The sequence below is a fragment of the Mycobacterium sp. DL592 genome, assembly GCF_011694515.1.
Classification (GTDB): Bacteria; Actinomycetota; Actinomycetes; order Mycobacteriales; family Mycobacteriaceae; genus Mycobacterium.
Genome location: NZ_CP050192.1, coordinates 3296172 through 3352346, shown reverse-complemented (window position 1 = coordinate 3352346; position 56175 = coordinate 3296172). Strand labels below are relative to the sequence as shown.

At 68.6% G+C, this 56175-nt stretch carries 56 protein-coding genes and 2 pseudogenes (1 of these 58 cut by a window edge); 40 read left to right on the top strand and 18 right to left on the bottom strand.

Annotated features, from left to right (window positions below; all coding sequences use genetic code 11):
• Both HBE64_RS16075 and HBE64_RS16070 read right to left on the bottom strand, forming a co-directional pair.
• Nucleotides 1–80, bottom strand: partial view of a hypothetical protein gene (locus tag HBE64_RS16075; RefSeq protein ID WP_167104117.1) — the 5' end (the start) only. The gene continues 733 nt to the left of window position 1, outside the view; only the first 80 of its 813 coding nucleotides appear in the window; the start codon lies at nucleotides 78–80; its stop codon lies beyond the left edge, outside the window.
• 152 nt (nucleotides 81–232) lie between these two features.
• Nucleotides 233–376 (bottom strand): hypothetical protein, encoded by a 144-nt coding sequence (locus tag HBE64_RS16070; protein ID WP_167104114.1) that lies wholly within the window; start codon nucleotides 374–376, stop codon nucleotides 233–235.
• 88 nt (nucleotides 377–464) lie between these two features.
• On the opposite strand from HBE64_RS16070, the gene HBE64_RS16065 reads away from it, so the two are divergent.
• Nucleotides 465–803: a DUF3349 domain-containing protein gene (locus HBE64_RS16065; RefSeq protein WP_371744192.1), complete on the top strand. Its 339-nt coding sequence runs from the start codon at nucleotides 465–467 to the stop codon at nucleotides 801–803.
• Here HBE64_RS16065 and HBE64_RS16060 read toward each other — a convergent pair.
• Together HBE64_RS16060 and HBE64_RS16055 are read right to left on the bottom strand one after the other, a co-directional pair.
• On the bottom strand, nucleotides 800–2137 hold the full coding sequence (locus tag HBE64_RS16060) for an APC family permease (protein ID WP_243841667.1): 1338 nt from the start codon (nucleotides 2135–2137) through the stop codon (nucleotides 800–802). The two genes, HBE64_RS16065 and HBE64_RS16060, sit on opposite strands and share 4 nt — an antisense overlap.
• A gap of 65 nt (nucleotides 2138–2202) precedes the next feature.
• On the bottom strand, nucleotides 2203–3318 hold the full coding sequence (locus tag HBE64_RS16055) for a P1 family peptidase (RefSeq protein ID WP_167104106.1): 1116 nt from the start codon (nucleotides 3316–3318) through the stop codon (nucleotides 2203–2205).
• A 132-nt stretch (nucleotides 3319–3450) separates the two neighbouring features.
• Between HBE64_RS16055 and HBE64_RS16050 the strand changes: the two genes are divergently transcribed.
• Nucleotides 3451–4062, top strand: coding sequence for a TetR/AcrR family transcriptional regulator (locus HBE64_RS16050; protein ID WP_167104102.1), 612 nt, complete (start codon nucleotides 3451–3453; stop codon nucleotides 4060–4062).
• A gap of 13 nt (nucleotides 4063–4075) precedes the next feature.
• Here the strand turns inward: HBE64_RS16050 and HBE64_RS16045 are convergent, their stop codons facing one another.
• From HBE64_RS16045 to HBE64_RS16035, 3 genes are all read right to left on the bottom strand, one after another.
• Nucleotides 4076–5128, bottom strand: a complete 1053-nt coding sequence (locus HBE64_RS16045; protein WP_167104099.1) for an NAD(P)-dependent alcohol dehydrogenase — start codon at nucleotides 5126–5128, stop codon at nucleotides 4076–4078.
• A 122-nt stretch (nucleotides 5129–5250) separates the two neighbouring features.
• Nucleotides 5251–5526, bottom strand: coding sequence for a YciI family protein (locus HBE64_RS16040; protein WP_167104096.1), 276 nt, complete (start codon nucleotides 5524–5526; stop codon nucleotides 5251–5253).
• A 112-nt stretch (nucleotides 5527–5638) separates the two neighbouring features.
• Nucleotides 5639–6667 (bottom strand): iron-siderophore ABC transporter substrate-binding protein, encoded by a 1029-nt coding sequence (locus HBE64_RS16035; protein ID WP_167109293.1) that lies wholly within the window; start codon nucleotides 6665–6667, stop codon nucleotides 5639–5641.
• 236 nt (nucleotides 6668–6903) lie between these two features.
• Here HBE64_RS16035 and ctaD point away from each other — a divergent pair, with 236 nt between their 5' ends.
• Both ctaD and serB read left to right on the top strand, forming a co-directional pair.
• Nucleotides 6904–8646 carry a cytochrome c oxidase subunit I gene (gene ctaD, locus HBE64_RS16030; RefSeq protein ID WP_167104093.1) on the top strand — a complete coding sequence of 581 codons (1743 nt, stop codon included), beginning with the start codon at nucleotides 6904–6906 and terminating at the stop codon, nucleotides 8644–8646.
• Nucleotides 8647–8670: 24 nt separating this feature from the next.
• Complete coding sequence (serB, locus tag HBE64_RS16025; RefSeq protein WP_167104090.1) at nucleotides 8671–9903, top strand: phosphoserine phosphatase SerB; 1233 nt, start codon at nucleotides 8671–8673, stop codon at nucleotides 9901–9903.
• Between the two features lie 5 nt (nucleotides 9904–9908).
• Here the strand turns inward: serB and HBE64_RS16020 are convergent, their stop codons facing one another.
• Complete coding sequence (locus tag HBE64_RS16020) at nucleotides 9909–11354, bottom strand: PLP-dependent aminotransferase family protein (RefSeq protein ID WP_167104086.1); 1446 nt, start codon at nucleotides 11352–11354, stop codon at nucleotides 9909–9911.
• Nucleotides 11355–11418: 64 nt separating this feature from the next.
• Between HBE64_RS16020 and HBE64_RS16015 the strand changes: the two genes are divergently transcribed.
• From HBE64_RS16015 to HBE64_RS15980, 8 genes are read left to right on the top strand one after another with little or no spacing between them, the layout of a single operon-like run.
• Nucleotides 11419–11586, top strand: a complete 168-nt coding sequence (locus tag HBE64_RS16015) for a hypothetical protein (protein WP_167104083.1) — start codon at nucleotides 11419–11421, stop codon at nucleotides 11584–11586.
• Complete coding sequence (locus tag HBE64_RS16010; RefSeq protein ID WP_167104080.1) at nucleotides 11583–12278, top strand: YitT family protein; 696 nt, start codon at nucleotides 11583–11585, stop codon at nucleotides 12276–12278. Before HBE64_RS16015 ends, HBE64_RS16010 begins: the two co-directional genes overlap by 4 nt.
• Entirely contained in the window at nucleotides 12221–13078 is an 858-nt protein-coding gene (locus tag HBE64_RS16005; RefSeq protein ID WP_167104076.1) for an ABC transporter ATP-binding protein, read from the top strand. The genes HBE64_RS16010 and HBE64_RS16005 overlap by 58 nt, the downstream gene beginning before the upstream one ends.
• Nucleotides 13075–13896, top strand: a complete 822-nt coding sequence (locus HBE64_RS16000; protein ID WP_167104073.1) for an NUDIX domain-containing protein — start codon at nucleotides 13075–13077, stop codon at nucleotides 13894–13896. The genes HBE64_RS16005 and HBE64_RS16000 overlap by 4 nt, the downstream gene beginning before the upstream one ends.
• A 3-nt stretch (nucleotides 13897–13899) precedes the next feature.
• On the top strand, nucleotides 13900–14613 hold the full coding sequence (locus HBE64_RS15995; RefSeq protein ID WP_167104070.1) for an enoyl-CoA hydratase: 714 nt from the start codon (nucleotides 13900–13902) through the stop codon (nucleotides 14611–14613).
• A gap of 10 nt (nucleotides 14614–14623) precedes the next feature.
• Nucleotides 14624–15601: a class I SAM-dependent methyltransferase gene (locus tag HBE64_RS15990; protein WP_167104067.1), complete on the top strand. Its 978-nt coding sequence runs from the start codon at nucleotides 14624–14626 to the stop codon at nucleotides 15599–15601.
• Nucleotides 15535–16773, top strand: a complete 1239-nt coding sequence (locus tag HBE64_RS15985) for a class I SAM-dependent methyltransferase (protein WP_208300492.1) — start codon at nucleotides 15535–15537, stop codon at nucleotides 16771–16773. Before HBE64_RS15990 ends, HBE64_RS15985 begins: the two co-directional genes overlap by 67 nt.
• 60 nt (nucleotides 16774–16833) lie before the next feature.
• Nucleotides 16834–17511, top strand: a complete 678-nt coding sequence (locus HBE64_RS15980; RefSeq protein ID WP_167104064.1) for an esterase — start codon at nucleotides 16834–16836, stop codon at nucleotides 17509–17511.
• 3 nt (nucleotides 17512–17514) lie between these two features.
• Here the strand turns inward: HBE64_RS15980 and HBE64_RS15975 are convergent, their stop codons facing one another.
• Nucleotides 17515–18801, bottom strand: coding sequence for a PQQ-binding-like beta-propeller repeat protein (locus HBE64_RS15975; protein ID WP_167104061.1), 1287 nt, complete (start codon nucleotides 18799–18801; stop codon nucleotides 17515–17517).
• Between the two features lie 88 nt (nucleotides 18802–18889).
• Between HBE64_RS15975 and HBE64_RS15970 the strand changes: the two genes are divergently transcribed.
• The gene (locus HBE64_RS15970; protein ID WP_167104058.1) at nucleotides 18890–19627 is read left to right on the top strand and encodes an acyltransferase; all 738 of its coding nucleotides are present in this window, start codon (nucleotides 18890–18892) and stop codon (nucleotides 19625–19627) included.
• Nucleotides 19628–19671: 44 nt separating this feature from the next.
• On the opposite strand, the gene HBE64_RS15965 is transcribed toward HBE64_RS15970, so the two are convergent.
• From HBE64_RS15965 to HBE64_RS15955, 3 genes are all read right to left on the bottom strand, one after another.
• Complete coding sequence (locus HBE64_RS15965) at nucleotides 19672–20910, bottom strand: glycosyltransferase family 4 protein (RefSeq protein ID WP_167104055.1); 1239 nt, start codon at nucleotides 20908–20910, stop codon at nucleotides 19672–19674.
• A gap of 91 nt (nucleotides 20911–21001) precedes the next feature.
• Nucleotides 21002–22570 carry a glycoside hydrolase family 57 protein gene (locus HBE64_RS15960; RefSeq protein ID WP_167104052.1) on the bottom strand — a complete coding sequence of 523 codons (1569 nt, stop codon included), beginning with the start codon at nucleotides 22568–22570 and terminating at the stop codon, nucleotides 21002–21004.
• Entirely contained in the window at nucleotides 22567–23343 is a 777-nt protein-coding gene (locus HBE64_RS15955; protein ID WP_167104049.1) for a bifunctional 2-polyprenyl-6-hydroxyphenol methylase/3-demethylubiquinol 3-O-methyltransferase UbiG, read from the bottom strand. The genes HBE64_RS15960 and HBE64_RS15955 overlap by 4 nt, the downstream gene beginning before the upstream one ends.
• A gap of 206 nt (nucleotides 23344–23549) precedes the next feature.
• On the opposite strand from HBE64_RS15955, the gene HBE64_RS15950 reads away from it, so the two are divergent.
• The 6 genes from HBE64_RS15950 (at nucleotide 23550) to mnmA (ending at nucleotide 29498) form a co-directional block, all read left to right on the top strand.
• On the top strand, nucleotides 23550–24350 hold the full coding sequence (locus tag HBE64_RS15950; RefSeq protein WP_167104046.1) for an electron transfer flavoprotein subunit beta/FixA family protein: 801 nt from the start codon (nucleotides 23550–23552) through the stop codon (nucleotides 24348–24350).
• A 36-nt stretch (nucleotides 24351–24386) separates the two neighbouring features.
• Nucleotides 24387–25343: an electron transfer flavoprotein subunit alpha/FixB family protein gene (locus tag HBE64_RS15945; RefSeq protein ID WP_167104043.1), complete on the top strand. Its 957-nt coding sequence runs from the start codon at nucleotides 24387–24389 to the stop codon at nucleotides 25341–25343.
• A 129-nt stretch (nucleotides 25344–25472) separates the two neighbouring features.
• Nucleotides 25473–26309 carry a GNAT family N-acetyltransferase gene (locus HBE64_RS15940; protein WP_167104040.1) on the top strand — a complete coding sequence of 279 codons (837 nt, stop codon included), beginning with the start codon at nucleotides 25473–25475 and terminating at the stop codon, nucleotides 26307–26309.
• The gene (locus tag HBE64_RS15935) at nucleotides 26309–27145 is read left to right on the top strand and encodes a 1-acyl-sn-glycerol-3-phosphate acyltransferase (protein ID WP_167104037.1); all 837 of its coding nucleotides are present in this window, start codon (nucleotides 26309–26311) and stop codon (nucleotides 27143–27145) included. Before HBE64_RS15940 ends, HBE64_RS15935 begins: the two co-directional genes overlap by 1 nt.
• Nucleotides 27146–27216: 71 nt before the next feature.
• Nucleotides 27217–28419, top strand: coding sequence for a cysteine desulfurase family protein (locus HBE64_RS15930; RefSeq protein ID WP_167104034.1), 1203 nt, complete (start codon nucleotides 27217–27219; stop codon nucleotides 28417–28419).
• A complete protein-coding gene (gene mnmA, locus HBE64_RS15925) occupies nucleotides 28416–29498 on the top strand; it encodes a tRNA 2-thiouridine(34) synthase MnmA (RefSeq protein ID WP_167104031.1) in 1083 nt (360 codons plus the stop codon). Before HBE64_RS15930 ends, mnmA begins: the two co-directional genes overlap by 4 nt.
• On the opposite strand, the gene HBE64_RS15920 is transcribed toward mnmA, so the two are convergent.
• Nucleotides 29476–30114 (bottom strand): sensor domain-containing protein, encoded by a 639-nt coding sequence (locus tag HBE64_RS15920; RefSeq protein WP_243841339.1) that lies wholly within the window; start codon nucleotides 30112–30114, stop codon nucleotides 29476–29478. The two genes, mnmA and HBE64_RS15920, sit on opposite strands and share 23 nt — an antisense overlap.
• A 60-nt stretch (nucleotides 30115–30174) precedes the next feature.
• Here HBE64_RS15920 and HBE64_RS15915 point away from each other — a divergent pair, with 60 nt between their 5' ends.
• Together HBE64_RS15915 and HBE64_RS15910 are read left to right on the top strand one after the other, a co-directional pair.
• Nucleotides 30175–31185: a methionine synthase gene (locus HBE64_RS15915; RefSeq protein ID WP_167104028.1), complete on the top strand. Its 1011-nt coding sequence runs from the start codon at nucleotides 30175–30177 to the stop codon at nucleotides 31183–31185.
• A gap of 45 nt (nucleotides 31186–31230) precedes the next feature.
• Complete coding sequence (locus HBE64_RS15910) at nucleotides 31231–32739, top strand: alpha/beta hydrolase (RefSeq protein WP_167104025.1); 1509 nt, start codon at nucleotides 31231–31233, stop codon at nucleotides 32737–32739.
• A gap of 1 nt (nucleotide 32740) precedes the next feature.
• Here the strand turns inward: HBE64_RS15910 and HBE64_RS15905 are convergent, their stop codons facing one another.
• A complete protein-coding gene (locus tag HBE64_RS15905) occupies nucleotides 32741–33136 on the bottom strand; it encodes an MmcQ/YjbR family DNA-binding protein (protein ID WP_167104021.1) in 396 nt (131 codons plus the stop codon).
• A gap of 81 nt (nucleotides 33137–33217) precedes the next feature.
• Between HBE64_RS15905 and ligA the strand changes: the two genes are divergently transcribed.
• Complete coding sequence (gene ligA, locus HBE64_RS15900) at nucleotides 33218–35284, top strand: NAD-dependent DNA ligase LigA (protein WP_167109283.1); 2067 nt, start codon at nucleotides 33218–33220, stop codon at nucleotides 35282–35284.
• Nucleotides 35285–35295: 11 nt separating this feature from the next.
• Here ligA and HBE64_RS15895 read toward each other — a convergent pair whose 3' ends face one another.
• The gene (locus tag HBE64_RS15895; RefSeq protein WP_167104018.1) at nucleotides 35296–35955 is read right to left on the bottom strand and encodes an amino acid-binding protein; all 660 of its coding nucleotides are present in this window, start codon (nucleotides 35953–35955) and stop codon (nucleotides 35296–35298) included.
• Between the two features lie 116 nt (nucleotides 35956–36071).
• Between HBE64_RS15895 and gatC the strand changes: the two genes are divergently transcribed.
• The 5 genes from gatC to gatB all read left to right on the top strand — a co-directional run bounded on the left by gatC (nucleotide 36072) and on the right by gatB (nucleotide 41236).
• A complete protein-coding gene (gene gatC, locus HBE64_RS15890; protein WP_167104015.1) occupies nucleotides 36072–36407 on the top strand; it encodes an Asp-tRNA(Asn)/Glu-tRNA(Gln) amidotransferase subunit GatC in 336 nt (111 codons plus the stop codon).
• A complete protein-coding gene (gatA, locus tag HBE64_RS15885) occupies nucleotides 36407–37891 on the top strand; it encodes an Asp-tRNA(Asn)/Glu-tRNA(Gln) amidotransferase subunit GatA (RefSeq protein WP_167104012.1) in 1485 nt (494 codons plus the stop codon). The genes gatC and gatA overlap by 1 nt, the downstream gene beginning before the upstream one ends.
• Before the next feature lie 41 nt (nucleotides 37892–37932).
• Entirely contained in the window at nucleotides 37933–38964 is a 1032-nt protein-coding gene (locus HBE64_RS15880) for an ATP-dependent 6-phosphofructokinase (protein WP_167104009.1), read from the top strand.
• Nucleotides 38965–39026: 62 nt separating this feature from the next.
• On the top strand, nucleotides 39027–39725 hold the full coding sequence (locus HBE64_RS15875; RefSeq protein ID WP_243841338.1) for a VC0807 family protein: 699 nt from the start codon (nucleotides 39027–39029) through the stop codon (nucleotides 39723–39725).
• Entirely contained in the window at nucleotides 39722–41236 is a 1515-nt protein-coding gene (gatB, locus tag HBE64_RS15870) for an Asp-tRNA(Asn)/Glu-tRNA(Gln) amidotransferase subunit GatB (RefSeq protein ID WP_167104006.1), read from the top strand. The genes HBE64_RS15875 and gatB overlap by 4 nt, the downstream gene beginning before the upstream one ends.
• A 61-nt stretch (nucleotides 41237–41297) precedes the next feature.
• Here gatB and HBE64_RS15865 read toward each other — a convergent pair whose 3' ends face one another.
• Complete coding sequence (locus HBE64_RS15865) at nucleotides 41298–41873, bottom strand: HAD family phosphatase (RefSeq protein WP_167104003.1); 576 nt, start codon at nucleotides 41871–41873, stop codon at nucleotides 41298–41300.
• 238 nt (nucleotides 41874–42111) lie between these two features.
• Here HBE64_RS15865 and HBE64_RS15860 point away from each other — a divergent pair, with 238 nt between their 5' ends.
• Nucleotides 42112–42762 (top strand): response regulator transcription factor, encoded by a 651-nt coding sequence (locus HBE64_RS15860; RefSeq protein WP_167104000.1) that lies wholly within the window; start codon nucleotides 42112–42114, stop codon nucleotides 42760–42762.
• Nucleotides 42759–43964, top strand: a complete 1206-nt coding sequence (locus HBE64_RS15855) for a GAF domain-containing sensor histidine kinase (RefSeq protein ID WP_167103997.1) — start codon at nucleotides 42759–42761, stop codon at nucleotides 43962–43964. Before HBE64_RS15860 ends, HBE64_RS15855 begins: the two co-directional genes overlap by 4 nt.
• A 79-nt stretch (nucleotides 43965–44043) precedes the next feature.
• Here HBE64_RS15855 and HBE64_RS15850 read toward each other — a convergent pair whose 3' ends face one another.
• A complete protein-coding gene (locus tag HBE64_RS15850) occupies nucleotides 44044–45105 on the bottom strand; it encodes an AraC family transcriptional regulator (protein WP_167103994.1) in 1062 nt (353 codons plus the stop codon).
• Nucleotides 45106–45334: 229 nt separating this feature from the next.
• Between HBE64_RS15850 and HBE64_RS15845 the strand changes: the two genes are divergently transcribed.
• The 11 genes and pseudogenes from HBE64_RS15845 (at nucleotide 45335) to HBE64_RS15795 (ending at nucleotide 55516) form a co-directional block, all read left to right on the top strand.
• Entirely contained in the window at nucleotides 45335–45871 is a 537-nt protein-coding gene (locus tag HBE64_RS15845; RefSeq protein WP_167103991.1) for a DUF1641 domain-containing protein, read from the top strand.
• 96 nt (nucleotides 45872–45967) lie between these two features.
• Nucleotides 45968–46939 (top strand): hydrogenase, encoded by a 972-nt coding sequence (locus HBE64_RS15840; protein WP_059020942.1) that lies wholly within the window; start codon nucleotides 45968–45970, stop codon nucleotides 46937–46939.
• A gap of 48 nt (nucleotides 46940–46987) precedes the next feature.
• Nucleotides 46988–48595, top strand: a complete 1608-nt coding sequence (locus HBE64_RS15835; protein WP_167103988.1) for a nickel-dependent hydrogenase large subunit — start codon at nucleotides 46988–46990, stop codon at nucleotides 48593–48595.
• A 71-nt stretch (nucleotides 48596–48666) separates the two neighbouring features.
• Entirely contained in the window at nucleotides 48667–49458 is a 792-nt protein-coding gene (locus tag HBE64_RS15830) for a hydrogenase maturation protease (RefSeq protein ID WP_243841337.1), read from the top strand.
• A 21-nt stretch (nucleotides 49459–49479) separates the two neighbouring features.
• Complete coding sequence (locus tag HBE64_RS15825; protein ID WP_167103985.1) at nucleotides 49480–49731, top strand: hypothetical protein; 252 nt, start codon at nucleotides 49480–49482, stop codon at nucleotides 49729–49731.
• Nucleotides 49732–49744: 13 nt separating this feature from the next.
• Nucleotides 49745–51013, top strand: a complete 1269-nt coding sequence (locus tag HBE64_RS15820) for a hypothetical protein (RefSeq protein ID WP_243841336.1) — start codon at nucleotides 49745–49747, stop codon at nucleotides 51011–51013.
• A 3-nt stretch (nucleotides 51014–51016) separates the two neighbouring features.
• Nucleotides 51017–51907: a NifU family protein gene (locus tag HBE64_RS15815; RefSeq protein ID WP_167103981.1), complete on the top strand. Its 891-nt coding sequence runs from the start codon at nucleotides 51017–51019 to the stop codon at nucleotides 51905–51907.
• Complete coding sequence (locus HBE64_RS15810) at nucleotides 51904–53148, top strand: NHL repeat-containing protein (protein WP_243841335.1); 1245 nt, start codon at nucleotides 51904–51906, stop codon at nucleotides 53146–53148. Before HBE64_RS15815 ends, HBE64_RS15810 begins: the two co-directional genes overlap by 4 nt.
• Nucleotides 53145–53981 carry a hypothetical protein gene (locus tag HBE64_RS15805; RefSeq protein WP_167103978.1) on the top strand — a complete coding sequence of 279 codons (837 nt, stop codon included), beginning with the start codon at nucleotides 53145–53147 and terminating at the stop codon, nucleotides 53979–53981. Before HBE64_RS15810 ends, HBE64_RS15805 begins: the two co-directional genes overlap by 4 nt.
• A 167-nt stretch (nucleotides 53982–54148) precedes the next feature.
• Nucleotides 54149–54585 (top strand): annotated as a pseudogene (locus HBE64_RS15800) (cytochrome P450); the annotation flags it as partial.
• A 76-nt stretch (nucleotides 54586–54661) separates the two neighbouring features.
• Nucleotides 54662–55516 (top strand): NmrA family NAD(P)-binding protein, encoded by an 855-nt coding sequence (locus tag HBE64_RS15795; RefSeq protein WP_167103975.1) that lies wholly within the window; start codon nucleotides 54662–54664, stop codon nucleotides 55514–55516.
• Nucleotides 55517–55535: 19 nt separating this feature from the next.
• Here the strand turns inward: HBE64_RS15795 and HBE64_RS15790 are convergent.
• Nucleotides 55536–56175: pseudogene (locus HBE64_RS15790) on the bottom strand (hypothetical protein); the annotation flags it as partial.

Sequence of the window (56175 nt, the reverse complement as noted above, 5' to 3'; positions counted from 1 at the left end):
GTGGCAATGAGAATGATGAGGACGAAGACGAACCCGCCTGCCCCCGAGAAGCACCCGCTATTGCCCTGGCCCTGCCCCACCTTGCTTACCCTCCTGGCTACGTTCACGGGAACGCTAGTGGTGGGTACCGACAATCCAAGCCGTGCTCAGGGGCAGGCGTCGGCCAGCGGGTAGGGGTTGACCGCCAGCACCCGGGTGGCGCCGTCGACGAGCCACAGCGCACCGGGGTTGTTCAGCGCCGCCTGATAGGCGGTGGCGTCGCGATCTGGTCGGTCGGCAGTGGCCCGGCGGCGCCGGCCGGCGCGGCACCGGAGAATGCGGTCACCGCCAGCGCCGCGATGCCTGCGGCAAGTAGGCGAAACGACCGGAGCCTCATCCGGTGACTCTAGGCGGTGAACGTGCGGTGAACCCCCAGCCAACTGTGTAGCCGCTGCTGGCGCCGTCGGCCGCCGGCGGCGACACTGATCACCGTGACTTCGCCCTCGCTCGTCAATAAGGTCCTCACCTGGCTGCGCGCCGGATATCCCAGCGGTGTCCCCGGGCCGGACCGGGTACCGCTGCTGGCACTGCTTCGCAGCACTCCGCTGACCGAAGAGCAGGTCGCCGAAGTCGTCCGCGAGATCGCCGAGGCCGAGGCCAAGGCACCGGCCGGCCACCAGATCGACCACGACGAGATCGCCGACTTCATCAAAGATGTCGCACACCACGACGCCGGCCCGGAGAATATCCAGCGGGTCGCCGCGAAGCTGGCGGCCGGCGGGTGGCCCCTGGCCGGCATCGAGTTGGGCGATACCGCGAACTAGGCCGCCGACTGCGACGGCCGCCAGGCGAGCGCACCGGCGATCAGCCCGACGAACGGAATAGCGGCCAGGACGGCGCTCAGTGTGGCGCTGCCGCCGGTGACCAACGTGAAGTTCGACAGCACCAGCCACAGGCTTTCCAGCAAGCCCAGAACCGCGAGCGCCGGTGCCAGGCGGGTGGTCCACAGCCGGCCCGGTGCGCGTCCTCGAATGAAGAACACCAGCACCGCGACCGACGTGGTCAGCATCAACACGACCATGCCGACCGTGGCGATGCCCGCCATGGAGCCGAAGACACCGACCAGCGGATCGATGCCCAAGACTGCCAGTACTGCGACGATGATGGCGGCGGTGACCGTCTGCACCACCGATGAGAATGCCGGTGACTCGTGGTTGTCGTGGACCGCGGCGAGTCTGGCCGGTAGCAAACCCTTTCCGGCCAGCACGAACTGGTATCGCGCGATCACGTTGTGGAATGACAGCACGCAGGCGAACAGACTGGTCAGCAGAAGCACGTTGACGATGTCGCGGCCGATGGTCCCGAGCATGTCGCCGGTGGTGTCCAGCAGCATATTGCCCTCTCCGGCAAGGGTTTTCTGAGCTACTGCGGTGACCTGATCGGGTCCGAGGGCGACGACGAACGCCCACACCGTGACGGTGTAGAACGCGCCGATGATGATGACCGCGGCGTACGTGGCAATCGGAATGGTGCGCTCGGGGTCGCGCGCCTCGTCGCGGAACACCGCGGTGGCCTCGAAACCGATGAACCCGGTGAGTGCGAACAGCACGGCGATGCCCAGCGTCCCGTCGGTGAAGACGGCGGGATCGAACGAGCTCAATGTGACGCCGGCCGGGCTGGGGTGGGACACCATCACCAGGTCCAGGATGACGACGATGCCGATCTCGAGGGCCAGTGCCACACCGAGCACCTTGGCGCTCAGATCGATGTGCCGGTAGCCGAGTACCGCGACGATGGCCAGAACGATGAACGAGTACACCGGCCACGGGATGACCGGTCCATGAAAGTGCGTGACGGTGTCATTGATGGCCCAGCCGATATAGCCGTAGATGCCGATCTGGATCGCGGTGTAGGCGATCAGCGCGACGACCGCGATGCCCTTGCCCATCCGTTCACCGAGTCCGACTGTCACATAGGAGAAGAACGCACCGGCCTCGGGTACGTACGGGGTCATGGTGACGAACCCGACGCTGAAGACCAGGAGCACCAGCGCGGCGATCACGAATCCCATCGGGGCACCCGCACCGTTGCCCAATCCCATCGCCAAGGGCATGTTGCCGCCGATGACGGTCAGTGGGGCGGCCGCCGCGACAACCATGAACACGATGCCGATCGGCCCGAGACGCCCGCTCAGGCGGCGCCCCTCTGTTGTGGTGGGTGTGGTCACGAGATCTCCTGAAGTGATGGGGCGGTGGGGAACAGCGTGTGGCGAAGCAGGTCGTGGTCGAGTGCGTGGGCGGTCAAGCCATTGAGGCCGGTCATCGTGGTGGCGGCGACCATGGCGTTGACGATCGCCTCTTCGGTGGCCTCGATGGTCAGGTCGAACAGTCGAGTCATCAACTGCGGTGCCACCATTCGAAGCGGTACCTCGGGGCGCGAGGTCGCCGGATCCTCGTCCCACGCGTACGGCGGGATGCCCCGGTTGCCGGTGGAGAACGCCAACATGAGGTCGCCGCTGTACTGCTCGCCACTGCCGCCGAGCCGGCTGACCGCCAGCGCCGAACGCTGAGCCACCCGGCGGCATTGGTGGGGCAGCAGTGGGGCGTCGGTGGCGACGATGACGATGATCGAGCCCGACCCCGGTTCGTAACGGGCGGGGAGTTCGGGCAGCGGTACCGCTGCGGAGTCGATCTTCTCGCCGACCGGCACGCCATTGATCCGAAGTCGTTCACGCCGGCCATGATTCGCCTGCACCAGGACGCCGACGGTGTATCGGCCCGCGGCGGTTTCGGTGATTCGGGAGGCGGTACCGATACCGCCCTTGAAGCCGTGGCAGATCATGCCCGTCCCACCGCCGACGTTGCCCTCGGCGGGCGGCTCACTGCAGGCATTGTCCAGCGCAGCCCGCACATGCTCGGGGCGCACGTGAAAACCGTTGATGTCGTTGAGTAGACCGTCATAGGTCTCGCCGACCACCGGTAGCGACCAGTAGGCGCCTTCGCCGCGGGCCCGCACCTGCGCCGCCACCAGTTCGTCGCGGACCACACCGACGCTGTGGGTGTTGGTCAGCCCGATCGCGGAGGTGAGTTCGCCGGACTCGCGGATCCATTCCAGACCCGTCAGTTCGCCGCTGCCATTGAGACGGTGCGCGCCGGCGAACACCGGCTCGGTCCAGATTCGGTCGTGGGGGATGACGGCGGTGACGCCGGTGCGCACGGTATGCGGGTCGTCGGACGTGATGGTGGTGTGCCCCACTCGGACGCCGGGCACGTCGGTGACGGCGTTATGCGGCCCGGTCGGATGTTCCCCGATGACGACGCCGAGGTCTCTGGCACGCATGTGGTCACGCTCGCTTCACGCATAGTTCTTTTCCTGATTGGAAAAGAACTATGCGCTCGTGTGACGCAGCACGCAAGAGGACGGGCAAAATAGGGTGGATCATCCCGGCCGAACGACAGGAGTGATGCGGGTATGGCACGTCCGAATCGGCAGGCACAGCGGCGTGCCGACATCATGGACGCCGCGATCCTGCTCATCGAACGCCATGACCTGGCCACCCTCAAGCTCGCCGACGTCGCCGCGGAGCTGGGCCTGACCACCAATGCGGTGCGGTATTACTTCAAGGACATGACCGAACTGCTCTCCGAGCTCGCTCTGCGCTCCGACGTCCGGTTCTACGACGACCGGCTTCGGTTACGCACCGAGACCGGCGATCCGTGCGAGCAGCTCGCGCAGACGATCGCCGCGGGACTGCCCACCGGCCCGGAGGATGCCGAATGGCGCGCCATCTGGCGAGCCGTCCTGGCGGCCGGATTCGATCTGGACACCCGCCGCGACGTGCAAGGGATCTACCACCGTCAGGTCGGCCTGTACGCCGATCTGCTCGACGCGGGAGCCCGGGCCGGGGTGTTTCATCTCAGTGGCTCGGCCAACGACATCGCGATGACGCTGATGTCGATGGAGGACTACTTCGGCTACCGCATCGTCGCGCGCGACCCACAGCTGAATCGGGACACCGCACTACGGCTCATGCGGCAGTACGCCGAACTCGCCACCGGCGCCCCGATCCCGCAACCGGCCTGAGCTTGCGACCGGCCTACTGCTCGCGCAGCGAGGCCGTGTCGATCACAAACCGGTAGCGGACGTCGCTGGCGACAACCCGCTCGTAGGCTTCGTTGATGTAATCCGGCTCGATCACTTCGATCTCGGGGCCGACGTTGTGCTCGGCGCAGAAGTCCAGCATCTCCTGGGTCTCGGCGATGCCGCCGATCATCGAACCCGACAGGTTGCGCCGCATACCCACGAGCGGGAAAGACGGCACCACAAGCGGGTTTTCGGGCAGGCCCAGTTCGACGAACGTGCCGTCGAGATCCAGCATTCCGAGGAACCGGCCCAGGTCGAGATCGGCCGACACGGTGTTGAGAATCAGGTCGAACGAGTTGCGCAGGTTCTTGAAGGTGTCCCGGTCGGCGGTCGCATAGTAGTGGTCCGCGCCCAGTCGCAGGCCGTCTTCCATCTTCTTCAGCGACTGCGAGAGCACGGTCACCTCGGCGCCCATCGCCTTGGCGAGCTTGACGCCCATGTGGCCCAGGCCGCCGAGGCCCACGATCGCAATTCGCTTGCCGGGACCGGCATTCCAGTGCCGCAGCGGCGAATAGGTGGTGACGCCGGCGCACAGCAGCGGTGCGGCCGCGTCGAGAGCGAGCCCGTCCGGGATGTTCAGGACATAGTTCTCGTCGACGACGATGCTGCCGCTGTAGCCGCCGTAGGTCGGCAGGCCGTCGCGGCCGATCGCGTTGTAGGTGCCGATGTTTCCGCCGCCGGTGCAGTACTGCTCCAGGCCGGCCTTGCAGTTCTTGCACTCCCGGCAGGAGTCGACGAAGCAGCCCACACCGACTCGGTCACCGACCTTGAACTTGGTGACCTCGGGACCGACCTCGGTGACTACACCGGCGATCTCGTGGCCGGGTACGACCGGGTAGCTGGGCTGACCCCATTCGGCGCGCACGGTATGGATGTCGGAGTGGCAGATGCCGGCGAAATGGATGTCGAACTGGACGTCGTAGGGGCCGACATCGCGGCGGGTGACGGTGGTCTTGGCCAGCGGTTCGGTGGCAGACGTCGCTGCGTAAGCGGTAACTGTGCTCATGGTGTTCCTTTTATCGTCGTCAAATCAGCACTGATCAAATTCAGCTTCATATGGCGGTCCGCGACAGTGCGGCCGTCAGCAATAACCAAGGCGGGCGGGCGGATTAATCCCGCCCCGGCGGATCAGAGCCCCGGTGCGCGGACTCCGCCGTTGAACGAGAGACGTTCGTAGCTGACGATACCGGCCAGCGTGTACGGGTCGCGAGCGATGATGTCCTGGGCTTCCTCGACGCTGATGTCGCCGGTGATCAGCACGCCGCCGGCGCCGGAGTCCTGGCGGCCGGCCAGCAGGATGCGTCCCGCCGCGACTTCGTCGTTGAGCCAGGCGAGATGGGCGGGCCGGGTCTGATCGATGACTTCGACCGGCTTCTCGTACTTGATCGTCAGCACATGGAACACAGGGCGAACGTTACCTGGGACCGTCGAGCGTTACCTGGGGCAGTCGAATTTCACGTTTTGCCGCGCTCCACTCGCACTTGTCCTGCGAAACGTGAAATTCGACGGCACCGCCTCAGTTGATCGGTGCGTTGAGCCAGCGCAGGTCGTCGATGATGCCGCGGGCGGCGATCACACCCCGGCCGGTCTGCCAGATCTCGTTGTTGACGATGAAGACCCGGTTGTCACGGTTGGCCGACAGCTTGCGCCACGCCGCGCTCTCCAACACCGCCGGTGCGCGGTCCTTGGCCGCCGGCGAGGCGAACGACAGATAGAGGATGTCGCCGTCGGCCGGGGAGAAGTCGGGGGAGCGGTCGAGGTCGGCGTCACTGATCCCGATCTCGACGTAGGGCTTGTCGGTAAACCGTTGCGCCGCAGGGCGATCCACGCCGACGTCAGCAAGCACGCTGGCGGGAAAGTTGTCGGCACCCCAGATCCGCATCGTGGTGTCGGTGAACTGGACGACGGAGGCTTGGAAGTGGCCGGCGTCGGCGTCGGCGCCGGCCTGGCGGGCGCGGTCGGTGAACGCCGCGATCACCTCGTTGGTGGCCTCGGTCCGTCCCGTCGCCGCGCCGACGGTACGCAGGTTGTCCTGCCATTTGGCCCCGGGCGCATCGGTGAACACCGTCGGCGCGATCGCCGCGAGCTGCGGGTACGCCTGCGGCGTCAGGCCCGCCGAGCCCAGAATGAGATCCGGTTTGGCCGCGGCGACGGCGGCGAGGTCCGGAGCGCTGCGGGACCCGGCGCCGGGTACGTCGTGGATGACGGTGCCCAGATAGGACGGCTGGCTGTCGGCACCGTCCGGCAACGCGGCCGCCACGATCCGCGACTGCAGCCCCAGCGCGCACAGCGCGTCGAGCTCGTCGCCGGCCAGGACCACGATGCGCTGCGGGTCTGCCACTACCGCCGTCTCGCCGGCGGCGTGGCGCACCGGCGGCGGGGGAGCCGGATCCAGGCGGGCCGGCACGGGTGCGCAGGACTCATCGGGGCGACGCTGATTGCCCAGCACTCCGGCGCCGGCGATCTTGGTGGTGCTGGTGATCACGCTGCTGGTGGCCTGCGGCGGCGCCTGCGACGAACCCGAACACCCGCTGACGAGGGTCATCGCGAGCGCCGCGAGGACCGCGACCGCGGACACCACCACACCCGGAACAAGACTGCGCGACCGCACGCCGCCGACCGTAACACCTGGCCGCGAACGCGCCGCTGAGCTGCGGACGGCGTGCTCGTGACGGTAATACGACGCAATGTAGGACCCACCCTCCGCAGAGGGCGGCGTGAGGTTAGGATCAACACCATGTTCTCGGGGTGCTAACCGGGTACGGAAATTTTGGAGGACTGTTGACTGCCGTTGTGCCTTCACAGGGAGAACTCGAGGCCAAGCGTGCTTTTCCGGCGCGGATGGGCCCCAAAGGCAACCTGATCTACAAGCTGATCACCACGACCGATCACAAGCTGATCGGGATCATGTATTGCGTCGCCTGCTTCATCTTCTTCTTCATGGGCGGCCTGATGGCACTGTTCATCCGGGCGGAGTTGGCGGTCCCCGGACTGCAGTTCCTGTCCAATGAGCAGTACAACCAGCTGTTCACCATGCACGGCACGGCGATGCTGCTGTTCTACGCCACCCCGATCGTGTTCGGGTTCGCCAACCTGGTGCTGCCGCTGCAGATCGGCGCCCCCGACGTCGCCTTCCCGCGGCTCAACGCATTGTCGTTCTGGCTGTTCCTCTTCGGCGCCCTCATCGCGCTGGCCGGCTTCATCACCCCCGGCGGCGCGGCCGACTTCGGCTGGACCGCCTACACACCGCTCTCGGATGCCATCCATTCCCCGGGCGCCGGCGGCGACCTGTGGGTTCTGGGCCTGGCTGTCGGTGGTCTTGGCACCATCCTGGGTGCGGTCAACATGATCACCACGGTGGTCTGCATGCGCTGCCCCGGCATGACCATGTTCCGGATGCCGATCTTCACCTGGAACATCTTCGTCACGTCGATCCTGGTGCTGGTCGCCTTCCCGCTGCTGACCGCGGCGCTGTTCGGCCTGGCCGCTGACCGCCACCTGGGCGCGCACATCTATGACCCGGCCAACGGTGGCTCGATGCTGTTCCAGCATCTGTTCTGGTTCTTCGGCCACCCCGAGGTGTACATCATCGCGCTGCCGTTCTTCGGCATCGTCTCGGAGATCTTCCCGGTGTTCTCCCGCAAGCCGATCTTCGGCTACACCACCCTGATCTACGCGACGATCGCGATCGCGGCGCTGTCGGTGGCGGTGTGGGCGCACCACATGTACGTCACCGGCGGCGTGCTGCTGCCGTTCTTCAGCTTCATGACGTTCCTGATCGCCGTTCCGACGGGCATCAAGTTCTTCAACTGGATCGGCACCATGTGGAAGGGCCGGCTGACGTTCGAGACGCCGATGCTGTTCTCCCTGGGCTTCCTGGTGACGTTCCTGCTCGGTGGTCTCTCCGGTGTGCTGCTTGCCAGCCCGCCGCTGGACTTCCACGTCTCCGACAGCTACTTCGTGGTGGCGCACTTCCACTACGTGCTGTTCGGCACCATCGTGTTCGCCACCTACGCCGGCATCTACTTCTGGTTCCCGAAGATGACGGGCCGGCTGCTCGACGAGCGGCTGGGCAAGCTGCACTTCTGGCTGACCTTCATCGGCTTCCACACCACCTTCCTGGTCCAGCACTGGGTAGGAAATGAGGGCATGCCGCGCCGCTACGCCGACTACCTGCCGTCCGACGGCTTCGAGACGCTCAACATCGTCTCGACCATCGGCGCGTTCATCCTCGGTGTGTCGGTGCTGCCGTTCGCCTGGAACGTCTTCAAGAGCTGGCGTTACGGCGAGGTCGTCACGGTCGACGACCCGTGGGGTTACGGCAACTCGCTGGAGTGGGCGACGTCGTGCCCGCCGCCGCGGCACAACTTCACCGAGCTGCCCCGAATCCGTTCGGAGCGTCCGGCATTCGAGCTGCACTACCCGCACATGGTGGAGCGGATGCGGGCCGAGGCCCACATCGGCCGTTCGCACGGCCCCTCCGACGGTGACGTGACGCGGCTGGACGAGAACGTCCGCACCTAGAACGGAAAGTAGCGCTCCCCAGGTATGACCAAACAGAAGGTGTCGGTGCTGATCACCGTCACCGGGGTCGATCAGCCAGGGGTGACGTCGGCGCTCTTCGAGGTGCTCTCGCGCCACGATGTGGAGCTGCTCAACGTCGAGCAGGTGGTGATCCGCGGACGCCTGACGCTGGGCGTGCTGGTGTCGGGATGCCCGGAAGTGGCGGCCGGCAACACGTTACGCACCGATGTGACCGAGGCAATCCACCGCGTCGGGCTGGACGTCACCATCGAGCCCAGCGATGACGTTCCGATCATCGGTGAGCCGTCCACCCACACCATCGTGGTGCTCGGGCGGCCCATCACCGCAGCCGCGTTCGGCGTGGTGGCCCGCGAGGCCGCCGGGCTCGGCGTCAACATCGACTTCATCCGGGGCGTATCCGACTATCCGGTGACTGGCCTGGAGCTGCGGGTCTCGGTTCCGCCCGGAGTCGGCGCCGAGTTGCGCACCCTGTTGGCTCGGGTCGCCGCCGAGCAGGGTGTCGACATCGCGGTGGAGAACTACAGCCTGGAGCGACGGGCCAAGCGCCTCATCGTGTTCGACGTCGACTCCACCCTGATCCAGGGTGAGGTCATCGAGATGCTCGCCGAACGCGCCGGCGCGGGCGCGGCGGTCGCCGCCATCACCGAGGCAGCCATGCGCGGGGAGCTGGATTTCGCGGAGTCGCTGCACGCCCGGGTGGCCACGCTGGCCGGTCTGCCCGCTGAGGTCCTCGACGAGGTCAGCGAGCAGCTCGAGCTCACCGCCGGTGCACGCACCACCATTCGGACGTTGCGCCGCTTGGGTTTTCACTGTGGCGTGGTGTCCGGCGGTTTCCGCCAGGTCATCGACCCGCTGGCCCACGAGTTGATGCTCGACTTCGTGGCCGCCAACGAGTTGGAGATCGTCGACGGCAAGCTCACCGGGCGGGTGGTGGGACAGGTCATCGACCGCGCCGGAAAAGCCAAGGCGCTGCGCGATTTCGCCCAGGCCGCCGGTGTGCCGATGGAGCAGACCGTGGCCGTCGGGGACGGCGCCAACGACATCGACATGCTCGCCGCGGCGGGCCTGGGCGTGGCGTTCAACGCCAAGCCGGCGCTGCGTGAGGTCGCCGACGCCTCGCTGAGCCATCCCTACCTGGACACCGTGCTGTTCATCCTCGGGGTCACCCGCGCCGAGATCGAGGCGGCCGACGCCGTCGACGGTGTAGTGCGCCGGGTCGAGATCCCGCCTCAGTAGCGGGTCTAGACCACCACGGCCGACTGGTCGGGGGTGGCCGAACCGGTCACGCTGCGCCAGGCCCGGCTCAGCAGTGAAACAGCTTCGGACAACTGGTCTTCGGGCAATGTATAGGGAATCCGGACGAAGCGTTCCAGCGTGCCGTCGACTCCGAACCGCGGACCCGGCGGCAGTTCCACCCCGAGCCGCGACGCCGACGCGCACAGCGCCGAACTGACCGGTGCCGGCAGTCGCACCCAGAGCGACATGCCGCCACCACCGGGTAGGGGATGCCACTCCGGCAGGTGTTCCTCGAGCAGATTCAGCAGCAGTGCGCGCCTGGCGCGCAGGATGTCGCGGCGTTCGGGCAGGACGTCATCGACGCGGTGGGTGAGAAGGTATGCGGCAGCGAGCTGTTCGATCACCGAGGTGCCCAGATCGATCGAGGGCCGGATCGCGCGGATTGTCGCAAGGGTGCTCGGCTCGGCGCGGATCCAGCCGATGCGCAGCCCAGCCCAGAACGACTTGGACAACGAGCCCACCGTGATCACCAGGTCGGAGCGGGAGTTCATCGACGCGGCGAGCGGTGCGGGCACGGGTTCGTCGAGCCAGACGTCGGTCATGGTCTCGTCGACGATGGTGCGCGTGCGGGTCTCGGAGATGATGGCCGCCAACCGTTTTCGGTCAGCGGCAGGCATCGACAGACCGGTCGGATTGTGGTTGTCGGGCACTAGGTAGGCCAGGGTTGGGGCGAGCTGGCGAACCGCGGCGTGCAGGGCCTCGATGTCCCATCCGTCTCGGGTGAGCGCCACCGGGACCGGGCGCGCACCGGCTGTCGCGATCGCGGCGAGCGCCCCGTGATAGGTGGGCTGTTCGACGAGTACGCGGTCGCCGGGCTGGGCGTAGGTGGTGAGAATGAGGGCGATCGCATGCTGGGCCCCGCTGGTCACCATGATCTGGTCGGGATCGGTGGCAAGCCCTCTGGCGCAGTACCGCTCGGCGATCGCGGTGCGCAGTGCCAGCACGCCGCGCAGGTCGTGCCCGGTCTGCTGCAGGTAGGTCGCCGCCTGCCGGGTGGCCTCGGTGAACGCCTCCTGCACGGCGCTGGCGGGCGCAGCCAGGGCCGCGACGGCGAGGTTGACCGTCGGCGCCGACTCGGCGGGGACGGCGACCGGAGTGTGCGGAAGCGCGGTGGTCGCGCGGGCGCCGCGGCGGGCGTACAGGTAGCCGCTGTCACGCAGGTCGGTGTAGGCGGCCGTGATCGTCGTGCGAGACACCCGCAGCGCGTCGGCCAGGGCGCGCTCGCTGGGCAGCCGCGAGCCGACCGGCAGGCGGCCGTCGACGATCAGCATGCGCAGTGCGTCAGCGAGGGCCTGGTAGCTGGGGCCACTGCGGCTGGACGTGCGCCAGTTGCCCAATTCGCGGGCCAGCAGGTCTGGATCGAGCGCTCTGGTCGCCATCGCTGTCGTCATTTGAATGCCAGTATGGCCAGACTGGCTATTGATTGGCAAGCCAGTAACGCCGAACGATGGAGGCATGAATACCTGGCTTTCCCGAGTGGCGCAGCGGTGGGCGGCACTGCTCGACCCGCATTCCGGCCCATGGAGTCCCACCTCGCGCGACTGGGGCGACGGCGACGCCGATCTTCGCCGCCAGCGCAGCGACCTCGACGCGATCCGCGTGCGGTTCGCCGACCACCGATGAACGCCGCGGTCCGCGCGAGCGCCCTGCTGATCGGCTTGTGCTGTTACGGCTTCTCGATGGCGATGATGGTTCGGGCCGGCCTGGGTCTCGACCCGTGGGACGTCTTCCACCAAGGATTGGCGCGCCACACCCCGATGAGCATCGGTATGGCATCGGCGGTCGTCGGCGTCGTCGTCCTGCTGGCGTGGATCCCGTTGCGCAACAAGCCCGGCATCGGAACCGTGGCCAACGTCGTCGTCATCGCCGTCACCGTCGACGCGGGTCTGGCGCTACTGCGGGCACCGGAGACGATGTCGATGCGGGTGGCGCTCATGCGGGGCGCCGTCCTGCTCAACGCGGTGGCCACCGTGCTCTACGTGGGGGCCGGGCTGGGACCTGGACCCCGTGACGGGCTGATGACGGGACTCGTTGCGCGAAGCGGTCTTTCGGTGCGCCTGGTGCGTACCGGCATCGAGGCCACCGTGCTGGCAGGCGGCTGGCTGCTGGGTGGCAGCGTGGGAGTCGGCACGATCGTCTACGCCTTCGGTATCGGGCCGCTGGTTCAGCTGGTGCTGCGGCTGACCCCGCGCTCGGTTCTGGCCCGCAGCGGATGGGCGCCGATCGCCGCCGCCCCGGCAGGTGACCCGGCACCCGAATGCGGCACGATGGTGCAGTGTCCGACAACGCCGATGCGGTCGACCCCGACCTGCTGATCGACTTCCGGAAAGTCTCGCTGCGTCGCGGCGGCCGCACCCTGGTCGGACCCGTCACCTGGCAGGTCGAGCTCGACGAACGCTGGGTGGTCATCGGGCCCAACGGCGCGGGCAAGACCTCGCTGCTGCGCATCGCCGCCGCGATGGAACACCCGTCGTCGGGCACCGCGTACGTCCTCGGTGAGCGGCTGGGCCGCGTCGACATGTCCGAGCTGCGTCAGCGGGTCGGGCTGAGCAGCTCGGCGCTCTCCCAGCGGGTTCCCGATGACGAGGTGGTGCGCGACCTGGTGGTCTCGGCCGGCTACGCCGTGCTGGGCCGGTGGCGGGAAACCTACGAGGACGTCGACTACACCCAGGCCCTCGACATGCTCGAAAGCGTGGGCGCCGAGCATCTGGCCGAGCGGACCTACGGCACCCTTTCGGAGGGCGAGCGGAAGCGGGTCCTGATCGCACGCTCGTTGATGACCGACCCTGAGCTGCTGCTGCTCGACGAACCGGCCGCCGGCCTGGACCTCGGCGGTCGCGAAGAACTCGTGGCCCGGCTGGCCGATCTTGCCGCCGACCCGGATTCACCGGCCATGGTGCTGGTCACCCATCACGTCGAGGAGATCCCGCCCGGCTTCAGCCACTGCCTGATCCTGTCCGAAGGGGAAGTGGTTGCTGCCGGACTGCTGCAGGACACGCTGACCTCGGACAACCTGTCGGCGGCGTTCGGGCAGTCCATCGCGCTGGACACCATCGACGGCCGCTACTTCGCGCGACGGGTGCGTACCCGCGCCGCGCACAGGAGGAGAGCATGACCGACAAGCCCGAACCGCTGCCGGTGCGGCCGGCAGCGACGGTAATGCTGGTTCAGGACACCCCCGAGGGGATCTCGGTATTTCTCATGCGCCGGCACTCCGGCATGGAGTTCGCCGGCGGAGTGATGGTGTTTCCCGGCGGAGGCGTCGACGACCGCGACCGCAACTCCGACATCGCCTGGTACGGGCCGGGCCCGCAGTGGTGGGCGCAGCGGTTCGGGATCGAAGCCGATCTGGCCGAGGCGCTGGTGTGCGCGGCGGCGCGTGAGACGTTCGAGGAGTCCGGCGTGCTGTTCGCCGGACCTGCTGACGACCCGGACGGGATCGTCGCCGACGCCTCGGTCTACCACCAGGCCCGCTCGGCCCTCGTGGACCGCAGCTTGTCGTTCTCAGACTTCCTGCGCGGCGAGAACCTGGTGTTGCGCGCCGACCTGCTGCGGCCGTGGGCCAACTGGGTGACCCCCGAGGAGGAGCGCACCCGTCGCTACGACACCTACTTCTTCGTCGGCGCCCTGCCGCAGGGGCAGCGCGCCGACGGCCAGAACACCGAATCCGACCACGCGGCGTGGAGCAGCCCCGAGGCCGCGATCGAGGACTTCGCGCAGGGCCGGTCGTTCCTGCTGCCCCCGACGTGGACCCAGCTGGACTCCCTGGCCGGGCGCACCGTCGACGAGGTTCTGGCCCTGGAACGCCAGATCGTAGTCGTTCAGCCGAATCTTGCTGTACGCGAGGGTAATTGGGAGATCGAGTTCTTCAACAGCGACCGGTACAACGCGGCGCGGAACCGGCGTGCCCCCCAGGGCTACGGCGGGGAGTGACACGTGCGCGAGTTCGTCAGCGTCCACGTCGGTGAGCAGTATCCGGGTATCGGCGTGCTGCTGCTGGCCCGCACGCCCACCAACGCCCTGACCCGTCAGGCCTACCGGGAACTCGCATCGGCGGCAGCCGAGGTCGGTGGCCGCGACGACATCGCCACCGTCGTGCTCTTCGGCGGCCACCAAATCTTCTCCGCCGGCGACGACGTCCCGGAGTTGCGCACCCTTGACCGTGGGGAGGCCGAGGCCGCCGACCGGGTGCGCCGAGAGGCGATCGACGCCGTCGCGACGATCCCGAAGCCGACCGTGGCCGCGATCACCGGCTACGCGCTGGGCAGCGGACTGAGCCTGGCGCTGGCCGCGGACTGGCGGATCAGCGGCGACAACGTCAAGTTCGGCGCCACCGAGATCCTGGCCGGACTGGTCCCCGGCGGCGGTGGATGTGAACGGCTGGCCCGAGTGGTCGGGGCAGGCCGGGCCAAGGAGCTGGCGTTCAGCGGCCGGTTCGTCGAGGCCAAGGAAGCCCTCACGCTCGGACTGGTCGACGAACTGGTGGCCCCCGACAACGTCTTCGATGCCGCGGCAGCCTGGGCGGGCCGCTTCGTCGACGCCCCACCGGCCGCACTCGCGGGTGTCAAGGCCCTCGTCGGCGGCGGCCTGAACGCCGGTGAGCAGGCACAACGCTACGGCGAGGTCTTCTCCGCGGGTGCGGACAGTTAGGCTGCCCTCCATGACGACGACTGACCCGGAGTTGCCAGCCCCCAATCCGCATGCCACCGCGGAACAGGTCGAGGCTGCGCTCAAGGACAGCAAGCTGGCCCAGATCCTCTACCACGACTGGGAAGCCGAGAGCTACGACGACAAATGGTCGATCTCTTATGACAAGCGGTGCGTGGACTACGCGCGCGACCTCTTCGACGCCACCGTCCCGCCCGAGGAGTTGCGGCAGCTGCCGTATGACCGCGCGCTGGAACTGGGCTGCGGCAGCGGCTTCTTCCTGCTGAACCTCATCCAGGCCGGGGTGGCTCGCCGCGGCTCGGTGACCGACCTGTCGCCGGGCATGGTCAAGGTCGCCACCCGCAACGGGCAGAACCTGGGCCTGGACATCGACGGCCGCGTCGCCGACGCCGAGGGCATCCCGTACGAGGACGACACCTTCGACCTCGTCGTCGGCCACGCGGTGCTGCACCACATCCCCGACGTGGAGAAGTCCCTGCGCGAGGTGGTGCGCGTGCTCAAGCCCGGCGGCCGGTTCGTGTTCGCCGGTGAGCCGACCACCGTGGGCAACACCTACGCACGCTCGCTGTCCACCCTGACCTGGCGGGTCGCCACCAACGTCACCCGGCTGCCCGGCCTGCAGGACTGGCGCCGCCCCCAGGCCGAACTCGACGAGTCCTCCCGTGCTGCCGCGCTCGAGGCCGTCGTCGACCTGCACACCTTCGACCCCGCCGACCTCGAGCGGATGGCCCGCAACGCCGGCGCCACCGAGGTGTCCACCGCCACCACCGAGTTCACCGCAGCGATGCTGGGCTGGCCGCTGCGCACCGTCGAGGCCATGGTGCCGCCGGGCAAGCTGGGCTGGGGCTGGGCCAAGTTCGCCTTCAACAGCTGGATCGGGCTCAGCTGGGTCGACGACAACCTGTGGCGTCGTGTGGTGCCCAAGGGCTGGTACTACAACGTGATGATCACCGGGGTAAAACCGTCCTGACCTTCGGGCTCGACGACGTCGCCTATCTGGCCAGCGACGCCGGCACCGCCGCACTCGGCGCGGTCGCCGGCTACCCGCTGACCGACCGGGTCGCCGACGTGTCCGCCATCCGGCAGCGCTTCGGCGAGCGAACCACCGTCCTCATCGAGACCACGCTGCTGCGCCGCAAAGCGGCCGCCAAGCTGGCCGGGCTGGCCGACGTCTCGGGCTGGCTGTTCACCGACGAGGCCCTGCAACAAGCCACCGCAGCCCCGGTCGCCCAGCACCGGGCCGCGCGGCTAGCCGGTGCCGACGTGCACGACGCCACCTGCTCGGTGGGTACCGAACTGGCCGCCCTGGCTGCCACCACGTCGTTCGTGCTGGGCAGCGACCTCGACCCGGTGCGCCTGGCGATGGCCCACCATAATCTGCCCGATGTGCCGCTGTGCCGGGCCGACGTGCTGCTTCCGGTCAGCCGCGACACCGTCGTGCTCGTCGACCCCGCCCGGCGCAGCGGCGGGCGGCGCCGGTTCGACCCGCGGGCCTACACCCCGCCCCTGGATGCGGTGCTCGCGGCCTATCAGGGCCGGGCGACGGTGGTGAAATGTGCACCCGGCATAGACTTCGCCGCGGTGCACGAGCTGGGGTTCGACGGCGAGATCGAAGTGACCTCGGCCGGCGGATCGGTACGGGAGGCCTGCCTGTGGTCGGCGCCGCTGGCCCAACCCGGGGTACGCAGGCGGGCCTCGGTGCTCGACCGCGGCGAGCAGGTCACCGACGCCGATCCCGACGACTGCCCGGCCGGACCGCCGGGACGCTGGATTGTCGACCCTGACGGCGCCGTCGTGCGCGCCGGCCTGGTGCGCCAGTACGCAACCCGCCACGGCCTGTGGCAACTCGACCCCGACATCGCCTACCTCACCGGTGACCAACTGCCGCCGGGGGTGCGCGGCTTCGAGGTCATCGACGAAGTGCCGCTGCGGGAAAAGATTCTGCGGCAGGCACTTTCACACCAAGACTGCGGTCCGCTGGAAATCCTGGTGCGCGGCGTTGACGTCGACCCCGATGCACTGCGGCGGCGGTTGCGGCCCAGCGGTGCCACGCCGCTGTCGCTGGTGATCACCCGCATCGGCGCCGTCCCCTCCGAACGCACAGTGGTCTTCCTGTGCAGAGCATCCGCCGGCGCGACATAGCGCGGGTACGCTGGCGGCGACGGCGCCGGGGCCGTACTTCAGCGCGAGGATTGTCGACGCATGCGCATACCGAATCTGGCCGCACTGCTGGCCGCCGGTGTACTCCTGGGCTCACCCACCATCGCGCAAGCTGGTGCCCAGACCGACTGCGCGGCATTCGGGGGAACTGTCGATGCGGGCAACATCTGCCATGTCACCGCCACCGCGCCCACCTACACGATGGATGTCCAGTTCCCGACCGACTACCCCGACGAACAGTCCGTCGTCGACTATCTGGCCCAGAACCGCGACGGCTTCGTCAACGTCGCCCAGCCCGGCTCGCGGAACCTGCCCTACGAGATGGACGTCACCTCACAGACATTCACCTCGGCCCAGACCCGCAGCGTGGTCCTCAAGCTGTTCCAGGACGTCGGTGGCGCGCACCCGACCACCTGGTACAAGGCCTTCACCTACAACGTCGGCCGGGGCAAGCCGGTCACCTTCGACACCCTGTTCGCCCCGGGCACCAAGCCGCTGGCCGCGATCTTCCCAATCGTGCAGCGTGAACTGGAACGCCAGAGCGGACTCACCGGTGTCATCTCCACCGGCGACGGGATGGACCCGTCGCACTACCAGAACTTCGCGATCACCGACGACGCCGTGATCTTCTACTTCGGCCAGGGTGAGCTGCTGCCGTCCGACGCCGGCGCCACATCGGCGTCGGTGCCGCGCAGTTCGCTTCCGCCGCTTGCGCTCTGAGGCTCAGGCGGGTTCGAAGCTGTATACCTGGCCCGCGTTGGTGGCCACCACCACCCGACGGTCGTGGCCCACCGAGACGCCGACCGGGTAGCCGTCGGCCTGCGGCAGCGGGTAGTCCTTCAGCGTGCGGCCGTCGGTGAGGTCGAAAGCCAGCAGTGACAGGCCCGCCGCTCCGTTTGCCACCACGGTGTAGGCCACCTTGGCACCGGCCTGACTGGAGGTGGTCAGCGGCGAGACGTCCCCGCGGCGCCACTGCACCTCGGCGTGGTCCCCGGCGTCCTTGAGTGCGACGAGTTGGGTGTCGGGCCCGCCGCCGGCGACGATCACACCGCCGGGTCCGATCGAGGGCGGCGTCTGTGGCTGGAAGCCAAGGCTCACAGACCATTTCGCCTTACCGTCCGCGGTATTCAGCGCCCAGAGCTCGCGGTTGCGGCCGGTGACGTAGACGGTCTTGCCGTCCCCGGAGAGCACCGGAGCGGCGATCACACCGGCGGCTACCGCATCGCTGGTCCACTCCTTGGTGATCAGCGGGGTCTGGCCTGGGTGGTACTGCAGGCCGACCAGAACCGACGCCTTGGCACCGGGCTGCCACAGACCGAGCACGATCGTCTCGGTCGCGGCGGAGAAGGCCGGCGGCGCGGACACCGGGCACTGCGGCAGCCCCTGCGGGCAGTCGGTCAGGCCTCTCGTGGAATCGGTGGGGTCCAGGCCCCCGACGAGGTCCATCGGGGTTCCGGTGACCACCCCGCGGTGGCTGTCGAAGACCAGAACCTGGCCGAGGTGGGTGACGACGAGAAGTTGACCACCACCGAGAAACCTTGTGGTGGTTGGCATTCCGATGACATTCTGGCGCCACCGAACCCACTGGGTCGGCGGGTAGGACAGCATCAGACCGGGCTGGCCGATGTAGAGGTTGTCGAACTGGTCGAACAGGGGGCTGGCGAACCCGCCGCCGAGCACCATCCGCGTGCACCAGCGCTGGCGGCCGTTGTTGTCGATCTCCCACACCATCAGCGAGCAGCCCCCTGCGGTCTGCCCGTTGACCGCGAGGTAGGAGCCCGAGCCCAGCGCGGCGCCGGCGTCGAGCTCACCCTTGACCGAGCGGCTCCACGCCAGCTTCAGGTCCGGGGTGCCCGCGGTGGCGGTGTAGCTGGTGTTGGCGGCGTCGGCGTACTGGGCGGGCCAGCCCTGCGCCGAGGTGGGGTCCACCCACGAATCGGTGGTGCCGCACCCTGCGGAGGCGCCCACCAGCAGCGTCGCCGACGCGAACGCGAGCAATCGCCGCAGCACTCGAGTCACCCTTCCATCACGCCATCGCGTCCCTGGGACAGTACAGGCGAGGGTAACGCGAACGGGGCAGGCGTTAGGCTCTCAGGCCATGACGACGATGTGGGGCGCGCCGATCCACAAGCGCTGGATGGGTTCGCGGCTGCGTGACCCGCGCCAGGCGAAGTTCCTCACCCGGGATTCGCTGAAGTGGGTGATCGCCAACCGTGCCTACACCCCCTGGTATCTGGTGCGGTACTGGCGGCTGCTGAAGTTCAAGCTGCAGAACCCGCACATCATCACCCGCGGCATGGTGTTTCTCGGCAAGAACGTCGAGATCCACGCCACCCCCGAGCTGGCTCAGCTCGAGATCGGCCGCTGGGTCCACATCGGCGACAAGAACACCATCCGGGCGCACGAGGGTTCGCTGCGGTTCGGCGACAAGGTGGTGCTCGGCCGCGACAACGTCATCAACTGCTACCTCGACATCGAGCTCGGCGACTCGGCGTTGATGGCCGACTGGTGCTACGTCTGCGACTTCGACCACAAGATGGACAACATCGAGATGCCGATCAAGGACCAGGGCATCGTCAAGAGCCCGGTCCGCATCGGCCCGGACACCTGGATCGCCACCAAGGTGACGGTGCTGCGCGGCACCACCGTCGGCCGCGGCTGCGTGTTGGGGGCCCACGCCGTGGTCAAGGGCGACATCCCGGACTTCTCGATCGCCGTCGGTTCCCCGGCCAAGGTCGTCAAGAACCGCAAACTGTCCTGGGAGACCTCGGCGGCACAGCGCGCCGAGCTGGCAGCCGCGCTGGCCGATATCGAACGCAAGAAGGCCGCCCACTAGCTCGGCGGTACTGCCCGCACTGGGGGTGGCGGTGCTCTAGTCGCTCAGTCCGAGCGGCCCGGCAGGGCATGCTCGACGATCGGCCGGCGCGGCTGCGGAATGCGTTCGCGGCGCTTGGCCGCCAGGTAGACCTGGGCGGTCTCGGCGGCGACGGTGTGCCAGTCGAAATCCGCGGTTAGCCGCCGCCGGGCGGCCACCGCGCGGCGCTGGGCGCCCGCCGGGTCGTCGAGCACGGTGCGCACCGCGGCAGCCAGTGCGGCGACGTCGCGCGGCGGGCACGACATGCCGGTCTGCCCGCTGATCACCGCCTCGCCGAGGCCGCCGACGTTCGAGGTCACCAACGGGATGCCGGCCGCTGCCGCTTCCAAGGCGACGATGCCGAACGGCTCGTAGTGGCTGGGCAGCACGGCGACGTCGGCGCGGTGCAGCAGGTGCAGCAGCTCGTCGTGGTCGACGCGGCCGACGAACTCAACGGCCTTGAGCACCTTGTGCTTCCGTGCCACCTCGATGAGCCATTGGTGCTGGGTGCCGTCACCGGCCACGGTCAACGTGGTACCGGGATGGGTCCGGCGGATCCGCGGCAGGGCGGCGATGGCCTCGTGGACGCCTTTCTCGTACTCCAGGCGACCGAAGAACAACAGCTCCGCCGGGCCGTCGTGGCGCCGACGGCGGGCGAACGGCCAACGGCTGGAATCGATTCCGTTGCAGATGACACTGATCTCGCCGAGGCCGGGGCCGAACAGGTCGGAGATCTCGTCAGACATCGAGGCCGAGCAGGCGATCAGCGAGTCGGACTCGCGGACGAACCACGACTCGATGGCATGCACCTGCCGGCTGATCTTGCCCGACACCCAACCCGAGTGTCGGCCGGCCTCGGTGGCATGAACGGTGGAAACCATTGGCACGTCGAAGAATTCGGCCAGCGCGATCGCCGGGTGGGCGACCAGCCAGTCGTGGGCGTGCACCACGTCGGGTTGCCAGCCCTTGGCGTGCAGGGTCAGCCCGGCGCGCACCAGGGAATGGCCCATCGCCAGCGTCCACGCCATCAGGTCGCGACCGAACTCGAACTCGTGCGGGTCCTGCGCGGCGGCGATCACCCTGACCCCGTCGTGCACCTCGTCGGTGGTGGGGTGCGTGTACGGGTCGGTGCCCGTCGGCCGTCGCGACAGCACCACCACCTCATGGCCGTCGGCGGCCAGCGCGGTCGCCAGGTGGTGGACGTGGCGGCCGAGCCCGCCGATGACCACCGGCGGGTACTCCCACGACACCATCAGGATTTTCATCGGGGCTCCACCCGGCGCGAGTGTGCGCGAATTGACCGCTCCAGCGGCGTGTCGGCGTACCGACACGCACGCTCGCGAGAAGGCGTGCGGCTCATCGGGGCAGCCGCCGGGCGTCCAGGGCGCCGAACAGTCCGTCGGCCCGGTTCCAACCCTGCGCCAGCCGTTCGGCGGCGTCACGGCGGCCACCGGCCAGGGCGGCGGCGATCTCGCGGGTGGCGTGCGCGTGCAGATGGGCGCGGTAGCGCGCGTAGTCGGCAGCCGAATCCTTGCTGACCATAAACGGCCAGTCGCTGGAGACCGTCAGCAGGGTTTCCCGCAGGATCTGGTCGGCGACGACGTCGCGGGCCGGTGCGGTGTCGGTCTGCGCCAGCGCCTTGTCGACGCATGTCAGCGCGGTGTCGACCACCTCGGCGTTGAGCGCCACCAGGTCGGCCACCTTCTCGCCGGCCCACACCTGCCAGTCTTTGCCGGAACCCCATGAGCTGGGCGGCAAGTCGACGGGTGTGCCGACGAACCCGTTGGCCAGCGCGTCGTTGAGCGTGCCGACGCGCACCCCGGCTTCGGGCAGTGCGCGCAGCAGCCGCTCCAGCCAGGCCGGGCCCTCGTACCACCAGTGCCCGAACAGTTCGGTGTCGAAGGCGGCCACGACGTGTGCCGGCCGGCCGATGCGCTCGGATTCGGAGATCAGCCGCTGACGTACCAGTGCGACGAAGTCGGCGACGTGGGCGTCGATGGCCCGGTCCGCACGCTCCGGGTCGTACGGTGCCTTCGCTTCGGAGGTGACGTTGCGGCCGGTGACCCGGGCGGGCTTGAGCCCGGTGATGTGGTCGTAGGTGTGGAAGTCGCGGTAGGCGGCATGCCCGGGATAGCCGGACTTCGGTGACCACACCCGGTAGCTGACCTGCAGGTCGCGGCCGAAGGCCACCACGTCGGACTCGCCGACGGGCCGGCCCAGGGCGGTGTCGCCGTGTAGCGAGGGCCCGTCGACCATGAAGTGGCCGACGCCGGCGGCGGCATAGTCGTATTCCATGCCGGGGGCGTAGGCGCACTCCGGAGCCCAGATACCTGCCGGGGTGTGGGCGAAGCGCTGGTGGGCGTCGGCCAGGCCTTCGCGCAGCGCGAACTCCCGCAGCCGCGGGTTGAGCAGTGGCTGGAACGGGTGGGCCAGCGGCCCGCCGAGCAGCTCCACGGTGCCGGCGTCGATGAGTTCACGCAGCAACGGGCTGGCGCCATGGCGCCAGAGCGTGGTGAAGTCCTCCAGCGCGCGAGTGGCTTCGTCATACTCGCGAATCCCGAACTGGCGCAACGCTTCCGGTGTCGTCGCCGTGCCGTCGGCGGCACCGGTCGGGGTGTGCAGGTGAGCCGCCTCCAGCGCGCGCAGCTGCCAGTTGGCCAGCCAGTGGTGCATGCCGTCGAGGCAGTACGGGTCGTCGAGTTGGGCGGTCACCACCGGGGTCATGCCCAGGGTGATCAGTCCGCGTCGGCCCTCGGCGGCCAGCGTGCGCAGCACCCGCATCAGCGGCAGGTAGGCCGCCGACCACGATTGGTAGAGCCACTCCTCGCCGACCGGCCACCGCCCGTGGTGGGCCAGCCACGGCAGATGGGTGTGCAGGACGAGGGTGAACTGGCCGGGAATGGGCTCCGGATCGTGCGGGCTCACGGGCGCACCGCGATCGCCACCAGGTCCAGACTGTCGTCGATGTCACGTTGTCCGGCATCCAGGAGCTCGAAGTCCTCGCATTGCACGGCGGTGACGTCTGCCAGCAGGTCGTCGGTCCAGGGGGCGTCGGCCAGGGCGCGGTCGATCTGGGCGCCGATGATCGAGCCGCCGTGGCGGGCATCCATCTCCACCAGTCGCGGCCCATGAAAAACGCCGCTCATCGACTGCATCCCGAATCCGCCGTCCGTGAGCAGTTCGGCCAGCTCTGCGGCGTTGAGTTCGCGGGTGTGGAACGGGTTGACCGGGGTGTCGAGGCCGGGGGAGAAGGTGATCCGGTTCGGGGTTGACATCAGCAGCAGGCCGCCGGGACGCAGCACTCGTAAGCATTCCGTCACGAACTGTGGCTGATCCCACAAATGCTCTATGACCTGGTAATTCACCACAACGTCAACTGAAGCGTCCGGCAGCGGCAGGGACGCCAGGTTGGCCGCGAGGACCTCGACGCGAGGGTAGCGCGCCCGGACGTGGGCCACCGCCGCGGCGTCGTAGTCCACCGCGATGACGCGACGGGCCACGTCGGCGATCAGATCGGCGCCGTAGCCCTCCCCGCAACCGGCCTCAAGCACGTCACGACCTGCACAAAGTCCGCTCAGACGCCGGTAGACCACCTCGTGTCGGCGGAACCAGTAATTTTCTTCCGCCAGACCCGGGATGGTCCGCTCGCCGGTCAACGGCAAGCCGCTGCCGCCCGGGTCCGTCTCAGATGCGCTCATTGCAAGGCAGGCTAACCCGAACTCGGCGGATCGCGAACCGGTCGGGTACCGATGGGCTGCAAGAACACAAACTTCGCTCAGCTATGGTGTTCGTGCGAACCACTCAAAGTTACCGGTGAGTAACATGGTGTGAGTTGCGGAAGTGACCCAATGTCTTGCGTCCACTCTCGGCGCAGGACGCCTGCCAGGAGGACGTAGGAAGACTCATGACGAACATCGTGGTCCTGATCAAACAGGTCCCAGACACGTGGTCCGAGCGCAAGCTGTCCGACGGTGACTTCACGCTTGATCGCGAGGCCGCCGACGCTGTGCTGGACGAGATCAACGAGCGCGCCGTCGAAGAGGCGCTGCTGATCAAGGAGAAGGAAGCCGCCGACGGCGTGGAGAGCACGGTGACCGTGCTGACCGCCGGGCCGGAGCGCGCCACCGAGGCGATCCGCAAGGCGCTGTCGATGGGCGCCGACAAGGCCGTGCATCTGCTCGACCCGGGCCTGCACGGCTCGGACATGGTGCAGACCGGCTGGGCCCTGGCCCGTGCGCTGGGCGCCATCGAAGGCACTGAGCTGGTCATCGCCGGTAACGAGGCCACCGACGGCACCGGCGGTGCGGTCCCGGCCATCATCGCCGAGTACCTCGGCCTGCCCCAGCTGACGCACCTGCGCAAGGTGGCCGTCGAGGGTGGCAAGATCACCGGTGAGCGTGAGACCGACGACGGTGTGTTCACCGTCGAGGCATCGCTGCCCGCCGTGATCAGCGTCAACGAGAAGATCAACGAGCCGCGCTTCCCGTCCTTCAAGGGCATCATGGCCGCCAAGAAGAAGGAAGTGACGACCCTGACGCTGGCCGAGATCGGCGTCGAGGCCGACGAGGTCGGCCTGGCCAACGCCGGTTCGAAGGTCCTGTCGTCCACCCCGAAGCCCCCGAAGTCCGCGGGCGAGAAGATCACCGACGAGGGCGAGGGCGGCAAGAAGATCGCCGAGTACCTGGTCGCTCAAAAGATCATCTAGAACCGACCACCCCAGAGAACAAGAGGCGAACCCGCAATGGCTGAAGTACTGGTGCTCGTCGAGCACTCCGAAGGTGCGGTGAAGAAAGTCACCGCCGAGCTCATCACCGCCGCCCGCGCGCTGGGCGAGCCGTCGGCTGTCGTGGTCGGTGCCCCCGGCACCGCCGCACCGCTGGTCGACGACCTGAAGGCCGCCGGCGCGGCCAAGACCTACGTCGCCGAGTCGGCTGACGTGGAGAGCTACCTGATCACCCCCTACGTCGACGTGCTCGAGGCGCTGGTCGAGTCGGCCTCCCCGGCCGGTGTGCTGCTGGCCGCCAACGCCGACGGCAAGGAGATCGCAGGCCGGCTGGCCGCCCGCATCGGTTCGGGTGTGCTGTCCGACGTCGTCGAGGTCAAGGAGGGTGGCACGGCCATCCACTCGATCTTCGGTGGTGCCTTCACTGTCGAGGCGCAGGTCAGCGCCGAGGTCCCGGTGATCACCGTGCGTCCGGGTGCGGTCGAGGCTGCCCCCGCCGCCGGCGCCGGTGAGCAGGTCACCGTCGAGGTGCCTGCACCGGCCGAGAATGCCACCAAGATCACCTCGCGTCAGCCGGCCGTGGCCGGTGACCGTCCTGAGCTCACCGAGGCCAGCGTGGTGGTTTCCGGTGGCCGTGGCGTCGGCAGTGCCGACAAGTTCACCGTCGTCGAGGAGCTCGCCGACTCGCTGGGCGGTGCCGTCGGCGCCTCCCGCGCCGCCGTCGACTCCGGCTACTACCCGGGCCAGTTCCAGGTGGGCCAGACCGGCAAGACCGTGTCGCCCCAGCTGTACATCGCCCTGGGCATCTCCGGAGCGATCCAGCACCGCGCCGGAATGCAGACGTCGAAGACGATCGTCGCGGTCAACAAGGACGAAGAGGCACCGATCTTCGAGATCGCCGACTACGGCATCGTGGGTGACCTGTTCAACGTGACGCCGCAGCTCACCGAGGCCGTCAAGGCCCGTAAAGGCTGAGTCCGCTTCACCAAAAGACCCCGGGCACCTGGGTGCCCGGGGTCTTTTGCGTCTATTCGTCACGCAGAGTGCACGAACACGTCACGCGTACGTTGGCATCCCGCCCAACGCAACGGCGACCGTGCAGACATGAGCACTGCATCTGTACTCATAGCCCCTGACCACGCCGAGACCGCCGCCCTGAGCGGCCCCCGCTACACGCTGCTGCTGACCACCGCCCCCGCCCTCGTCGAGGAGGCGCAGCGCCTGCGCCACCACGTGTTCAGCACCGAACCGGGTTTTGCCCTGCCGGCCGGTGGGGACGGTCTCGATATCGATCGCTTCGACGAGTTCTGCGACCACCTGCTGGTCCGTGAGGACACCACTGGCGAGATCGTCGGGTGCTACCGGATGATGCCCCCGCCCGGCGCGATCGCCGCCGGAAGTCTCTACACCGCAACAGAATTCGATGTCTCCGCTCTCGACGTGCTACGGCCGTCGCTGGTGGAGATGGGCCGCGCGGTGGTGCGCGAAGACCACCGTAACGGGGCCGTGGTCCTGCTGATGTGGGCCGGCATCCTGGCCTACCTCGACCGCTGCGGCTACGACTACGTCACCGGGTGCGTGTCGGTGCCCACCCACTCAGAAGATCCGGCGGGTGCACCTCCTGGTTCCCTCCTGCGCGGGGTGCGCGACTTCGTGCTGCGCCGCCACGCCGCGGGCCCGGAGTTCACCGTGCGCCCCTACCGGCCGGTGATCCTCGACGGGCTGACCCTCGACGACATCGAGCCACCGGCCCGGCCCACCATCCCACCGCTGATGCGCGGCTACCTGCGGCTGGGCGCCAAAGTGTGTGGCGAACCGGCCCACGACCCAGAATTCGGTGTCGGGGACTTCCCGGCCCTGCTGGACAAACGCCAGGCCGACACCCGCTACCTGACCCGGCTGCGGTCGGTGTCAGCGGCCACCGAGATGGGGCTCGCCTGATGGACGTCATCGAGCACGCCTGGCTGCCCAAGGCCAGCTGCGACGACAGCTGTGTGCGCGCGGGCACCGGCCATCAGGGCCACCCGATGCTGGCCACAGTTCGGATGATCCGGCGGATCACGGTGGCGCTGCTGATGCTGCCCCTGCTGCCGATGCTGGCGCTTCCGCTGCCCGGCCGCTCGCGGGTGCAGCGCCTGTACTGCCGGATGCTGCTCCGCAGCCTCGGCGTGCGGATCACGTTGTCCGGCGGCCCGATTCGCAACCTGCGCGGCGTCCTCGTGGTCAGCGGTCACGTCTCATGGGTGGACATCTTCGTCATCGGCTCGGTACTGCCGGGGGCGTTCGTGGCCCGCGCCGACCTGGTCGACTGGCCTGCCGTCGGGCTCGCGGCGCGGATCATGAAGGTCATCCCGATCGACCGGGCCAGCCTGCGGCGACTCCCACAGGTGGTGGCGACCGTGGCGGAACGGCTGCGTCGCGGCCAGACCGTCGTCGCCTTCCCCGAGGGCACCACCTGGTGCGGGCTGGCCTACGGGCCCTTCCACCCGGCGATGTTCCAGGCCGCCGTCGACTCCGGGAGGCCTGTGCAGCCCCTGCGGCTGACATATCACCACCGCGACGGGCAGCCTTCGACCGTGCCGGCGTTCATCGGTGACGACACCATCTGGCAGTCACTGAACCGCATCGCCCGCGCCGGCCTCACCGTGGTCGACGTGGAGGTGACCTCGCTGGAACTGCCGGGTACCGACCGCCGGGAACTGGCGGCGCGCTGCGAGGTGGCCGTGCGGGGACGCACCACGCCCGGTTTCCAGCACAGTCACGCCCTGGCCGGATAGCGCACCCCCGGCCGGGGGTCAGGTTCGGCGGGGACGAGTGGGTGCTGGCCTGCCGGTATCCTGGACAAGCCATGAGCCCGACGGGTCCGGTCTACCTCGACCACGCCGCCACCACCCCGATGCATCCCGCTGCCATCGAGGCGATGACCGCTGCGCTGGCGACCGTGGGCAACGCGTCCTCGCTGCACACCGCCGGACGCGACGCCCGCCGCCGCATGGAGGAGTCGCGGGAGACCATCGCGGCACTGCTCGGTGCCCGCCCCTCGGAGATCATCTTCACCGCGGGTGGCACCGAAAGCGACAACCTCGCGGTCAAGGGCATCTACTGGGCCCGGCGCGACGCCGACCCCAACCGCAGGCGCATCGTCACCACCTCCGTCGAGCACCATGCGGTGCTCGACGCCGTCATCTGGCTGGCCGAGCATGAGGGCGCCGAGGTGACCTACCTGCCCACCGAACCCGACGGTTCGGTGACGCCGGCCGCCCTGCGTGAAGCGCTCGACGAACACGACGACGTCGCCCTGGTCACGGTGATGTGGGCCAACAACGAGGTCGGCACCATCATGCCGATCAGCGAACTGGCCGCCGTCGCCGCCGAATTCGACGTGCCCATGCACAGCGACGCCGTTCAGGCGGTCGGTCAGATCCCGGTCGGCTTCGCCGGCTCCGGGTTGTCGGCGATGAGTATCACCGCGCACAAGTTCGGCGGACCCACCGGGGTCGGCGCGCTGTTCCTGCGCCGCGACGTCGCCGCGGTGCCGCTGCTGCACGGTGGCGGCCAAGAACGCGACGTCCGTTCCGGCACACCAGATGTCGCCGGTGTGGTCGCGATGGCGGTCGCCGCCGGCATCGCCGTCGAATCCCTCGACACCACCGCCGCCCGACTGCGGACACTGCGCGAGCGTCTCATCGACGGCGTGTTGCAGTCCATCCCCGACACCGCCGTCAACGGCGCGCTGGGGGAGCGGCGGCTGCCCGGCAACACCCACTTCACCTTCCGCGGCTGTGAGGGCGATTCACTGCTGATGTTGTTGGACGCCAACGGGATCGAATGCTCCACCGGTTCGGCGTGCACAGCGGGCGTCGCGCAGCCGTCCCACGTCCTGGTGGCGATGGGCGCCGACCCGGTGGTCTCTCGCGGCTCCCTGCGATTGTCGTTGGGGCATACCACCACCGAGGCCGATGTCGACGCCGCGCTGCGGGTCCTGCCCGCTGCCGTCGAGCGGGCCCGGCAGGCCGCCCTGGCCAGTTCGTCATTGAGTGGTCTGCGATGAGGGTGCTGGCCGCGATGAGCGGCGGTGTGGATTCCTCGGTGGCTGCCGCGCGGATGGTCGATGCCGGCCATGACGTCGTGGGCGTGCACCTGGCGTTGTCGCGTTCGCCGGGCACATTGCGCACCGGGTCGCGCGGCTGCTGCTCGCGGGAGGACGCCGGCGATGCCCGCCGAGTGGCCGATGTCCTCGGAATCCCGTTCTACGTCTGGGATTTCGCCGACCAGTTCGCCGAGGACGTGATCGAGGACTTCGTGGAGTCCTACGCGCGCGGTGAGACACCCAACCCGTGTGTGCGCTGCAACGAGAAGATCAAGTTCTCCGCGCTGGCGGTCAGGGCGCTGGCGCTGGGATTCGACGCGGTGGCCACCGGCCACTACGCGCGGCTGGCCGACGGCAGGCTGCGCCGCGCGGTCGACGCCGACAAGGACCAGTCCTACGTGCTCGGCGTGCTGACAGCCAACCAGCTGCGCCATGCGCTGTTCCCGATCGGGGACACCCCCAAGCCGCAGATCCGCGAGGAAGCCGCCCGCCGCGGTCTGCCGGTGGCCAGCAAGCCTGACAGCCACGACATCTGCTTCATCCCGTCGGGAGATACCCAGGCCTTCCTCGGTGCCCGGATCGGCGTGCGGCGCGGCACCGTGGTGGACGCCGCGGGCACCGTCCTGGCCGAACACGACGGCGTGCACAGCTTCACCATCGGACAGCGCAAAGGTCTCGGAATCGCGGGCCCGGGGCCCGACGGCATGCCCCGCTACGTCACCGAGATCGACGCCGCCACGCAGACCGTGCGGGTGGGCGGCGCCGAGGACCTCGAGACGTGGTCGCTGGCCGGCAAGGAACCGGTGTTCACCTCCGGGGTGGCACCACAGGGCCCGGTCGAAGGCGAGGTCCAGGTGCGGGCCCACGGCGGCATCGTCCCGGCCGTGGCCGAACTGGTCGGCGACACGCTCCAGGTCACGCTGCGTTCGCCACTGCGCGGCGTGGCCGCCGGCCAGACCCTGGTGCTCTACCGGCCCGACCCGGCCGGTGACGAGGTCATCGGCAGCGCCACCATCGTCAACCGCCAGGAATCCTGCTGAGGATGTTCGCCATCACGATGTCGGACACCGACTCGGGAAACGCGCAGAACGTCACCTCCACCAGGACCGAACCCTTCGCCCGGTAGTCGCGTCCGCACGCACCGGGCCGGGTCCGCAACGACTGCGCATCTGCGGTGACCGCCCCGACGAGCAGCGCCCCGTCGGAGCTGTCGGCGCACCGCGACACCGTCTGCGACAGCGCCTCGAATGCCCGCTGGGCGCCGGCGACGTCACGATATGCGGCTGCCCCCTGTGAGATGAGCGCCGCGCGGGGCGGATCCTGGAAGCTCGTCTTGTGGAAGTCCGCGATATCCGGGCCGAATGTCGCGGTCTCAGCGAAGACGAACCGGCACTCCGGCGGAACCGAACTGGCTAGCGCGTCGATATCCACCGGGACCGTGCCGTCCATCGTGGGGATGATGGTCAGATCGGGACCGCCGCCGGTGATCGACTGCATCTGAGCCTGGCTCAGCAGCACCGCGTCGACGTTGACCACCCCCGGCGGCTGATAGGGCGGCTCGCTCAGCGCCCGCATCGGCGCGCCCGGCGTCCACTGGGCGCAGCCCGTGACGGCCAGCGCCGCCACGCAGCACCACAGCCCGGCCCGCACCGTCACGACCTCCACCGTAGGCCCCCGGTGGAGCCCGGGCGGTGGGCTGTCCAATACGGTTGCCGGATGAGCGTTTTCGCGGCGGCCACCGGCGTCGGTTCCTGGCCCGGTTCGACACCGCGGGAGGCCGCCGAGATCGTGGTCGGCGAGTTGCACCGGCTGCCACACCTCGTCGAACTGCCCGCCCGCGGCGTGGGCGCCGACATGATCGGGCGCGCCGGTGCGCTGCTCATCGACATCGCCCTCGACACCGTCCCGCGTGGATACCGCATCACCGCGCGGCCCGGTGCGGTGATGCGCCGCGCAGCCAGCCTGCTCGACGAGGACATCGACGCCCTCGAAGAGGCCTGGGAGAAGGCGGGCAGCGCGGTGGCCGGACGCACCGTCAAGGTGCAGGCGCCCGGACCGATCACCCTGGCCGCCGGGCTGGAGCTGCCCAACGGCCATCGGGCGATCACCGACCCCGGTGCCCTTCGGGACCTGGCCGCCTCACTGGGTGAGGGGGTGGCGGTGCACCGCGCCGAGTTGGCCAGGCGGTTGGGCACCACGGTGGTGGTGCAATACGACGAGCCGGTGCTGCCTGCGGCGCTGGCCGGCCGGCTGGCCGGGGTGAGTCGGCTCAATCCCGTGCACCCGGTCGACGAGGCCGTCGCCGTCAGCCTGATCGACACGTGCGTCGCCGCCGCGGGCACCGAGGTCATGCTGCACTGCTGCGCAACCGAGATTCCCTGGAAGGTATTGCAGCGCAGCACCATTCACGCTGTGTCACTCGACGTCGCGACCTTCGGTGATGCCGATCTCGATGGTCTGGGCGAGTTCCTGGACTCCGGGCGCGCCGTCGTGCTGGGACTGCTGCCGACCACCGCACCCCAGCGCCGCCCGTCGGCCGAGGAGGTGGCGGCCGGCGCCGTCGCCATCACCGACCGAATCGGCTTTCCCCGCCCCGTGGTTCGGGACCGGGTCGGCATCAGTCCGGCGTGCGGACTGGCCGGGGCCACCGACCAATGGGCGCGCATCGCGGTCGAACTGTCGCAGCGGGCCGCCGACGCGTTGGCCGAGGATCCCGACGCCATCTGATCGAGTTCCGTGCCGGCGCGCGCCGGACGTGTTACAAGGTAGGGCGTGTCAGCTTCGTCGGGGGTGAGGCGGTGGGCCGCGGCTGCGGCTCTCACCGCGGTGGTCCTCGGGGCATGCTCGGCTCCGGTGCGCCAGCCCCAGGCGGCGCCGGCGATCGCGCTGGCTCCGTGGGGTCCGTGCATCATGACCGAATCGATGCCCGATTCGAACGGGTCCTCTCCGGGCGTTGAATGTTCCACCCTCACAGTGCCGTTCGACTACGGCCGGCCGAACGGACCGAGCTTCACCGTCCCGGTGATCCGGATCCCGTCGAAAGCCGCCAAACCCCGGTTGCTAGTGACCAACCCGGGCGGTCCCGGCATCAGCGGCGTCAACGACCTGCGGACCAATCGTGAGTACTTCGAGAAGTTCACCGACACCTACACGGTGGTCTCCTTCGACCCGCGCGGCGTCGGCGGATCCAAACCGGCGCTGCAATGCCTCGACGACACGCAGCGCCAGGCCATCTTCGACCAGCCCAGCGCTCCGGTGGCCCAAGCCGGCGTCGCCCGGGCCAAGGACCTCGCCGCCGGAATCGGCAGCGCCTGCCGGGCTCAGTTCGGCGACGCCCTCGCGCACGTGGGCACCGCCGACGTCGCCCGCGACATGGACGAGATCCGAAAAGCGATGGGCTTCGACCAGATCAACTATCTCGGCTACTCATACGGAACATTCCTCGGCGCCCTCTATGCCGACATGTTCCCCGGCAAGACCGACCGCATCGTGCTGGATTCGGTGCTGGACCCGATGCTGGACTACCAAGAGGTCCGCCACGGCCAGGCCCAGGGTATGCAGCGCAGCATCGCCGCGTTCGTCGACGACTGCCTGCGCCGCCCGGGCTGCCCGCTGACCGGCCCGAGTGGTCAAGCGCTACAACAGATTTCCGGTCTCATCGGCAACCTCGACCAGCAACCCTATGTCGGCGCCGACGGACGCAAGTTGTCCGGGGCCCGGATGCTGGCACTGGTGGAATCCTCGCAGTACTTCCCGGTTTCGGGGTGGCCCAGCCTGCGCAAGGTACTGCAGCAGGCACTGGCCGGGCAGTGGCCCGGGGTGCTCGAGGCCGCCTACTCGAAGGACCTGATGGTCAATCCGGCCGACTCGGAGTACCTGTCGGTGATGTGCGTCGACTTCGCGACCCACCGCAATCCCGACAAACCAGAGCGGCTGGCGCAGGTGTGGGCGATGGAAAGCCCGATCAGCGGCGCCAACCGGGCATGGTCGCTGCAACCGTGCGAGATGTGGCCGGTGCCGTCGGTGCGCGGACCCGGTCCGGTGCAGGCCACGGGCGCAGGGCCGGTGCTGATTCTCAGCACCACCGGCGACCCCGCCACCCCGCTGGCGTGGGCTCAGTCGCTGCAGGGCCAGATCAAGTCCTCGACCCTGGTGGTCGCTCCAGCACAGGGCCACATCGCCTCCGCGCAGAACACCTGCGCAGAGGATGCTCTGATGAGGTTCTTCATGCAGGGCACGCTCCCGCCGGGCCCGGTGTTCACCTGCCCGCCGAATCCGTAGCTCAGCCGTCGAGCAGCCGGACCAGCCGCGGCGGGGCCTGCAGCCGGAACGAGGCGTCGATGAGTTCGCCCACCTCGGCCCAGTCGACCGTGGCTGCGTCGAAGTCCAGGCCCAGCCAGCCGAATGGGCCCAGGTAAGCCGGAAGGAAGAAGCGGGGATCCTGCGACAGCGCCGGGCGTTCGCTGTCGTCGACCTTGACGAGCACGGCGTGGGCATAGCGGATCATCGGCCCGCTGGGGTTCTTGCGGCTGCCGCCGTAGACCGCGAACATCTTGGGCGCGCAGAACGTGGGCCGGCCGTGCGAGATCTTCTCGACCGCCTCGGGAAACGCCAGCGCGATGGCACGGACCCGGGCCAGAGCCGGATCGTCGTCGTCGAACATCACGGGATGGGGCATGGCTCTCAAGATTGCCACGTCGGTGCCCTCCGATAACCTGCGAGGGTGAGCCCACAGACGTCCGATCCCGAGGTCGACCCGATCGATCCGGATGTGCGCCGGCGCTGGCAGGAACTCGCCGACGAGGTGCGTGAGCATCAGTTCCGGTACTACATCAAGGACGCGCCGATCGTCTCCGACGCCGACTTCGACAAGCTCTTCAACGAACTCCTCGCTCTCGAGGAGCGCTATCCCGAGCTACGCGTGGCGGACTCGCCGACCCAGCTGGTCGGCGGCGCCGGGTTTGCGACCGACTTCACCGAGGCCGCCCACCTGGAACGGATGCTGTCGCTGGAGGACGTGTTCAACACCGAGGAGCTGGTGGCGTGGTCCAACCGGGTGGAGGCCGAGATCGGCCCCGACCCGCAATACCTGTGCGAGCTCAAGGTCGACGGCGTTGCGCTGGGCCTGGTGTATCGCGACGGCAAGCTCGAGCGGGCGGCCACCCGCGGTGACGGCCGGGTCGGCGAGGACGTCACCAACAACGCGCGCACCATCGACGACATCCCCGAAACCCTCACTCCCTCACCGGACTACCCGATACCCGCCGTTCTCGAGGTGCGCGGCGAGGTGTTCTTCATGGTGGCCGACTTCGAGAACCTCAACGCCAACCTGGTCGCCGAAGGCAAGGATCCGTTCGCCAATCCGCGCAACAGTGCGGCCGGCTCACTGCGGCAGAAGAATCCGGCTGTCACCGCCAAACGCAAGCTGCGGATGATCTGCCACGGACTGGGCTACACCGAAGGCTTCACCCCGGCGACGCTGCACGACACCTACTTCGCCCTGAAGGCGTGGGGCCTGCCGGTTTCCGACCACACCACGCGGGTGGCGGGGCTGGCCGCCGTCGAGGAACGAATCACCTACTGGGGCGAGCGGCGCCACGAGATCGAGCACGAAATCGACGGCGTCGTGGTCAAAGTCGACGATTTCGCGTTGCAGCGCCGCCTCGGCGCCACCTCGCGCACCCCGCGGTGGGCGGTGGCCTACAAGTACCCACCCGAGGAGGCCCAGACCAAGCTGATCGACATCCAGGTCAACGTCGGCCGCACCGGCCGGGTCACCCCGTTCGCGGTCATGACCCCGGTCAAGATCGCCGGTTCGACGGTCGGGATGGCCACCCTGCACAACGGCTCCGAGGTCAAGCGCAAGGGCGTGCTGATCGGCGACACCGTGATGATCCGCAAGGCCGGTGACGTGATTCCCGAGGTGCTGGGTCCGGTCGTCGATCTGCGCGACGGCAGCGAGCGCGAGTTCGTCATGCCGACCCATTGCCCGGAATGCGGAACTGTGCTGGCCCCCGCCAAGGAGGCCGACGTCGACATCCGTTGCCCCAACGCGCGATCGTGCCCGGCTCAGTTGCGCGAGCGGGTGTTTCACCTCGCCGGTCGCGGCGGGTTGGACATCGAGGGCCTCGGTTACGAGGCGGCCGCCGCACTGCTGGACGCTCACGTAATCGGCGACGAGGGCGACCTGTTCACCCTGACCGCCGAGGACCTGCTGACCGCGGAATTCTTCCGCACCAAGAACGGGGCCCTGTCGGCCAACGGCGCCCGGCTGCTGGCCAACCTGGACCAGGCCAAGAAACGCCCGCTGTGGCGGATCCTGGTGGCGTTGTCGATCCGGCACGTCGGACCGACGGCGGCACGCGCACTGGCCACTGCGTTCGGCAGCATCGATGCGATCATGGCCGCCGACGAGGCGCAGCTGGCCGACGTCGAAGGTGTCGGGCCCACCATCGCCGCCGCGCTCACGGAGTGGTTCGACGTCGACTGGCACCGGGCGATCGTCGACAAGTGGCAGGCCGCCGGGGTCCGGATGGCTGACGAACGCGATGCATCCGTCCCCCCGACCCTGCAGGGGCTGTCGATCGTGGTCACCGGGTCACTCGCCGGGTTCTCCCGCGACGAGGCCAAAGAGGCGATCATCACCCGCGGCGGCAAGGCGGTCGGCTCGGTATCGAAGAAGACGTCGTTCGTGGTGGCCGGGGACGCCCCGGGCTCGAAGTACGACAAGGCCGTCGAACTCGGCGTGCCGATCCTCGACGAGGACGGCTTCCGGGCACTGCTCGAATACGGGCCCGAGAACGTCGAAACCCCGGCCCCGGAGTAGCTCGGAGTAGCTCAGCGCACGATCGTGGCCACGATGCCGGCCAGATAGCCGAGCCGGGCCACCTCCGAGGGCCGGAACACCGGGCCGCCGGCGCGGCCGAGCACCACCGCGATGTGCGGGTCGCCCAACGGGGCGGCGGCCAGCGTGGTGTCCATGTCGCGCCACACCTGCGGCACCCAGTCGGCGGTCCCGTCGAGGGCTTCGGCGTGGGTCAGCGGCAGCCAGGGCGCGCTCGTCGCCTGAGTCTCGGGAGAACCGGGGCTGCCCACCACTCGGTCGAGTCCGGACTCGGTGAGCCGGATCACGGTGCACCAGCCCACCCGCAGGACTCGTGGGGCTTCGTTGGCCAGTACCTGCAACTTGGCGTCGCGGCCGTCGGCGGCGGCGATGTGATCGATGAGTTCCAGTTCACGGTGGGCCTCGAGCAGGCCGGTGTGCGGGCGGATGGTGTCCACCCGAACACCTTCGAGGCGCTCGGCGGCCGTGATAACCATGTCGGGCATCGTCCCCGGCGGCAGTTCGACCACCAGGTCGTCGATGGCGTATCCGGTCACACGCTCGACGACGTCCAACGACAGGATGTCCGCGCCGACCGAGCCCAGGGCAACCGCGAGCGACCCGAGGCTACCGGGGCGGTCCTCGAGTTGAACCCGCAGTAGATAGGAAGGCACGCGCACACTGTTTCACAGTCGTCCGGTTGCGGCACTCCGGCTTTCTGCCGCCGCCGGGGTCGTTGGCAACACCTGCGGTCTCGGTGTGGGGGCGGCGCCATCTAGGCTTGTGCACCGTGTCCCAGATCTCCCGCGACGAGGTAGCCCGGCTGGCCAAGCTGGCCCGGCTGGCCCTGACCGACCATGAAGTCGACAATTTCGCCGGCCAGCTCGACGCGATCCTGGGGTACGTGAGCCAGATCCAGGCCGTCGACGTCACCGACGTTTCACCGACCGGAAATCCGTTTGGGCGGCGGGCAGGAGCGCAGCGACCCGGGGATACGCGAGTGGTCAACGTGACCCGCGCCGATGTCGTCGACACCTGCCTGACCCAGTCCGAGGCGCTGGCCGAGGCGCCGGCCGCGATCGAGGGCCGCTTCGCGGTCCCGCAGATCCTGGGGGAGGCGGAGTAATGAGCGACGTGATCCGGCTCGACGCCGCCACCCTGGGTGCCAAGATCGCGGCCAAGGAGCTGTCCTCGGTGGAGGTGACCCAGGCCTGCCTGGACCAGATTGCCGCCACCGACGAGCGCTACCACGCGTTCCTGCACGTCGCGGCCGACGAGGCGCTGGCCACGGCCGCCCGCATCGACGCGGCGGTCGACGCCGGTGAGACGCTGCCGTCGCCGCTGGCCGGGGTGCCGCTGGCGCTCAAGGACGTCTTCACCACCACCGACATGCCCACCACCTGCGGGTCGAAGATCCTCGAAGGCTGGGTGTCGCCGTACGACGCGACCGTCACCGCCCGGGTCCGCGCCGCCGGGATCCCGATCCTGGGCAAGACCAACATGGACGAGTTCGCGATGGGCAGCTCCACCGAGAACTCCGCCTACGGCCCGACCCGCAACCCGTGGGACGTCGAGCGCGTCCCCGGCGGCTCCGGTGGCGGCAGTGCCGCCGCGCTCGCGGCGTATCAGGCCCCGCTGGCGCTGGGCTCCGATACCGGCGGGTCGATCCGCCAGCCCGCCGCGCTGACCGCGACCGTCGGCGTCAAGCCCACCTACGGCACGGTGTCCCGCTACGGGCTGGTGGCCTGCGCGTCGTCGCTGGACCAGGGCGGACCGTGTGCCCGCACCGTGCTGGACACCGCGCTGCTGCACGCGGTGATCGCCGGTCACGACCCACGCGACTCCACCTCGGTGGACGCCGAGATCCCCGACGTCGTCGGCGCGGCCCGAGCTGGTGCGGCCGGCGACCTCAAGGGCGTGCGGATCGGCGTGGTCAAGCAGCTACGCAGCGGTGAGGGGTATCAGCCGGGCGTGCTGGCCTCGTTCAACGCCGCCGTCGAGCAGCTGGCCGCCCTCGGTGCTGAGATCACCGAAGTGGACTGCCCGCACCTGGACTACTCGCTGTCGGCGTACTACCTGATCCTGCCGTCGGAGGTCTCGAGCAACCTGGCCCGCTTCGATGCGATGCGCTACGGCCTGCGGGTCGGCGACGACGGCACCCACAGCGCCGAAGAGGTGATGGCGCTCACGCGTGCCGCCGGTTTCGGCCCAGAAGTCAAGCGCCGCATCATGATCGGCACCTACGCGTTGTCGGCGGGCTATTACGACGCCTACTACAACCAGGCTCAGAAGGTCCGCACGCTGATCGCCAATGACCTGGACAACGCCTACCAGAAGGTGGACGTCCTGGTGTCCCCGGCGACCCCGACCACGGCGTTCCGGCTCGGGGAGAAGGTCGACGATCCGCTCGCGATGTACCTGTTCGACCTGTGCACCCTGCCGCTGAACCTGGCCGGGCACTGCGGAATGTCGGTGCCCTCAGGTCTGTCGCCTGAGGACAACCTGCCGGTCGGACTGCAGATCATGGCCCCCGCACTGGCCGATGACCGGCTCTACCGGGTGGGCGCGGCCTACGAGGCGGCGCGCGGAACTCTGCCGTCGGCACTGTAGATGCGCTGCCTGCGAACCGGCCAACGGGCAAGATAGGTCCCATGCGCATCGGAGTTCTCACCGGCGGCGGCGACTGTCCCGGCCTCAACGCCGTCATCCGGGCGGTCGTGCGGACCTGCGACGCCCGCTACGGCTCCTCGGTGGTCGGGTTCCTCGACGGCTGGCGTGGCCTGCTGGAGGACCGCCGGGTCCAGTTGCACAACGACGACCGCAACAACCGGCTGCTGTCCAAGGGCGGCACCATGCTGGGCACCGCGCGCACCAACCCCGACAAGCTGCGCGCCGGGCTCGACGACATCAAGCAGACGTTGGAGGACAACGGGATCGACGTCTTGATCCCGATCGGCGGTGAAGGCACACTGACCGCCGCGCACTGGCTGTCCGAAGAAGGCGTGCCGGTGGTCGGAGTCCCCAAGACCATCGACAACGACATCGACTGCACCGACGTCACCTTCGGGCACGACACCGCGCTGCAGATCGCCACCGATGCCATCGACCGGCTGCACAGCACCGCCGAGTCGCATCAGCGGGTGATGGTCGTCGAGGTGATGGGTCGCCACGCCGGCTGGATCGCACTGAACGCCGGGCTGTCCTCGGGTGCGCACATGACGCTGATCCCCGAACAGCCCTTCGATGTCGAAGAGGTCTGCCGGCTGGTCAAGAAGCGCTTCCAGCGCGGTGAGTCGAGCTTCATCATCGTCGTCGCCGAGGGCGCCAAACCGGCCGAGGGCACCATGGCGTTGCGCTCGGGCGGCACCGACGAGTTCGGCCACGAACGCTTCACCGGGGTGGCCCAGCAGCTGGCCAACGAGGTGGAGAAGAGGATCAAGAAGGAAGTGCGGGTCACCGTGCTCGGCCATGTGCAGCGCGGCGGCACACCGACCGCCTATGACCGGGTGCTGGCCACCCGGTTCGGGGTCAACGCCGCCGACGCCGCGCACGCCGGTGAGTACGGGATGATGGTCTCGCTGCAGGGGACTGAGATCGGCCGGGTGCCGCTGGCCGACGCGGTGCGCCAGCTCAAGCTCGTACCCCAGACCCGCTACGACGATGCGGCGGCGTTCTTCGGCTGACCTGGTCTGCCGGCGAAGCACCTGGCAACTGCATCCAGGTTGGATTGTTACGTTGGCCCGTTGTGAGCGACGCGCCCCAAGCTCGGTTCGACACCCGCCGGTCATTGCGCCAGATGCTGGTGAGCATCGGGCCGTCACTCGGGGTCTTCTACGGGATGCGGCTGATCGGCCAGCCGGACCTCGCCGCGCTGATCGCGGGCACCGCGGTCGCCGGCGTGCAGGTGTTGGTGAAGGTGGTCCGAAGCCGCAGATTCGACGTACTTTCTGGTTTCCTGTTGGCGAACTTCGGCCTGAGTCTGATCGTCGCTGTGGTGTCCGGCGATCCCCGAGTCACGCAGGTGTCCAACATCATTCCGGGAGTTGTGTTGGCGTTGTTCTTCTGCGGAAGTGCCGTCGCCGGCCGTCCGCTGACCGAGTCGATCCTCGATCGCGTTCGGCCGGGCCGTATCGCGCAGCTCAGCGCCGAACAGGCGTGGACACCGAACACGCGGCGGGCGTATCACCGGATGCACCTGCACCTGAGCTTCTGGTGCGGCATCGTGAACCTGCTCGTGGCGGGCTCGGCGGTCGCCGTGATCTACAACTTCTCGGCCGATGTCGCGCAGGCGGTGAACCAGGCCGTCTCGCTGGTGTCGACGTTCGGGCTCGTCATCGGCATTGTCGTGGCGATTCGCCGCCAACTGCACCGACTCGGTCTCAGAGCCCGGCTGGCTGATGGGGCGATGTCGGCCGAGGACGCGGCGAATAGGATCGAGCCATGACGATCACTGCCAACGCCGAACTGCTGGACTACGACGACGTCGTGGCCCGCTTCGACCCGGTGCTCGGTCTGGAGGTGCACGTCGAGCTGTCGACGGCCACCAAGATGTTCTGCGCCTGCTCGACGACGTTCGGCGCCGAGCCCAACACCCAGGTCTGCCCGGTGTGTCTGGGTCTGCCCGGCGCGCTGCCGGTGCTCAACTCCGCGGCCGTCGAGTCGGCCATCCGGATCGGGCTCGCGCTGAACTGCCAGATCGCCCCGTGGTGCCGCTTCGCGCGGAAGAACTACTTCTATCCCGACCAGCCGAAGAACTACCAGATCTCCCAGTACGACGAGCCGATCGCCTTCGACGGCTACCTCGACGTCCCGCTCGATGACGGCAGCACCTTCCGGGTCGCCATCGAGCGCGCCCACATGGAAGAGGACACCGGCAAGCTCACCCACGTCGGCAGCGACACCGGCCGTATCCACGGCGCGACCACCTCACTGCTCGACGTCAACCGGGCCGGGGTGCCGCTGATCGAGATCGTCACCAAGCCGATCGAGGGCGCCGGGGACCGTGCGCCGGAGGTGGCCCGCGCCTACGTGACCGCGCTGCGCGATCTGCTGCGCGCGCTGGATGTCTCCGATGTCCGGATGGACCAGGGTTCGCTGCGCTGCGACGCCAACGTCTCGCTGCGCCCGATCGGGCAGGCCGAGTTCGGCACCCGCACCGAAACCAAGAACGTCAACTCGCTGAAGAGCGTCGAGGTGGCCGTCCGCTACGAAATGCGCCGCCAGGCAGCCATTCTCGCCGCCGGCGGACGGATCCACCAGGAGACCCGGCACTTCCACGAGGACGGCTACACCTCGCCGGGCCGGGACAAGGAGACCGCCGAGGACTATCGCTACTTCCCTGAGCCCGACCTCGAACCGGTGGCGCCGAGCGACGAGCTGGTGCAACGGCTGCGCGGGACGATCCCGGAGCTTCCGTGGTTGTCGCGCAAGCGAATTCAGCAGGACTGGGGAATATCCGACGAAGTGATGCGCGACCTGGTCAACGCCGGTGCCATCGATCTGGTGGCGGCCACCGTCGCGCACGGAGCTTCCAGCGAGTCGGCCCGCGCCTGGTGGGGAAACTTCCTGGTGCAGAAGGCCAATGAAGCCGGCGTGGAGCTCGACGCGCTGGGCATCACCCCGGCACAGGTCGCCAAGGTGGTGGCACTGGTCGACGAGGGCAAGCTGTCGAACAAGCTGGCCCGTCAGGTCGTCGAAGGTGTGCTGGCCGGCGAGGGTGAGCCCGAGCAGGTGATGGCCGGCCGTGGCCTGGCCCTGGTGCGCGACGACTCACTGATCCAGGCCGCCATCAATGAAGCTCTCGAGGCTCAACCCGACGTGGCCGAGAAGATTCGCGGCGGCAAGGTTCAGGCTGCCGGTGCGATCGTCGGCGCGGTGATGAAGGCCACCAAGGGGCAGGCCGACGCGGCGCGCGTCCGGGAGCTCGTCATGGCCGCTTGCGGCCAGGCGGATTAGACCCAGCATGGCCGCTTGCGGCCAGGCGGATTAGACCCAGCATGGCCGCTTGCGGCCAGAGCTAGGCGCTGCGCCTACCCCGGTCGATCCACCAGCGCTCATGTAGGCGCCGGCAGCGGTCCGCCGACAGCGGATCGGGCCAGGTGTGCCGGTCGAGCACCTCGGCCGCACCGATGAAGTCGTGGTCGCGGAGCTGCTCCGTCAAGACCACGACGGTGGCCAGCCCGGCCGCCCGCGCGGTGTGAAACCCCGTCGTCGAATGCTCGAACGCGAGCACGTGGGCCGCGGCGAGGCCGAGTTCGGACAGCACCCGGTGGTAGGCCTCCGGGTCGGGTTTGGGACGCAGCACGTCATCGCCGGCGATCAGCACCTCGACCACGCCGTCGCCGATCAGCTCGCGCACCAGCGGCTCGATCCGGTCCCGCCGGCCTGCTGCGGTGACCGCGATCCGGATGTCGGCGCAGTGCAGGCTCCAGATCAGATCACGGAACATGTGGGCGTCGCGCTCGCTGGCGCCGACGGGGGCGTCGAAGTCGAAGACGACAGCCTCGAGCACGGGCACATCGGCGTGCGCGCAGCGCGCCCGATCCCACCAGAATGAGCGACTCCGGGGGAGAGTGTCCAGAGTTGCGACCACGTGCGCAGTATGGACCCGTCGAACCTTCCCGGGCATCCCCCGATCAGGGGATGCGGTGGGTGGACGAATCCCCGTGACCGGACGCGCCGTAGCCCGTACGAATGCTGAATTCAGTTGCAGCAGTGATTATTACGCCGTTAGACAGGTGTCGATTCCGGTGCTGACAGGGGAGACGCGCCGGGGGAGGATTACCCGGAATTGAGGTGACGGTACCGGTGCCCACCGCTACGGTGATGCCATGACGGTGCGGGTGGTGCTCGTCGACGACCACGAAATGGTCATCGAGGGTCTCAAGGCGATGCTCACGCCGTTCGCCGACCGGGTCGCGGTGGTGGGTGAGGCGGTCGGTGCGGAGAAGGCGATGGCGGTGATCGCCGAGCTGCGTCCCGACATCGTGCTCTGCGATGTCCGCATGCAGGGCGCCAGCGGCCTGGACCTGTGCCGGGAGATCCGCGAACGCGACCCCGGGCAGAAGGTGATCCTGCTGTCGGTCTACGACGACGAGCAGTATCTGTTCCAGGCCCTGCGGGTGGGCGCCTCCGGCTATTTGCTCAAAGGCATCAGCAGTGACGAGCTGGTGCGCCAGCTCGAGGGTGTGCACGCCGGGTCGACCGCGATCGACGCCGGGCTGGCCGCCCGCGCGGCTGAGACGGCGGCCCGGCTGCAGAGCGACCAGTTCTGGCCCGGCGCACGGCACGGCCTGACTCAGCGCGAGAGTGAGATCCTGTCGCTGGTGGTGACGGGCCTGTCCAATCGCGGTATCGCCTCGAAGCTGGTGATCGGCGAGGAGACCGTCAAGACTCACCTCAGCTCCATCTACCGCAAGCTCGGTGTCAGCGATCGGACCAGTGCCGCGGCAACAGCGTTGCGCGAGGGCATCTTTCAATGAGCGCCTCCCGCGGTGTGAGTCCGCATGCGATGCACAGTCTGGTCGATGCCGACCGGGAAGTGGCACTGCTGCTCGACATCATCGCCGCAACGTCCTCGGGTCCCGGGGTGGAACCCATGGCCGCTGCGGTGGCCCAGATGATCACCGCGGCAACGGCTTCCGACGTGTGCTTTGTGCATGTGCTCGACGACACCGACCGCTCGCTGACGCTGGCCGGGGCCACCCCGCCGTTCGACGAACAGGTGGGGTTGGTTCGGCTGCCCCTGGGTTCGGGGGTGTCGGGTTGGGTGGCCAGTCATCGTGAGCCGGTGGTGATCGTCAGCGACAAGGAGGCCGATCCGCGCTATGTGCCGATCGCGGCCTTGCGTGGCAAGGATTTCACCTCGATGGCGTCGGTACCCATGGAAACCGAGCCGGGCGGTCTGGTCGGGGTGCTCAACGTGCACAACATCGAGCGCCGCGACTTCACCCCGCGCGATATCGAGCTGCTGCTGATCATCGGCAGGCTCATCGCCGGTGCCCTGCACCAGGCCCGGCTGCACCGTCAGCTGTCGGCTCGCGAACGCGCACATGAGAACTTCGCCGAGCAGGTGATCGCGGCGCAGGAAAGCGAGCGACGCCGGCTGGCCGGTGATATCCACGACGGCATCTCTCAGCGCCTCGTTGGCCTGACCTACCGGCTCGATGCCGCCGCCCGCGCCGTCGACGACGGTGACCAGCCGTCCGCCGCCGAGCAACTGGAGAAGGCGCGGGATCTGGTCGATCTCACCCTGGCCGAGGCGCGCTCGGCGATCAGCGGGCTGCGCCCGCCGGTGCTCGATGATCTCGGCCTGGTCGGCGGACTGGCCAGCCTGGCCACCTCCATCCCGGAGGTGGACCTGGAGTTGCATCTGGCCGACGAGCGGCTGCCAGAGCACATCGAGGTGGCGCTGTATCGCATTGCGCAGGAATGCTTTCAGAATGTCGTCAAGCATTCCCGGGCGCTGGTCGCCACCGTCACGTTCACCGTCGCCGACGGGATGGCCCGGCTCGAGGTCGTCGACAACGGAGTGGGCTTCGAGACCGGACCGGTGTCGTCCTCGAGCGGTTACGGCATGTTGTCGATGGCCGAGCGGGCGGAGTTGGTCGGCGGCTCGGTGAAGGTCCGCTCGCGCCCCGGTGCAGGCACCACCGTGACGGTGAGCATTCCCGTCGACGGCTAGCGCCGAGATCGACGAAATGGCGTGATCGTCTCGCACTTTCGCGCCCGTTTGTCGGGTTGGGCGACATCGGGGGAGCGCGTCAGCGGCGCAGGGTCTCCGAAGGTGCTTCGCCCCAACGCTTTCGGTACTCGACGGCGAAGCTGCCGAGGTGGTTGAAGCCCCACCGCTCGGCGACCTGGGTCACCGTCACCCCGTCGGCGGGGATGGCGTCGGTGAGTTCCTCGTGCACCCGCTCGAGCCGGCGCTCCCGCACATAGGTCATCGGCGTCATGCCCAGCTCCTCGCGGAAGCCCTGCTGGATCGACCGCACGCTCATGTGCACTGCCTTGGCCACGGCTTCCATCGTGATGCGTTCGGCGAGATGGTCCTCGATGTAGTTCATGGCGTTCTGCACCACGGCGCGGCGCTGATCGGGCGGGGCCGGTGCGAGGAATTCGGCGTAATAGTTCGAGGGCTGCAGGTGCAGCAGGCTGCTGATGACGAACTCCTCGACGGCGCCGATCCCCTGCCCGCGCTGGATCAGTGAGCCCTCATGGAAGACCTCGGTGTGGATCAGCTGCACGGCGGCGTGCCAGCGCATGGCGGCTTCGCTGGCCATGTCGAATTCGGGTTCGAAGATCAGCGGTCGGTCCATGCCGCGGCCGAGCAGCCGGGTCAGGTGTGCCGCCAGCGCGCGCTCCTCGATGCGGATGATCAGCTGCGGCGAGTCGTGGTCGAACACCATTCGCAGAGAAGCGCCGGGGCTGCTGACCACCGAGCAGATGGTGTTGGCCTCGAAGGTTCGGCCGCGATGCTCGCTGAGCGCACGCCCGTTCATCGGCATGTGCACCGCGTAATGCGGTCCCAGCATGGGGATGTCAATCGCGGCCGCGACGTGCAGGTCGAGGTAGAGCAGGCTGACGTTGCGCAGGCGCACCCCGTGCATGGTGGCGGCGAAGCCGGGGACTTCGTCGGGTCCCACGGTCAGATTCAGCGGTCCCAGCGTCTTGGCGATGAGCCGCGCCGCGGACTTCACGTCCTCGGTGTAGAAGATTTCGTTGTTTGCTAGCGCCGGCGGCACACCCCGGGAGCGGACCTTGCGGCGAACCGGGTTGCTGGTGCGCCGGACGTCGATGTAGCCCAATCTCGTGAGCCGCGACATCAGCGCCCGCCGAACTCCGGGCCCTGCGGCAGGTCGGCCGACACAAGTTTGCTTGCGTTCGACACGTCCAGCCTCCTAAACATCACCGTCGTTTCAGCGCGGTCATCTCTTCGCAATCCTGACAGCGACTGCGCGAAAGCGATAGGCACAACAGCCCCATAGGTCTACTTTTGTGATTGAAGCCACACCTGCCATAGGTGTGCCGTGGGTGGCTCCCCAGGAGGTTTGCATGACGTCTAACGGGCAGGCAGTTGCGGTCACCCCCGCGGATTCGGTGCGAGACCGGTTGGACGACCCCAAGGTCGCCGAAGCCCTCAACACCCTGCTCGATCACGCCGATGTGCTTGCTGTGCTGGTCAGTGGCTTGGACGGTTTCGTCCGGCGCGGCGACACGATCACCAACAGCGTCTCCTCTGCGGTCTCTGAGTTCCGCGGCGCCTCGGTGGCTGCCGGAATCCCCGGCGCGGACGCGTTCAAGGGTGTCGACCTGCAAAGCCTGGCCGCCAGCCTGGCGACCCTGTCCGGCTCGCTGGTCGGCGCGACGCCCGCGCTGAGCACCCTGCTGAACTCCAGCCTCACCGATCCGCAGACCGTGCAGCTGCTCGCCTCGGTCGGCGATGCGCTGGTCGACGGCAAGGCCGGCGCAGCCAACCCGCCGAAGGGCCTCTACGGCTTGTACAAGGCGACCAAGGATCCCGACGTCGCCCGCGGCCTGGGCTTCCTGCTCGCCGTCGCCAAGTCCTTCGGCCGCCGAGTGGGCCGGTAGTGACCACCGAGCCCGCCTGTTCGCCTGCTGTCCGATCTGTCATTCACCAGCCCCCGTCGGCCTCGCCCAAGGCCGTCATCTGAGAGGAGTTCGCCCATGGCTTCCGTTCTGTGGTTTCAGGGAGGGGCATGTAGTGGCAACACGATGTCGTTCCTCAACGCCGAGGAACCCAACGTCGTCGACCTCATCGTCGACTTCGGGCTGGACCTGATCTGGCATCCGTCGCTGGGACTCGAACTGGGCAAGAACGCCCAGAAGGTGTTCTGGGACTGCGCCAAAGGTGACCGCCCGCTGGACATCTTCGTCTTCGAGGGCACCGTCATCGAGGCGCCCAACGGCACCGGCCGGATGGACATGTTCGCCGACCGCCCGATGAAGGACTGGGTGACCGACCTGGCCGGCGCGGCCCAGATCGTGGTCGCCATCGGCGACTGCGCCTGCTGGGGCGGCATTCCCGCGATGGAGCCCAACCCGTCGGCCTCGACCGGTCTGCAGTTCCACAAGCGCGACAAGGGCGGATTCCTCGGGCCGGACTTCCGCTCCAAGATGGGCCTGCCCGTCATCAACATCCCCGGCTGCCCCGCCCACCCGGACTGGATCACCCAGATCATCGTGGCGCTGGCCACCGGGCGCGCCGGCGACATCGCCCTGGACGAACTGCACCGCCCCGAGACGTTCTTCAAGACGTTCACCCAAACCGGTTGCACCCGTGTGCAATTCTTCGAATACAAGCAGTCGACGATGTCGTTCGGCGAAGGCACCCGTACCGGCTGCCTGTTCTACGAGTTCGGCTGCCGCGGTCCGATGACGCATTCGCCGTGCAACCGCATCCTGTGGAACCGGCAGTCGTCGAAGACCCGTGCCGGCATGCCGTGCCTGGGGTGCACCGAGCCGGAGTTCCCGCACTTCGACTTGGCGCCGGGGACGCTGTTCAAGACGCAGAAGGTCGGCGGGGTGATCCCCAAGGAAGTTCCGGAGGGATCCGACCACCTCACCTACATGGCACACGCTGCCGCCGCTCGTATCGCGGCGCCACAGTGGTCCAAAGAGGACATGTTCGTCGTCTAGCCCTCACCCGAGAACTGCTTGTGCTCAACACTTTTGGAGGAACCACACATGACCGCACTTGACCTGTACGTCAGCCCGCTGGGACGGGTCGAGGGTGACCTCGACGTCCGCGTCACCATCGATGACGGGGTCGTCACGTCGGCTTGGACCGAGGCGGCGATGTTCCGCGGCTTCGAGATCATCCTCCGGGGCAAGGACCCGCAGGCCGGCCTCGTCGTCTGTCCGCGCATCTGCGGGATCTGCGGCGGCAGCCACCTGTACAAGTCCGCCTACGCCCTGGACACCGCGTGGCGCACCCACATGCCGGCCAACGCCACCCTGGTCCGCAACATCGCCCAGGCCTGCGAGACCCTGCAATCGATTCCGCGCTATTTCTACGCGCTGTTCGCCATCGACCTGACCAACAAGAACTACGCCAAATCCAAGCTGTACGACGAGGCCGTCCGCCGCTTCGCGCCCTACGTCGGCACCAGCTACCAGAAGGGAGTGGTGCTGTCGAACAAGCCGGTCGAGGTCTACGCCATCTTCGGCGGGCAGTGGCCGCACTCCAGCTTCATGGTGCCCGGCGGGGTGATGTGCGCGCCGACGCTGTCGGATGTCACGCGCTCGATCGCGATTCTCGAGCACTGGAAGGACAACTGGCTCGAGGGCGCATGGCTGGGCTGCAGCGTCAACCGCTGGCTGGAGAACAAGACCTGGGAAGACGTACTGGCCTGGGTCGACGAGAACGAGTCGCACTACAACAGCGACTGCGGCTTCTTCATCCGCTACTGCCTCGACATCGGCCTGGACAAGTACGGCCAGGGGGTGGGCAACTACATCGCCACCGGCACCTACTTCGACCCGACGCTGTATGAGAACCCCACCATCGACGGCCGCAACGCGGCGCTGATCGGCCGCGGCGGCATCTACGCCCAGGGCCAGTGGCACGAGTTCGATCAGGCCAACGTCCGCGAGGACACCAGCCACTCGTTCTATCAGGGCAGCAAGCCGTTGCACCCGTTCGAGGGCGAGACCATCCCGATCGACCCCGAAGAGGGCCGTAAGCAAGGCAAGTACAGCTGGGCGAAGTCGCCGCGCTACGCCGTCGGCGACCTGGGCACCATCCCGCTGGAAGCCGGCCCGCTGGCCCGCCGGATGGCCGCGGGCGGCCCCAATGCCGCACCGCACCAGGACAACGACCCGTTGTTCGTCGACATCCTGAACAAGATCGGGCCGAGCGTGCTGACCCGGCAGCTGGCCCGCATGCACGAGGGCCCGAAGTACTACAAGTGGGTCAAGGGCTGGCTGGACCAGCTCGACCTCAAGGAGAGCTTCTACACCAAGCCCACCGAATACGCCGAGGGCAAGGGCTTCGGCTCCACCGAGGCGGCCCGCGGGTCGCTGAGCGACTGGATTGTCATCGAGGACAGCAAGATCAAGAACTACCAGGTCGTCACGCCGACGGCGTGGAACATCGGACCCCGCGACGGCAATGACGTGCTGGGCCCGATCGAGAAGGCACTCGTCGGTTCGCCGATCGTCGATCCCGAGGACCCGGTCGAACTCGGTCACGTGGCCCGCAGCTTCGACTCCTGTCTGGTCTGCACCGTGCACGCCTACGACGGCAAGACCGGCAAGGAGCTCTCGAAGTTCGTCATCAACGGAATGGTGTGAGCCCGGCGGCTGAGCCCGGGTCACCCGAATCCCGCAGCGACCCAGGCGGTGTCGATATCCACCCCCCTCCTTTGGATATCGAGCCGCCTGGGTGTGCGGTACTCGTCGTCGGGTGCGGTAACCTGCTGCGCGGCGACGACGGTGTCGGTCCGGTTCTGGTCCGCCACCTCTGGGAGCGCGGCGTGCCGGCCGACGCCAAGCTGGTCGACGGCGGGACGGCCGGGATGGACGTCGCCTTCCAGATGCGCGGCGCGGGGCGGGTGGTGATCATCGACGCCTCTGCCACCGGGGCGGCTGCCGGGACCATCTACCGGCTGCCCGGCGAAGAACTCGACGACCTCCCGCCGCTGCAGGGCCTGCACACCCACTCGTTCCGGTGGGACCACGCCATCCCGTTCGCCCGTTGGGCGCTGGGCGATGCCTGCCCAACCGACATCACCGTGTTCCTCATCGAGGCGGCCAACGTCGCCCTGGGCGCCGACCTCTCCGAGCCGGTACAGGCCGCGATGGAAGACGTCATCGCGCTGGTGGAGCGTGACTTCTTCGCCCCGCTGCGGCCCCGCGCGGAGGCCGAGCCCACCGTGGAGTTCACCGAAGACGGATACCTGCGGGTCGATGCAGCGTTGGCGGCCAGCCGTTTTCCGTCCGACGCCGTGGCAGCGGTGCTGCGAGACGACGACCTGTGGCTGATCCCGCTGCGGGGGCCGCGCAGCGGCGGGCTGTTGCTCAAACAGCGCACTCCGGCCGGCGACCGGGCCGTGCTGGTGCGTGAGGTTCTCGAGGACCGTATCCCGGCGGGCGTTCGTGAGGCATTCTGGGACGATGCACACAAGGCGCTGCGGATTCCCCTGGATCGGCGCTGAAGGTCCAGGGCTGTGATCGTGATGTGCGAGCAACCCCCGGTTCGTCCCAGGACCCGAGTCCCCGAGGTCACCTCGACCGACGAAGCGCTCGACGTCCAGACCGTCGTGGTCGAGGAGCGCGGTCGCTGGGCGGTGGAGATCGTGGTGGTGTTTGCCGACGGGGTGGTGCGCAAGCGCATCGACACCCACAACACCAGGGCCCGTGCGGAGCTGTCCGCCAACTTGATCAGACGCGCCGCCGAGCGCGATATCCGTGGCCCGCTCAACGGATGAAGGAAGGGATGTCGTGACCCCTGTGTCGACCAATGTATCGACCCATCTCGTGGATCCGACCGTGCTCGCGGTGCGGCCCCAGCCGCTCGGCGCGTTCCCGCTTCCATTGGGCTACATGCTGATTCCCGCCTCCCTGGACACCGAGGGGGCGCGTGAGGCGCTGCTGGCGGGGCTACTGCCCACGCAGTGGCCGGCGGTGATGCGCGCCCACGAGCTGGCCCTCGCCGGTGACCGCGACGGCGCCCTTGCTGCCCTGACCGGTGACGACCCGGTGAGCCGGTACAACCGATTCGTGATGGACTCCGACGCCGAGGACGCCGACGAATTGCGTTTGGCCCTCGGTGAATTCGGCGTGCTCGTCGACGTGGTGCTGTTCTCGCTCGGACACACCGACACCCCGCCACAGCTCGACGGTGCCACCGCGGAGCTTGCCGCTCTGGTGCTGTCGGCGCAGGCCAGCAAGGCGTTCAACGAGCGAGCCGAGATCCTGGCCACCGGGCTCCTCGACCAGGCCGTCGACGAGGCCACGCCGGTCTCGCGGCCGCTGTGCGGTGTGCTGCTCGGGGCGGCTGCCTCGATCGCCGCGCACAGCGGAAACCCCGACGCCTATCGGCGATTCGAGACGGCGCTGGCCGCGCTCGAGGGTGCCGACGGTCTCCGCGTCGCCCGCGCGGAGCTGCACCTCAACGTGGCCGCGCTGTTGCACGAACAGGCCCATGACCGCCCTGATCTGCTCAATGCCGCGATACCGCACTACCATTCGGCCCTTCAGCTGGTGCTTCGCGAGGAGGCGCCGCTGCTGTGGGCCTCGGCGCACGCAAACCTGGCCACCGCGTACCTGACGATGCCGATGACCGAAGCCTCCGGGCAGCTGCGGCTCGGGGTCGCCGCCCAGTCGCTGCGTTCGGCGCTGAAGGTGTACACCCGCGAGGAGTACCCGGAGCAGTGGGCCAGCGTTCAGCTCAACCTGGCCAATTCGCTGGTGTACACGCCCTCGAAGCACCAGGCGGACAACCTGGTTGAGGCGGTCGAGCTGTACGAGGCGGTGCTCGAGGCGCGGGACCGTGACACCGACCCGCTGGGCCGGGCGCGGGTGCTGGCCAACCAGGGCAATGTGCTGGCGCATCTGGGCGTCTTCGACCAGGCGAAAGCCAAGCTGTACGAGGCCAGGTTCATCTTCGAGGAGTTCGGTGATCACGACGCGATGCGCACCGTGCGCGGTGTGCTCGACGAGATCGCCCGGCACACCGCGCTGAACCGAACCGATACCGAGCAGGAGTAGCTGATGTCGACGACCACCGAGCGTGCCGTCACCGAGCCGACTTTCGAGGAGCTGGCCACCCGCGTCGATGATGCGGTGGCCGCACTGGCCGGCCTGGAGCCGGCGGCGCGCGCGGTGGCCGAGGAACTCAAGGCCGCGGTCGAAGCGATCCACCGCGCCGGGCTGGTGACGATGGTGCGCCGGCTGCGCGCCGACGAGGCCGCCCGCGAGGCGCTGTTCGAACTCGTCGACGACCCCACCGTGCACCTGCTGCTGTCGCTGCACGGGATCGTGCGGCCCGACCCGGTCACTCACGCCAACCAGGTACTGGCCACAGTGCGCCCACAGCTGCACAGCCACGGCGGCGACGTGAACCTGGTGCGGGTGGAGGACGGCACCGCGTTCGTGCGTCTGGAGGGGGCGTGCAACGGGTGCTCGATGTCCTCGGTGACGCTGCGCAACCTCGTGGAAGAGGCTCTGGTACAAGGTGTTCCGTCGATCAGCGCGGTCGAGGTGCTGCCGAACGAACCCACGCCGACGTTGATCCCGATCGAGTCGCTGCTGATCGGCCGGGACCCGGCCGCCGAGGGGTGGGTGAAGGTCGGCGCCGCCACCGAACTGCCCGTCGACGACCTGACGGCGCTGACACTGACCAGCGCGAGCGGTGCGGCCACGCCGGTGATCGTCGTCAACGCCGGACAACGGCTGACGGCCTACCGCAACGAATGCGCTCACGAGGCACTGCCGTTGGACAACGCGGTGCTCGACCTCAGCACCAACACGCTGACCTGCCCATGGCACGGCTTCTGCTACGACGCGACCTCGGGGGAGTGCCTCAGTGCCCCTGGCGCGCAACTCGAGCAGCTTCCGCTGCGGGTCGACGACGGTGACGTCTGGGTCCGCGTCAGCGGATGAGCCGCTACACCGTTCGGCACAACAGCCCGGCCGATGGTCGCTGGCCCGGCAGCTCCGGTGGCTTGGGCACGAAGCCTGACGGCGTACCGACAGTCGATCTCTCCGGCGGCTGGGCACCGTCCCTTTGGCTGGGCGCCCCGGCGCCCGGTGGCCTGGCGTTGCCGCCGGCGAAGCCGTCGATGGCGTGGATGTACTCACCACGCGCCGTGTTCATCGGCGAGCAGCATCTGGTGGTGGCCGACTCCGGAAACCACCGGGTGCTGATCTGGCACGACATGCCCGGTTGCGACGAGCAACCCGCCGACGTCGTCCTCGGCCAGCCCGACGGGGAATCAGAGGGCCACGGCGCGGGTGGCCGCGGCCCTGAGCGGGGGATGAACCTGCCCACCGGGGTTTTGGTGCACGAGGGCAGGCTGGTCGTCGCCGACGCCTGGCACCACCGAATCCTGCTGTGGAACACCGTGCCCGAATCCAGCGACGTGGCACCCGATCTGATTCTCGGTCAACCCGATGCCTCGTCGGTGTCGGAGAACCAGGGCGGTGAGTGCTCGGCGTCGAGCCTGTACTGGCCCTTCGGGATCGCGGTCGTCGGGTCGACGTTCTGGGTGGCCGACACCGGCAACCGGCGGGTCCTGGGGTGGCGCAACGGGATTCCCGAGCCGGGGCAGCCTGCCGACATCGTGCTCGGCCAGCCTGATGCCAGCGCCCGTGAGGAGAACCGCGGTGGCCCCGCGGGCCCGGCGAGTTTCCGCTGGCCGCACGACATCACCGGCCACGACGATCTGCTGCTGATCGCCGATGCCGGCGACCACCGTGTCCTGGGATGGTCCCCGCCGCCGCAGGCCGACCGTGACGCCGACATGGTGCTGGGGCAACCGGATTTCGCCGAGGCCGGCGAATGGCCGTACGGCCCGCACACCAATGACCGGTTCCGCTTTCCGTACGCGGCATGTCTTGACTCCGGCGGGCAGGAGCGAAGCGACTCGGGGATGGACTCAGCTGTGTTGGCGGTCGCCGATACCGCCAACAATCGAATCCTGTTGTGGGACGGTGTGCCCGTGGACGGTCGCGGCGCCGATCATGTGCTGGCGCAGCACGACTTCGGGTCCAACGGCGAGAACCGCTGGACCTCCGTGCAGCGGGACACGCTGTGCTGGCCCTACGGGCTGTCCCTGCGCGGTGACATGCTGGCGGTGGCGGACTCGGGAAACAACCGGGTGATGCTGTGGCGGCGGCCATGAGGCCCCGGATCGTTCAGGCCGAGGACCAGATCGGCTTCTACTGGGCCACCCCGTCGGGTGCCGCGGCCACGCTGCAGGCCCTGGTCGCCGACGACGACGAGCCCGACCGCCTGATCGCCACCCACCTGGAGGCACTCGACGACGCGCTGATCATCGCCGCCAAGCGATTTGGTGAGGTGCTGGGCGGCGGCCGCGGCCCCGCGGGGGCCAGCGAGCGCGACGACCTTCTGGAACTGCACCGCACACTGGACCGGTTGTGTTTCGAATATGCTGCGGCGCTGGAGAAGACCGGGCTCAGTGCCGATGTCCGGGCCGGCAAGATCATCGGGACCGCCGCGCTGTTCTCGATCCGCGCCCGCCAGCCGCTGGGTCTGCTCGGACCCGCACCGTTCGACGGTGAACTCGACGACCCATCTATCGGGGTGATCGGTGGGTTCGGCGAGTTCCACCACGTCGACCAGGACAAGCCCTGGAAGGGCGGTCGCTGGGTGGTGCGAACCGAAGCGGGCCAACGGTTCCCGCTGACCCTGTCGATGCTGCTGTTCGACAGCTCCGGGGTCAACAAGGAGGCCGCCCGCAAGGAGCACCGCGCCGCACTGCGGGCGGTGGTGGCCTCGGCACACGCTCCGGATGCCGACCCGCTCGCGGTGACGTGCGCGGTCGACTGGCTGCTCTATGACTGGCTGATGGCTCACCGCGAAGACCCCGACAGCGCCGAGATCGTCTTCCCGAAAGGGCACGAGGACGATGCGGCGCTGATCGTCTCCGCGGCAGCGGCTTCGGTCGTTTCCCGGGCGACCTTCGACCCTGGTCTGGTAGGCCTTAACGCGTGACGGCACTCCTTCTCGACCCCGCCGAGTTCTTCGGCGCCGCCGCGATCCAGGACCCGTACCCCTTCTACAACCGGCTGCGCGAGGCCGGACCGGTGCACCGGGTCGGCGACTCCGGCTTCTACCTGGTGTGCGACTGGGCGGCCATCACCGAGGTCGCGGTGGGCTTTCTGGCCGCCAACCCTGAGTTGCAGGGCCGGTTGCGTGAACATCCCGAGCTGATGGGCGTCTTCGTCGAGGAGACGCTGCGGATGGAGCCGCCGTTTCGCGCCCATTACCGCCATGTGCTGCGCGATACCGAACTGGCCGGTGTCGCGGTGCCTGCCGGTTCCCGGGTTCTGCTGCTGTGGGGCGCGGCCAACCGCGACCCGGAACACTTCGAGGATCCCGACGAGTTCCGGCTCGACCGGCCGAACACCAAGGGCCACATGAGTTTCGGCAGGGTGCGCATTTCTGTCTTGGTGCACCGCTGGCGCGACTGGAGGCCATGACGGTACTGCCGAAGCTGTTCGAGCGGACGTCGTGGTTCCGAGCCGCCGAGGTCGGCCCGTGGTTGCCCAGCGTTCTGGCGCGCCGATACGAGTATCTGGAACTGGCGCTCGGCTAGTCGCTAAGCCGCGTTTGGGCGGTCGGCGCTGTGTTATACAGCTGCGGTGCTGTTGATCACGGGACCGTCGGGCAATGTGGGCAGCGAATTGGTGGACGTGCTCGAGTCGCACCTGGCGGCTGACGATTGGCGGGTGGGAGGTCGCCACCCGGAGCAGTTGCGCTCCCGCTTGGAGGGTCGAGCACAGGTGTGCCGCTTCGACTTCTTCGAGCCGGCGACATGGCAGGCGGCGCTCGCGGGGGTCGACACGCTGTTTCTGCTGTTTCCGCTGCCGACTAATCGCGCCGCCCGCGAGGCGGTGATTCCCTTCCTGCGGGCAGCCGAGGAGGCCGGCTGCCATCACGTGGTCTATCTGTCGGTGTTCGGCGCCGATCGTGCCCGCGTGATTCCGCACTACAAGGTCGAAGCCGCACTGCGGCGGTCCTCAATGAGTTGGACTCTGCTGCGGTGCAGCTTCTTCATGCAGAACTTGCATCGGTCGATCTCGACTCACGGCACCGACATCGTCGAGTATGGCGAGTTGTTCATTCCTGCCGGGCGCGGCCTCACCAGCTTCATCGACGCACGTGACGCCGCCGACGTCGCCGCGTTGGCACTGTCCGACGCGGCTGGGCACCGCAACATGATCTATCATCTCACCGGGCCCGCCGTGTTGAGCATGGACCAGGTCGCCGCGGCGCTGACCACAACGCTTGGCTACCCGGTCACCTACACCCGCCCGGGCCTGGTGCGATTTGCCGCCCGTTTGCGTCGCCGGGGCGTGGGCTGGGATGCCATCGCTTTCATGGCGGCGGTCTACACGCTGACGAGACTGGGACGCAACCAGCCGATCACCGACGAAGTCGAACAGTTACTGGGGCGTCCGCCGCGCAGCCTGAACATGTTCCTGCATGACAGTGTCTGGCGCTGGCAACAACGTGCCTGGACCTGAGTAGGGCTGCCGGGTGGGGTTAGTCCGCCCAGAAACGTTGCCGCACTTGCAGATGCGGCGGCACCTGGCCAGACGGCGCCTTGGCTGACCACGCGGTGCCTTCGCAGACCAGGTCGTGGGGCATCGGGATCTGTTCGGGCAGCAGGGCGCCGCCGGGTACCGCGTTGACGATCGATTGCACCGGCAGGGGCGGCGCCAGGGCCGCGGCGTCGGGCAGTGTGGTCAGCGCGGCGGGAATGTCCGGAACGGCAGCCGCGGCCGGGACCGGAGCGGGCACCGCGGCAGCGGGGGCGGGAACCACCGGCACCGGCGCGCCGAGCGGAACCCCAACGGGTGGAACAACTACGGGTACCGCGGCCGGTGGCGCGGCCACCGGCGCCAATGCGGAGTCTTCGATCGGTGCTGCGAGCGGAACGTCGGCCGCGGCCGCGGCCGCGGGCGGCGCGACGGCGGCCGGTGGGAGCGCGGCGGCTTCCGGAGCGGGGGCCGCCGGAGCGGCCGCCACCGGAGCGGGGGCCGCCGGTGGCGGGGCGGCCGGAAGTGCTGGGGCCGGAGCCACTTCCACTGCTGCGGGCGGCGCGGCCGCCGGTACGGGCGCCGCTACGGGCGGGGCTGCAGCGGGAGGTGCTGCCGGGGGTGCGGCGGCCGCTTCGGGAAGC

Coding starts and splice junctions, on each gene's coding strand:
- HBE64_RS15955 (WP_167104049.1), bottom strand. CDS start 23,343: ATGAGCGCATCTGAGACGGACCCGGGCGGCAGCGGCTTGCCGTTGACC.
- HBE64_RS15935 (WP_167104037.1), top strand. CDS start 26,309: ATGGACGTCATCGAGCACGCCTGGCTGCCCAAGGCCAGCTGCGACGAC.
- HBE64_RS15940 (WP_167104040.1), top strand. CDS start 25,473: ATGAGCACTGCATCTGTACTCATAGCCCCTGACCACGCCGAGACCGCC.
- HBE64_RS15930 (WP_167104034.1), top strand. CDS start 27,217: ATGAGCCCGACGGGTCCGGTCTACCTCGACCACGCCGCCACCACCCCG.
- HBE64_RS15950 (WP_167104046.1), top strand. CDS start 23,550: ATGACGAACATCGTGGTCCTGATCAAACAGGTCCCAGACACGTGGTCC.
- HBE64_RS15855 (WP_167103997.1), top strand. CDS start 42,759: ATGAGCGCCTCCCGCGGTGTGAGTCCGCATGCGATGCACAGTCTGGTC.
- HBE64_RS16070 (WP_167104114.1), bottom strand. CDS start 376: ATGAGGCTCCGGTCGTTTCGCCTACTTGCCGCAGGCATCGCGGCGCTG.
- HBE64_RS15905 (WP_167104021.1), bottom strand. CDS start 33,136: ATGCCCCATCCCGTGATGTTCGACGACGACGATCCGGCTCTGGCCCGG.
- HBE64_RS15810 (WP_243841335.1), top strand. CDS start 51,904: ATGAGCCGCTACACCGTTCGGCACAACAGCCCGGCCGATGGTCGCTGG.
- HBE64_RS15835 (WP_167103988.1), top strand. CDS start 46,988: ATGACCGCACTTGACCTGTACGTCAGCCCGCTGGGACGGGTCGAGGGT.
- HBE64_RS16010 (WP_167104080.1), top strand. CDS start 11,583: ATGAACGCCGCGGTCCGCGCGAGCGCCCTGCTGATCGGCTTGTGCTGT.
- HBE64_RS15825 (WP_167103985.1), top strand. CDS start 49,480: ATGTGCGAGCAACCCCCGGTTCGTCCCAGGACCCGAGTCCCCGAGGTC.
- HBE64_RS15880 (WP_167104009.1), top strand. CDS start 37,933: ATGCGCATCGGAGTTCTCACCGGCGGCGGCGACTGTCCCGGCCTCAAC.
- HBE64_RS15970 (WP_167104058.1), top strand. CDS start 18,890: ATGACGACGATGTGGGGCGCGCCGATCCACAAGCGCTGGATGGGTTCG.
- HBE64_RS16015 (WP_167104083.1), top strand. CDS start 11,419: ATGAATACCTGGCTTTCCCGAGTGGCGCAGCGGTGGGCGGCACTGCTC.
- HBE64_RS15860 (WP_167104000.1), top strand. CDS start 42,112: ATGACGGTGCGGGTGGTGCTCGTCGACGACCACGAAATGGTCATCGAG.
- mnmA (WP_167104031.1), top strand. CDS start 28,416: ATGAGGGTGCTGGCCGCGATGAGCGGCGGTGTGGATTCCTCGGTGGCT.
- HBE64_RS15845 (WP_167103991.1), top strand. CDS start 45,335: ATGACGTCTAACGGGCAGGCAGTTGCGGTCACCCCCGCGGATTCGGTG.
- HBE64_RS15990 (WP_167104067.1), top strand. CDS start 14,624: ATGACGACGACTGACCCGGAGTTGCCAGCCCCCAATCCGCATGCCACC.
- HBE64_RS16000 (WP_167104073.1), top strand. CDS start 13,075: ATGACCGACAAGCCCGAACCGCTGCCGGTGCGGCCGGCAGCGACGGTA.
- HBE64_RS15815 (WP_167103981.1), top strand. CDS start 51,017: ATGTCGACGACCACCGAGCGTGCCGTCACCGAGCCGACTTTCGAGGAG.
- serB (WP_167104090.1), top strand. CDS start 8,671: ATGACCAAACAGAAGGTGTCGGTGCTGATCACCGTCACCGGGGTCGAT.
- HBE64_RS15850 (WP_167103994.1), bottom strand. CDS start 45,105: ATGTCGCGGCTCACGAGATTGGGCTACATCGACGTCCGGCGCACCAGC.
- HBE64_RS15945 (WP_167104043.1), top strand. CDS start 24,387: ATGGCTGAAGTACTGGTGCTCGTCGAGCACTCCGAAGGTGCGGTGAAG.
- HBE64_RS16045 (WP_167104099.1), bottom strand. CDS start 5,128: ATGAGCACAGTTACCGCTTACGCAGCGACGTCTGCCACCGAACCGCTG.
- HBE64_RS15840 (WP_059020942.1), top strand. CDS start 45,968: ATGGCTTCCGTTCTGTGGTTTCAGGGAGGGGCATGTAGTGGCAACACG.
- gatB (WP_167104006.1), top strand. CDS start 39,722: ATGACGATCACTGCCAACGCCGAACTGCTGGACTACGACGACGTCGTG.
- HBE64_RS16020 (WP_167104086.1), bottom strand. CDS start 11,354: ATGACGACAGCGATGGCGACCAGAGCGCTCGATCCAGACCTGCTGGCC.
- HBE64_RS15805 (WP_167103978.1), top strand. CDS start 53,145: ATGAGGCCCCGGATCGTTCAGGCCGAGGACCAGATCGGCTTCTACTGG.
- HBE64_RS16035 (WP_167109293.1), bottom strand. CDS start 6,667: ATGACCCTCGTCAGCGGGTGTTCGGGTTCGTCGCAGGCGCCGCCGCAG.
- HBE64_RS16055 (WP_167104106.1), bottom strand. CDS start 3,318: ATGCGTGCCAGAGACCTCGGCGTCGTCATCGGGGAACATCCGACCGGG.
- HBE64_RS15980 (WP_167104064.1), top strand. CDS start 16,834: ATGCGCATACCGAATCTGGCCGCACTGCTGGCCGCCGGTGTACTCCTG.
- gatA (WP_167104012.1), top strand. CDS start 36,407: ATGAGCGACGTGATCCGGCTCGACGCCGCCACCCTGGGTGCCAAGATC.
- HBE64_RS15915 (WP_167104028.1), top strand. CDS start 30,175: ATGAGCGTTTTCGCGGCGGCCACCGGCGTCGGTTCCTGGCCCGGTTCG.
- HBE64_RS15965 (WP_167104055.1), bottom strand. CDS start 20,910: ATGAAAATCCTGATGGTGTCGTGGGAGTACCCGCCGGTGGTCATCGGC.
- HBE64_RS16050 (WP_167104102.1), top strand. CDS start 3,451: ATGGCACGTCCGAATCGGCAGGCACAGCGGCGTGCCGACATCATGGAC.
- HBE64_RS16060 (WP_243841667.1), bottom strand. CDS start 2,137: ATGGTTGTCGCGGCGGCCGCCCCACTGACCGTCATCGGCGGCAACATG.
- HBE64_RS16005 (WP_167104076.1), top strand. CDS start 12,221: ATGCGGCACGATGGTGCAGTGTCCGACAACGCCGATGCGGTCGACCCC.